The sequence below is a fragment of the Tepidiphilus olei genome, from assembly GCF_006980705.1.
GTDB lineage: Bacteria > Pseudomonadota > Gammaproteobacteria > Burkholderiales > Rhodocyclaceae > Tepidiphilus > Tepidiphilus olei.
On sequence record NZ_SBHO01000004.1, the window covers coordinates 114297 to 170812 of the forward strand.

54 protein-coding genes and 1 CRISPR repeat array (2 of these 55 cut by a window edge) are annotated in these 56516 nt (G+C 65.3%); of the genes, 19 read left to right on the forward strand and 35 right to left on the reverse strand.

The window, feature by feature from the left end:
* The 6 genes from EPD80_RS06280 to EPD80_RS06305 all read left to right on the forward strand — a co-directional run.
* Nucleotides 1–197, forward strand: partial view of a thiazole synthase gene (locus tag EPD80_RS06280; RefSeq protein WP_142810345.1) — the 3' end only. It extends 613 nt beyond the left edge of the window; the window shows 197 of its 810 coding nt (coding positions 614–810); its start codon lies off the left edge, out of view; its stop codon occupies nt 195–197.
* A complete protein-coding gene (gene trmB / locus EPD80_RS06285) occupies nt 194–907 on the forward strand; it encodes a tRNA (guanosine(46)-N7)-methyltransferase TrmB (RefSeq protein WP_142810347.1) in 714 nt (237 codons plus the stop codon). Before EPD80_RS06280 ends, trmB begins: the two co-directional genes overlap by 4 nt.
* Nucleotides 908–947: 40 nt before the next feature.
* Nucleotides 948–2786: a signal peptide peptidase SppA gene (gene sppA / locus EPD80_RS06290; RefSeq protein WP_142810349.1), complete on the forward strand. Its 1839-nt coding sequence runs from the start codon at nt 948–950 to the stop codon at nt 2784–2786.
* A 14-nt stretch (nt 2787–2800) separates the two neighbouring features.
* Nucleotides 2801–3409 (forward strand): carbonic anhydrase, encoded by a 609-nt coding sequence (locus tag EPD80_RS06295; protein WP_142810351.1) that lies wholly within the window; start codon nt 2801–2803, stop codon nt 3407–3409.
* A gap of 68 nt (nt 3410–3477) precedes the next feature.
* Nucleotides 3478–4353, forward strand: coding sequence for a phosphate/phosphite/phosphonate ABC transporter substrate-binding protein (locus EPD80_RS06300; RefSeq protein ID WP_142810353.1), 876 nt, complete (start codon nt 3478–3480; stop codon nt 4351–4353).
* Nucleotides 4350–6347, forward strand: a complete 1998-nt coding sequence (locus EPD80_RS06305; protein ID WP_142810355.1) for a putative bifunctional diguanylate cyclase/phosphodiesterase — start codon at nt 4350–4352, stop codon at nt 6345–6347. The genes EPD80_RS06300 and EPD80_RS06305 overlap by 4 nt, the downstream gene beginning before the upstream one ends.
* A gap of 17 nt (nt 6348–6364) precedes the next feature.
* Here EPD80_RS06305 and pdxH read toward each other — a convergent pair whose 3' ends face one another.
* From pdxH to argS, 6 genes are all read right to left on the reverse strand, one after another.
* A complete protein-coding gene (gene pdxH / locus EPD80_RS06310) occupies nt 6365–7009 on the reverse strand; it encodes a pyridoxamine 5'-phosphate oxidase (protein ID WP_142810357.1) in 645 nt (214 codons plus the stop codon).
* Nucleotides 7010–7018: 9 nt separating this feature from the next.
* Nucleotides 7019–8515 carry a YifB family Mg chelatase-like AAA ATPase gene (locus tag EPD80_RS06315; RefSeq protein WP_142810359.1) on the reverse strand — a complete coding sequence of 499 codons (1497 nt, stop codon included), beginning with the start codon at nt 8513–8515 and terminating at the stop codon, nt 7019–7021.
* Nucleotides 8512–9774 carry a tyrosine--tRNA ligase gene (gene tyrS, locus EPD80_RS06320; RefSeq protein WP_142810361.1) on the reverse strand — a complete coding sequence of 421 codons (1263 nt, stop codon included), beginning with the start codon at nt 9772–9774 and terminating at the stop codon, nt 8512–8514. Before tyrS ends, EPD80_RS06315 begins: the two co-directional genes overlap by 4 nt.
* 86 nt (nt 9775–9860) lie before the next feature.
* Nucleotides 9861–10499, reverse strand: coding sequence for a thiol:disulfide interchange protein DsbA/DsbL (locus EPD80_RS06325; protein WP_221928885.1), 639 nt, complete (start codon nt 10497–10499; stop codon nt 9861–9863).
* A gap of 12 nt (nt 10500–10511) precedes the next feature.
* Nucleotides 10512–11096: an SPOR domain-containing protein gene (locus tag EPD80_RS06330; RefSeq protein WP_142810363.1), complete on the reverse strand. Its 585-nt coding sequence runs from the start codon at nt 11094–11096 to the stop codon at nt 10512–10514.
* 10 nt (nt 11097–11106) lie between these two features.
* Nucleotides 11107–12897, reverse strand: coding sequence for an arginine--tRNA ligase (gene argS / locus EPD80_RS06335; RefSeq protein ID WP_221928886.1), 1791 nt, complete (start codon nt 12895–12897; stop codon nt 11107–11109).
* A gap of 108 nt (nt 12898–13005) precedes the next feature.
* On the opposite strand from argS, the gene ubiB reads away from it, so the two are divergent.
* Both ubiB and EPD80_RS06345 read left to right on the forward strand, forming a co-directional pair.
* Nucleotides 13006–14532: a ubiquinone biosynthesis regulatory protein kinase UbiB gene (gene ubiB / locus EPD80_RS06340; RefSeq protein ID WP_142810472.1), complete on the forward strand. Its 1527-nt coding sequence runs from the start codon at nt 13006–13008 to the stop codon at nt 14530–14532.
* A 28-nt stretch (nt 14533–14560) separates the two neighbouring features.
* Nucleotides 14561–14932, forward strand: coding sequence for an HVO_A0114 family putative DNA-binding protein (locus tag EPD80_RS06345; protein ID WP_142804124.1), 372 nt, complete (start codon nt 14561–14563; stop codon nt 14930–14932).
* An 89-nt stretch (nt 14933–15021) separates the two neighbouring features.
* Here the strand turns inward: EPD80_RS06345 and EPD80_RS11335 are convergent, their stop codons facing one another.
* Nucleotides 15022–15189, reverse strand: a complete 168-nt coding sequence (locus tag EPD80_RS11335; RefSeq protein WP_185955349.1) for a hypothetical protein — start codon at nt 15187–15189, stop codon at nt 15022–15024.
* Nucleotides 15190–15376: 187 nt separating this feature from the next.
* Here EPD80_RS11335 and EPD80_RS06350 point away from each other — a divergent pair, with 187 nt between their 5' ends.
* Complete coding sequence (locus EPD80_RS06350) at nt 15377–15574, forward strand: hypothetical protein (protein ID WP_142810365.1); 198 nt, start codon at nt 15377–15379, stop codon at nt 15572–15574.
* Nucleotides 15575–15879: 305 nt separating this feature from the next.
* Here the strand turns inward: EPD80_RS06350 and EPD80_RS06355 are convergent, their stop codons facing one another.
* The 21 genes from EPD80_RS06355 to pcaF all read right to left on the reverse strand — a co-directional run bounded on the left by EPD80_RS06355 (nt 15880) and on the right by pcaF (nt 41260).
* Nucleotides 15880–16077 carry a hypothetical protein gene (locus tag EPD80_RS06355; protein ID WP_142804122.1) on the reverse strand — a complete coding sequence of 66 codons (198 nt, stop codon included), beginning with the start codon at nt 16075–16077 and terminating at the stop codon, nt 15880–15882.
* 587 nt (nt 16078–16664) lie between these two features.
* Nucleotides 16665–16847, reverse strand: a complete 183-nt coding sequence (locus tag EPD80_RS06360) for a hypothetical protein (RefSeq protein WP_142804121.1) — start codon at nt 16845–16847, stop codon at nt 16665–16667.
* 87 nt (nt 16848–16934) lie between these two features.
* Nucleotides 16935–18568: direct repeats of the CRISPR family, unit length 37 nt; unit sequence GTTTCAACCCACGCCCGGCTTTTCAGCCGGGCGAAGC.
* A gap of 164 nt (nt 18569–18732) precedes the next feature.
* Entirely contained in the window at nt 18733–19023 is a 291-nt protein-coding gene (cas2, locus tag EPD80_RS06365) for a CRISPR-associated endonuclease Cas2 (RefSeq protein ID WP_142810474.1), read from the reverse strand.
* Between the two features lie 8 nt (nt 19024–19031).
* Complete coding sequence (gene cas1c, locus EPD80_RS06370) at nt 19032–20066, reverse strand: type I-C CRISPR-associated endonuclease Cas1c (RefSeq protein WP_142810368.1); 1035 nt, start codon at nt 20064–20066, stop codon at nt 19032–19034.
* Between the two features lie 3 nt (nt 20067–20069).
* Nucleotides 20070–20696 carry a CRISPR-associated protein Cas4 gene (gene cas4, locus EPD80_RS06375; protein ID WP_142810370.1) on the reverse strand — a complete coding sequence of 209 codons (627 nt, stop codon included), beginning with the start codon at nt 20694–20696 and terminating at the stop codon, nt 20070–20072.
* A gap of 18 nt (nt 20697–20714) precedes the next feature.
* Nucleotides 20715–21647, reverse strand: coding sequence for a type I-C CRISPR-associated protein Cas7/Csd2 (cas7c, locus tag EPD80_RS06380; RefSeq protein WP_142810372.1), 933 nt, complete (start codon nt 21645–21647; stop codon nt 20715–20717).
* Nucleotides 21648–21652: 5 nt separating this feature from the next.
* Nucleotides 21653–23422, reverse strand: coding sequence for a type I-C CRISPR-associated protein Cas8c/Csd1 (cas8c, locus tag EPD80_RS06385; protein WP_142810374.1), 1770 nt, complete (start codon nt 23420–23422; stop codon nt 21653–21655).
* On the reverse strand, nt 23419–24144 hold the full coding sequence (gene cas5c, locus EPD80_RS06390; RefSeq protein WP_185957727.1) for a type I-C CRISPR-associated protein Cas5c: 726 nt from the start codon (nt 24142–24144) through the stop codon (nt 23419–23421). The genes cas8c and cas5c overlap by 4 nt, the downstream gene beginning before the upstream one ends.
* Before the next feature lie 17 nt (nt 24145–24161).
* Nucleotides 24162–26408: a CRISPR-associated helicase Cas3' gene (cas3, locus tag EPD80_RS06395; RefSeq protein WP_142810376.1), complete on the reverse strand. Its 2247-nt coding sequence runs from the start codon at nt 26406–26408 to the stop codon at nt 24162–24164.
* Nucleotides 26409–26585: 177 nt separating this feature from the next.
* Nucleotides 26586–26858: a hypothetical protein gene (locus tag EPD80_RS06400; RefSeq protein ID WP_142810378.1), complete on the reverse strand. Its 273-nt coding sequence runs from the start codon at nt 26856–26858 to the stop codon at nt 26586–26588.
* A gap of 95 nt (nt 26859–26953) precedes the next feature.
* Nucleotides 26954–27208: an accessory factor UbiK family protein gene (locus EPD80_RS06405; protein WP_142810380.1), complete on the reverse strand. Its 255-nt coding sequence runs from the start codon at nt 27206–27208 to the stop codon at nt 26954–26956.
* A gap of 56 nt (nt 27209–27264) precedes the next feature.
* The gene (gene malQ / locus EPD80_RS06410; protein WP_185957728.1) at nt 27265–29451 is read right to left on the reverse strand and encodes a 4-alpha-glucanotransferase; all 2187 of its coding nucleotides are present in this window, start codon (nt 29449–29451) and stop codon (nt 27265–27267) included.
* A gap of 7 nt (nt 29452–29458) precedes the next feature.
* On the reverse strand, nt 29459–31588 hold the full coding sequence (gene glgX / locus EPD80_RS06415; RefSeq protein WP_142810384.1) for a glycogen debranching protein GlgX: 2130 nt from the start codon (nt 31586–31588) through the stop codon (nt 29459–29461).
* Nucleotides 31585–33495, reverse strand: coding sequence for a 1,4-alpha-glucan branching protein GlgB (gene glgB, locus EPD80_RS06420; RefSeq protein WP_142810386.1), 1911 nt, complete (start codon nt 33493–33495; stop codon nt 31585–31587). Before glgB ends, glgX begins: the two co-directional genes overlap by 4 nt.
* Nucleotides 33492–36011, reverse strand: coding sequence for a glycogen/starch/alpha-glucan phosphorylase (locus tag EPD80_RS06425; RefSeq protein ID WP_142810388.1), 2520 nt, complete (start codon nt 36009–36011; stop codon nt 33492–33494). The genes glgB and EPD80_RS06425 overlap by 4 nt, the downstream gene beginning before the upstream one ends.
* Nucleotides 36004–37470, reverse strand: a complete 1467-nt coding sequence (gene glgA, locus EPD80_RS06430) for a glycogen synthase GlgA (protein ID WP_142810390.1) — start codon at nt 37468–37470, stop codon at nt 36004–36006. The genes EPD80_RS06425 and glgA overlap by 8 nt, the downstream gene beginning before the upstream one ends.
* A complete protein-coding gene (gene glgC, locus EPD80_RS06435; RefSeq protein ID WP_142810392.1) occupies nt 37467–38756 on the reverse strand; it encodes a glucose-1-phosphate adenylyltransferase in 1290 nt (429 codons plus the stop codon). The genes glgA and glgC overlap by 4 nt, the downstream gene beginning before the upstream one ends.
* A gap of 70 nt (nt 38757–38826) precedes the next feature.
* Nucleotides 38827–39129, reverse strand: coding sequence for a YqjK family protein (locus EPD80_RS06440; RefSeq protein WP_142810394.1), 303 nt, complete (start codon nt 39127–39129; stop codon nt 38827–38829).
* Nucleotides 39129–39524 (reverse strand): phage holin family protein, encoded by a 396-nt coding sequence (locus EPD80_RS06445; RefSeq protein WP_142810396.1) that lies wholly within the window; start codon nt 39522–39524, stop codon nt 39129–39131. The genes EPD80_RS06440 and EPD80_RS06445 overlap by 1 nt, the downstream gene beginning before the upstream one ends.
* A complete protein-coding gene (locus tag EPD80_RS06450; protein ID WP_142810398.1) occupies nt 39524–39874 on the reverse strand; it encodes a DUF883 family protein in 351 nt (116 codons plus the stop codon). The genes EPD80_RS06445 and EPD80_RS06450 overlap by 1 nt, the downstream gene beginning before the upstream one ends.
* Nucleotides 39875–40045: 171 nt before the next feature.
* A complete protein-coding gene (gene pcaF / locus EPD80_RS06455) occupies nt 40046–41260 on the reverse strand; it encodes a 3-oxoadipyl-CoA thiolase (protein ID WP_142810401.1) in 1215 nt (404 codons plus the stop codon).
* A 164-nt stretch (nt 41261–41424) separates the two neighbouring features.
* On the opposite strand from pcaF, the gene paaY reads away from it, so the two are divergent.
* Both paaY and EPD80_RS06465 read left to right on the forward strand, forming a co-directional pair.
* On the forward strand, nt 41425–42027 hold the full coding sequence (paaY, locus tag EPD80_RS06460; protein ID WP_142810403.1) for a phenylacetic acid degradation protein PaaY: 603 nt from the start codon (nt 41425–41427) through the stop codon (nt 42025–42027).
* Between the two features lie 13 nt (nt 42028–42040).
* Nucleotides 42041–43000: a zinc metalloprotease HtpX gene (locus tag EPD80_RS06465; RefSeq protein ID WP_142810405.1), complete on the forward strand. Its 960-nt coding sequence runs from the start codon at nt 42041–42043 to the stop codon at nt 42998–43000.
* Nucleotides 43001–43019: 19 nt separating this feature from the next.
* On the opposite strand, the gene EPD80_RS06470 is transcribed toward EPD80_RS06465, so the two are convergent.
* Genes EPD80_RS06470 through EPD80_RS06485 form a run of 4 tightly spaced genes read right to left on the reverse strand, consistent with a single transcriptional unit; the run spans nt 43020 to nt 47675 of the window.
* Nucleotides 43020–44219, reverse strand: a complete 1200-nt coding sequence (locus tag EPD80_RS06470; RefSeq protein ID WP_142810407.1) for an ABC transporter permease — start codon at nt 44217–44219, stop codon at nt 43020–43022.
* A complete protein-coding gene (locus tag EPD80_RS06475; RefSeq protein WP_142804095.1) occupies nt 44219–44929 on the reverse strand; it encodes an ABC transporter ATP-binding protein in 711 nt (236 codons plus the stop codon). The genes EPD80_RS06470 and EPD80_RS06475 overlap by 1 nt, the downstream gene beginning before the upstream one ends.
* Entirely contained in the window at nt 44926–46233 is a 1308-nt protein-coding gene (locus EPD80_RS06480) for an efflux RND transporter periplasmic adaptor subunit (protein WP_142810409.1), read from the reverse strand. The genes EPD80_RS06475 and EPD80_RS06480 overlap by 4 nt, the downstream gene beginning before the upstream one ends.
* On the reverse strand, nt 46230–47675 hold the full coding sequence (locus EPD80_RS06485) for an efflux transporter outer membrane subunit (RefSeq protein WP_185957729.1): 1446 nt from the start codon (nt 47673–47675) through the stop codon (nt 46230–46232). The genes EPD80_RS06480 and EPD80_RS06485 overlap by 4 nt, the downstream gene beginning before the upstream one ends.
* A gap of 183 nt (nt 47676–47858) precedes the next feature.
* Between EPD80_RS06485 and EPD80_RS06490 the strand changes: the two genes are divergently transcribed.
* Genes EPD80_RS06490 through EPD80_RS06505 form a run of 4 tightly spaced genes read left to right on the forward strand, consistent with a single transcriptional unit; the run spans nt 47859 to nt 51260 of the window.
* Nucleotides 47859–48716, forward strand: coding sequence for a fumarylacetoacetate hydrolase family protein (locus tag EPD80_RS06490; RefSeq protein WP_142810413.1), 858 nt, complete (start codon nt 47859–47861; stop codon nt 48714–48716).
* Nucleotides 48713–49513, forward strand: coding sequence for an ABC transporter substrate-binding protein (locus tag EPD80_RS06495; RefSeq protein ID WP_142810415.1), 801 nt, complete (start codon nt 48713–48715; stop codon nt 49511–49513). The genes EPD80_RS06490 and EPD80_RS06495 overlap by 4 nt, the downstream gene beginning before the upstream one ends.
* The gene (locus EPD80_RS06500) at nt 49510–50493 is read left to right on the forward strand and encodes a FecCD family ABC transporter permease (protein ID WP_142810417.1); all 984 of its coding nucleotides are present in this window, start codon (nt 49510–49512) and stop codon (nt 50491–50493) included. Before EPD80_RS06495 ends, EPD80_RS06500 begins: the two co-directional genes overlap by 4 nt.
* On the forward strand, nt 50490–51260 hold the full coding sequence (locus EPD80_RS06505; protein WP_142810419.1) for an ABC transporter ATP-binding protein: 771 nt from the start codon (nt 50490–50492) through the stop codon (nt 51258–51260). Before EPD80_RS06500 ends, EPD80_RS06505 begins: the two co-directional genes overlap by 4 nt.
* A gap of 11 nt (nt 51261–51271) precedes the next feature.
* Here the strand turns inward: EPD80_RS06505 and htpX are convergent, their stop codons facing one another.
* From htpX to def, 3 genes are read right to left on the reverse strand one after another with little or no spacing between them, the layout of a single operon-like run.
* Complete coding sequence (htpX, locus tag EPD80_RS06510) at nt 51272–52132, reverse strand: zinc metalloprotease HtpX (protein ID WP_142810421.1); 861 nt, start codon at nt 52130–52132, stop codon at nt 51272–51274.
* 2 nt (nt 52133–52134) lie between these two features.
* Nucleotides 52135–53097, reverse strand: coding sequence for a methionyl-tRNA formyltransferase (gene fmt, locus EPD80_RS06515; RefSeq protein WP_142810423.1), 963 nt, complete (start codon nt 53095–53097; stop codon nt 52135–52137).
* Nucleotides 53097–53600 carry a peptide deformylase gene (gene def / locus EPD80_RS06520; protein WP_142810425.1) on the reverse strand — a complete coding sequence of 168 codons (504 nt, stop codon included), beginning with the start codon at nt 53598–53600 and terminating at the stop codon, nt 53097–53099. The genes fmt and def overlap by 1 nt, the downstream gene beginning before the upstream one ends.
* Nucleotides 53601–53720: 120 nt before the next feature.
* Between def and EPD80_RS06525 the strand changes: the two genes are divergently transcribed.
* The 4 genes in view from EPD80_RS06525 to EPD80_RS06540 are tightly spaced (at most 11 nt apart) and all read left to right on the forward strand, a layout consistent with a single transcriptional unit that may run on beyond the window.
* A complete protein-coding gene (locus EPD80_RS06525; RefSeq protein WP_142810428.1) occupies nt 53721–54767 on the forward strand; it encodes a LysM peptidoglycan-binding domain-containing protein in 1047 nt (348 codons plus the stop codon).
* Nucleotides 54748–55854: a DNA-processing protein DprA gene (dprA, locus tag EPD80_RS06530; protein WP_142810479.1), complete on the forward strand. Its 1107-nt coding sequence runs from the start codon at nt 54748–54750 to the stop codon at nt 55852–55854. Before EPD80_RS06525 ends, dprA begins: the two co-directional genes overlap by 20 nt.
* 11 nt (nt 55855–55865) lie before the next feature.
* Entirely contained in the window at nt 55866–56345 is a 480-nt protein-coding gene (locus tag EPD80_RS06535; RefSeq protein WP_142810430.1) for a DUF494 family protein, read from the forward strand.
* 4 nt (nt 56346–56349) lie between these two features.
* Nucleotides 56350–56516, forward strand: the start of a protein-coding gene (locus tag EPD80_RS06540; protein WP_142810432.1) for a DNA topoisomerase III. 2332 nt of this gene lie beyond the right edge of the window; only the first 167 of its 2499 coding nucleotides appear in the window; its start codon is at nt 56350–56352; its stop codon lies beyond the right edge, outside the window.

Below are 56516 nucleotides of genomic sequence, written 5' to 3' on the forward strand. Positions count from 1 at the left end.
TGGAACTGGGCTGCGACGGCGTGCTCACCAACACCGCCATCGCCCAGGCCCGCGATCCGATACGCATGGCGCGTGCCATGCGCCTGGCAGTCGAATCGGGGCGCGGAGCCTACCGCGCCGGGCGCATGCCGCGCAAGTTTTACTCCGCCGACCCGAGCTCGCCGCTCACCGGTGTCATCGGCAGGCCCACGCCATGACGGAGGCACTCGACACGGAACGCGGGCATCTATCCACCCGCAGCATCCGCACCTTCGTGCTGCGCCAGGGGCGACTCACGGAAGCGCAGCGCCGCGCCCTCGACACCCTGCTGCCGCGCTGGGGCCTCCCTTATCGCCCCGAGCCCCTCGACGCGCCGAGCGTCTTCGGCCGCAGCGCCCCCCTCGTGCTCGAAATCGGCTCGGGGATGGGTGAGACCACGGCCAAGATCGCTGCGGCCAATCCCGGCACCAATTTCCTCGCCGTCGAGGTGCACGGCCCCGGCGTGGGAAATCTCCTCAACCTCATCGAGACCCAGGGGCTCACCAACCTGCGCGTCATCCAGCACGACGCACTCGAAGTGCTCGAGCACATGATCGCCCCCGGCACGCTCGCCGGCATCCACCTCTTCTTCCCCGATCCGTGGCCGAAGAAGCGCCACCACAAGCGCCGCATCGTCCAGCCCGGTTTCGTCGCGCTGGCCGCCGAACGGCTCACCCCCGGCGGCTACCTGCACTGCGCCACCGACTGGCAGGACTACGCCGAATGGATGCAGGAAGTGCTCTCGGCCGAACCCCGTCTGGAATCGATCCATCCCGACCCCACCGAACGGCCATCCTGGCGCCCCGAGACCAAGTTCGAGCGCCGTGGCCGCGCCCTGGGACACGGCGTGTGGGATTTCGTCTATCGCCGCCGCGCGGAAACGACATGAGCCTTTGCCCTGAATCTCTCTTGCCTCCAGGAGCCCATTCATGAACTTTCGCCCCCTGCGTGCCCTGTGGCGAGCGCTGCGCTGGTTGATCCTGCTGCCCTTGCGCCTCGTCGAGCTGCTCGGGCGCCTCGCCATTGGCCTCGTGGTTCTCGCTTTCCTCGCAGCCTTTTTCCTCAGCCACTGGGAACCGGCGCTCAAACTGCCGCCGCGCTTCGTGCTCACGCTCGCGCTCGACGGCGACCTCGTGGAACAGCCCCCCCTGCCCGAGGGCCTGCGCTCGCTGCGCTCACTCGAATCTGGGAAAGGCCCCATCGTTTTGCGCGACGCGCTCGATGCCCTTGATCGCGCCCGCACCGACGGCCGCGTGCTCGCAGTGGCGCTCGATCTCAGCCGTCTGGGCAACGCCTCGCTCGCCCAGATCGAAGAGCTGCGCACGGCGATCGCCCGACTACGCCAAGCAGGCAAACCGGTACACGCCTACGGCGACCTACTGCCGCAAAAAGCCTACTATCTCGCCGCTGCGGCGCAGGAGGTCACGCTCGATCCCGAGGGCTTGGTGCTCTTGCCGGGTGTAGCCGTCACCCAAAACTACTACCGCGACGCCCTCGACCGCATCGGGGTTCGGGTGCATGCGTTCCGCGTGGGCAAGCACAAATCCTTCGTCGAACCCTTCACGCGCAACGACATGTCGCCCGAAGAGCGCGACGTCACCCAGGACCTGATCGGCGGCATCTGGCAGCGCCTGCTCGACGACCTCGCCCAGGATCGCTCGCTCGCGCCTGCCGTGCTGCGCCGCTACAGCGAGCGCTACGACGAGGTGCTCGCCGCACACGAAGGGGATGCGGCCAAAGCCGCCCAGGCCGAACGGCTGATCGATCAGCGCAAGAGCTACGAAGACTGGTACGCCGGGCTCCTCGAACAGTATGGGCGCGAAGGCGACCCAGCCAGAGACGTCGCGTTCGACGACTATCTACGTGCCACGACGCCGCCCCTGCCCTCGGCCACGACCCCCGTGGTGGCCATCCTGCCCATCCAAGGCACCCTCGTCGATGGTCCGCCGCGCGATGGGTTTGCCTCGGCCGACAGCATCGTCGACCGGCTCGACGACGCCGCCGATGACGACTCCGTCAAGGCCGTGGTGCTGCGCCTCGACACCCCCGGCGGCAGCGCCTTCGCCGCCGAACGCATCCGCCGTGCCGTGCTGCGCGTCAAGGAAGCCGGCAAACCCGTGATCGTTTCCATGAGCGGCACGGCCGCCTCCGGCGGCTACTGGATCGCCTCGGCTGCCGACGAAATATTCGCCGACCGCTTCACCCTCACCGGCTCGATCGGCGTCTTCGCCCTCTTCCCCGAAGTTTCGGGGCTACTCGACAAGCTCTCCGTCAATACCGATGGCGTCACGACCGGGCCTTTCGCCAACGGCTTGGATCCGCGCGTGCCTCTGACCGAACCCGTGGCACGCGCGATACAAGCCGGGATTTCCCATGGCTACCGCCGCTTCCTCGCCGTGGTCGCCGAGGGGCGCAAGCTCCCGGAAACCGAAATCGAGCCGATCGCCCAAGGGCGTATCTGGACCGGTGAAACCGCCCAGAAGCTCGGCCTGGTCGACACCCTCGGCGGGTTGGACTCCGCTCTCGAACGCGCCCGCGAGCGCGCCAAGATCCCGCAGGCGCCGGCACGCTGGCTGCTGCCGCCGCTCTCCGCTCGCGACGTGCTCATGAAGCTATTGTTCGAGGGTCGTAGCGACGAATTCGAAACACGCCTACAATCGCTCGGGCTGCTCCCGCCCGGCGTATCGCTCACCGAACCGCGCCGCCTGCTTCGCGCCTTCGACGACCCTAGCGGCCTCTATGCCCATTGCCTGTGCGCCGCGCCTTGAGGAAAGGACCCTCCATGCTCCGTCCCCCCGAAATCGATGCCTTGATCGCCAACAACCGCGCCTGGGCCGAGGCCATGCGCGGGCGCGACCCCCGCTTTTTCGAGCGCCTGAAAAACATCCATCAGCCGGAATTCTTCTGGATCGGCTGCTCGGATGCCCGGGTGCCCGCGAACGAACTCATCGGGCTCACCGCCGGTGAAGTCTTCGTACATCGCAACATCGCCAACCAGGTGCAGGCGGCCGACCTGAGCTGCGCGGCCACCATCGAATTCGCCGTCTCCCGCCTGCGCGTGCGCCACATCCTCATCGTCGGGCATTCCGACTGCGGTGGCGTCAAGGCCGCCATCCGCGCCGATGCCCCCGAGCTCGTGCAACACTGGGTGCATCCCATCCGCGAACTCTACCTACGGCACCGCGCCGAGCTCGACACCCTGCCCGAACCCGAGCGCACCCACCGCCTCGTGCGCATGAACGTCGTCACCCAGATCGAACGCCTGGCGCAAAATCCCGTCATCCGCCGCGCCTGGGATCGTGGCGAGGGGCCGATGCTGCACGGCTGGATCTACGACGTCGGCGACGGGCTCCTCGAAGATCTCGGTGTATCGCGCGGACCGCAAGGTTGAGGAAAATTCCCGGGAAAAATTTCCTGATCGATCCTAGAATGGAGGGGCCAAAAAAACCCTGAGCCCCCATGGAATCCCGCACGAACCTCGCCCGTCGTCGCTGGGTGCAATCGCTGATGAGCCTTGCGATTGGCGGGATCGTCGGCGTGCGCGCCGCCGAGGAAGCGCAACCCCTGCGCTTCGGCATCCAGCCTTTTCGTACGGCCGAAGTCCTTCTCACCTTGCACAAGGGGCTGCTCGACACCCTCGCCCAGGCACTGGGTCGGCCGCTGCGTTTCTCCACCCGCCCCACCTACGATGCCTATACCAAGGCGCTCCTGGCGGGCGAATTCGATCTGGCCATCATGCCGCCGCACGTCGCCGTCTGGCTCGCCACCCGAGACGACTGGGAACTCGAAGCCAAATACGAGGTGCGCCTCTCGGCCCTCCTCGTGGCGCGCGATGCGCCCCCTTCCATCACCCCCGAAGCGCTGCGCGGGCGGCGCATCGCCCTAGGGGACCCCGACTCGATCGTCGCGCTCGTCGCCCGCGAAACCCTCGACCGTCTCGGTCTCGTGCCCCAGCGCGACTTCACCCTCGTGCTCACTGCCTCGCATGGCGCCTCGATGCAGGCGCTCGCCAACGGCAGCGTCGATTACGCCATCGTCGCCAACACCGTCTATGCCCAGTTTCGCGCCAAGTACGCTTCGCTGCACGCCGTGCCTTTCGGTCCCGACGTACCCCATCTCATGGCGGGAGCGCGCCGTAGCCTGCCCGAAGCCCTGCGCGCCCGCTTCCGTGCCACGCTCCTCTCCTTCCATGAAACCGAGGCAGGACGTCAGTTCTTCGCAGAGACGGGCTATCGCCGCTTCGTCCCGGTCACCGAGGCCGATTTCGCCGAGATGGCTCCTTTCCTGCCGATCCTGGATCGGCTCTATGCCTCCTCGCCGGAGCCTGCACGATGAACTGGCTACGCCGCATCCCTTTTCGCATCCAGATCCTCCTCGCCGCCGGTACCGTCCTCATCATCATCGTCGTCGGCTTCACCTACGCCCACTGGCGGGCCCTCGACGAGGCCCTGTCGCGGGCTGCCGAGCGCGAGGCCCTGCACTACACACGCCAGATCGACACCCTCGCCCGCCAGGCTCTACTCACGCACGACTACGAGCAGTTGCAGGATCGGCTGCAGGCCCTGCTGGGCGGAGAGACCGTCGCCTTCGCCGTCGTCCTCGACGAAGACGACCGGCCAGTGGCCACCTACGGGTGGCAGGATCCGGTCCAGTCCCTGCCATCCGATGGAAGCAGCCTGCAATGGCAGGGACAACCAGTCCGCGTTTGGTACCACGGCATTACCGTCGACGCGTCCGGCGCCTCGCCCCCCTTTGGTCGAATCGTGCTCGGCATCTCGCTCACTCCCCTGGAAACGGGCCGCGAACGGCTCATCCTCAGCACCGCCTTGCTCCTGCTCTTCTCCCTCGCCCTGGGTGGCGTGCTGCTCGACGGCGTGGCACGGCGGCTCGCACGACGGCTCGTCGCCCTGGCCGAATTGAGCCAAACGCTTGCCGCGGGCGATCTCTCCCGCCGCGCCGAGGTAAGCGGCAGCGACGAAGTGAGCGTGCTCGCGCAAAGCCTCAACGCGCTCGCCGACGCCGTAGCCGCACGGATCGAAGAACTGCGCCGTCGCGTCGAATACGACGCGCTCACCGGCCTGCACAGCCACACCTACTTCGACGAGGCGCTCGACAAGCTCCTACAACGCTACGAACCGGGGCGAATCTGGGTCTGCGCCATCGATCTCGATCATTTCGCCGCCGTCAATGACAGCTGCGGCCACGAGGCGGGAGACCGTGTCCTGCGCGACGTCGCCCACCTCATGCAGGAAATCATCCCCCCTCGCGTCGAACATGCCGTGCTCGCCCACCACGACGCCGACGAATTCGCCGCCTGCTGGGTGGGAACGAACGAAGACGAACCCAACGAGGCGCTCGCCCGTGAGATCGGAGCCAAGATCCTGGCGCACCCCATCATCGACAATGGCCTCAACCTGACGGTGGCCGCGAGCATCGGGCTCGTGCGTGCCGACCGGGTCCCTTCCACCGTCGCCGACCTGAAAATCGCCGCCGACATCGCCCGCTACGTCGCCAGACAGCTCGGCGGCAACCGCGTCGTCAATTACCTTCCCACCCATCCGTGGGTGGAACGGCGCCGCCGTGAGATCGAATTGCTACCGGTGATCATCAACGCCATCCGCACCGAAGCCTTCGAACCCTGGGCCCAACGCATCGTCCCCGTGGGCGAGGGTCGACTGCACGCCGAGATCCTCATGCGGCTGGTCACCGAGAAAGGGGAACGGCTCACACCGGGCGTATTCCTCTCCGCTGCCGAGCGCTTCCAGCTCATGCCGCGCATCGACCGCATCGTCGTGCGCAAAGTGATGGCAGACCTGGGGCAGAGGCTCGCCGAGAATCGCCCGTGGCCGGCCGACGTCGTCAGCCTCAACGTCTCGGGGCAGACGCTCTCGGACGAAGGCTGGATCGACTATCTCGAGTCCCTGATCCACGAACACGGCATTCCGCCCGAGCGCTTGGTCTTCGAGATGACCGAGAGCACCGTGATCGAACAGCCGGAAATTGCCGTGGCCTTCATCACGCGGGTGCGTGGCCTGGGTGCAGCGATCGCCCTCGACGATTTCGGCTCGGGCACGTCCTCTTTCGGCTATCTGCGCCGTTTCACCGCCGACTATATCAAGGCCGACGGCCAATTCGTGCGTCACGTGCACGAGCGCCACGAAGACCGGGTGATCGTGCAAACCATGGTGAGCCTGGCGCGACTCATGCGTATGGCCACCATCGCCGAGTTCGTGGAAAACGACGCCATCATCGCCACGCTGCGCGAACTGGGCGTGGATTACCTCCAGGGCTATGCGGTGCACAAGCCCCAGCCGCTCTCCGAACTCTGAAGAGTGGCGTGCATGGCTTACGGTGCCAAACGCTGGCGTGTCCATCCGCCGGCGCCATCCGGACGGTAGGCGATGCGATCGTGCAGGCGCGAGGGCCTTCCCTGCCAGAACTCCCAACAATCCGGAATCAACCGAAAGCCGCCCCAATGCGGCGGGCGCGGCGGATTGAGGCCGAATTTGAGCCCGTAGCGGGCCACGCGCTCCACGATCTCGGTACGCGAGGCGATCGGCTGACTCTGCTCGCTCGCCCAGGCGCCGAGGCGAGCCGCCAGAGGGCGCTGGGCGAAGTAGGCATCCGACTCTTCGGGCGAGACCTTCTCGACCCGACCCTCGATGCGTACCACCCGCTCCAGATCGGGCCAGAAGAACTGCAACGCGGCAAACGGATGCCGCTCCAGTTCCCGCCCCTTGCGGCTGAGATAATTCGTATACCACACGAGACCGCGCTCGTCGGCCTCCTTGAGGAGCACGGGGCGCGTCGACGGGCGGCAGCGCTCATCCACCGTGGCCACGGTCATGGCGTTCGGCTCCGGCACGCCGGCGGCGATCGCCTCATCGAGCCAGGCGCGGAACTGCATCAAGGGATCCGGATGGATGCGATCCTCGTCGAGCGTGTCACGGTCGTGTTCGCGGCGCACGTGGCGCAAATCGATGCGCGTCATGTTTTTCCCCTAGAACGGCAACCGGCGCAGCTGCACGGCCTCGGCCACGTGCGCCGGCTCGATCGTCTCATGGCCCGCCAGATCGGCGATGGTGCGCGCAAGCCGCAGGATGCGGTGGTAGGCCCGCGCCGAGAGATCGAGCCGCGTGATCGCGCGCCCGAGCAAAGCCAGCGCCGGCTCGCTCGCCCTGCCGTGCGTCTCCAGTTCGCTGCCGGAGAGACGCGCATTCTCCTTGCCCTGGCGCGCCAGTTGCCGCTCGCGCGCCGCGAGCACCCGCATCCGTACTTTCGCCGACGGTTCCCCCGCCGCGGCGGCGGCGAGCGTCTCCGGCGGCAGGCGCGGCACCTCCACCCACAGGTCGATGCGATCGAGCAAGGGCCCGGAGAGCTTTGCGTGGTAGCGCTCGATCTGCGCCGGCGTGCAGCGGCAACGCCCGGACGGATCGCCCAGGTAGCCGCAGGGGCAAGGATTCATCGCCGCCACCAGCTGGAAACGGGCGGGGTATTCCACCCGCTCTTTCACCCGCGCCACCGCCACCCGCCCCGTTTCGAGCGGCTCACGCAACGCCTCCAGCACCCGGCGCTCGAATTCGGGCAATTCGTCGAGAAAGAGCACGCCGCCGTGCGCGAGCGAGATTTCACCGGGTCGCACCGCCCCGCCGCTGCCCACCCCTCCGACGATGGCCGCGGGCGAGGCACCGTGGTGCGGCGCACGAAAAGGACGCACGCGCCACAGGTGCGGCGTGAAACGCCCGTCGCTCGACCACACCGCCGCGGTCTCGATCGCCTCTTCTTCGTTCATCGGCGGCAAAATCCCCGGCAGACGCTGTGCCAGCATCGACTTGCCGGTGCCCGGCGGTCCGTAGAGGAGCAGGGAATGACCGCCCGCCGCGGCGATCTCCAGCGCCCGTCGCGCCCCGGCCTGACCCTTGACCTCGGCGAGGTCCGGCCACGCGGAGCCTGCCACCTCTGCCATCGGCTCGGGCGGCGCCGGCAGGCGTCCCTCGCGCAGCCAGGCGACGAGCTCGGCGAGCGACGCCACCGCCACCGTCTCCGCCCCGACGCGCAGCGCCTCATGGGCGTTCGCGCGCGGCACCACTACGCGCCGACCCTCGCGCCGCGCCGCCAAGGCCGCGGCAAGCACGCCGCGCACCGGCCGCACGCTCGCGTCCAACCCCAGCTCGCCGTGGAATTCGTGATCGGCGAGCGCCGTGGGCGGCACCTGACCGCTCGCCGCGAGCAAGCCCACCGCGATGGGCAGATCGAACCGCCCGCCGCTCTTGGGCAGATCGGCCGGGGCGAGATTGACCGTGATGCGCCGCGGCGGAAACTCCAGCCCGGCGGTGAGGATCGCCGCGCGCACGCGCTCGCGCGCCTCGCGCACCTCGGCATCGGGCAAACCCACGAGGTTGAACGCGGGCAAGCCGTTGGCCAGATGCACCTCCACCGCCACCCGCGCCGTCTCGACGCCGGTGGCCGCGCGCGTGAGCACCGTGGCGAGGTTCATCCCCAGACGATCAGACAGTGGTTTTTCTTGCCGCGCTGCAGCACCGTGTAGCGGCCGAAGCGCCGGTCGGAGTCGCCGATCACCGCGTCCAGCGCCGTGACTTTCACGCCATTGACCGCCACCGCGCCGCTACTGAGGAACGTGCGCGCCTCGCTCTTCGACTTCGCCAACCCCGCGGCCACGAGCGCATCCACCAGGCCGCTCTGCTCGCGCGACAAGGCCGCCGTGGGCATGCCATCGAGCGCGAGCTGGGCGTAATCTTCTTCCGTGAGCGCCTCGAGCGAGCCGGAGAAGAGCGCCGCGCTGATGCGCTCGGCCGCGCGCAGGGCCTCGCTGCCATGCACCAGCCGGGTCACTTCCTCGGCGAGTACCCGCTGCGCCTGCGGCTTGTCGCGCCGCCGATCTTCCTCTTCGATCGCCGCGATCGCCTCGACCGACAGGAAGGTGAAGTAGCGCAGGAATTTGTAGACGTCGGCGTCGGCCGTGTTGAGCCAGAACTGATAGAACTTGTAGGGCGAAGTCTTGCGCGGGTCGAGCCACACCGCGCCGGATTCGGTCTTGCCGAACTTCGTACCGTCGGCCTTGGTCACCAGCGGCAGCGTCAGCCCATAGACTTCGGCGCGGCACAAGCGCCGCACCAGGTCGATACCGGCGGTGATGTTGCCCCACTGATCCGAACCGCCGATCTGCAACAGGCAACCATGGTGGCGGTAGAGCTCGACGAAATCGTAGGCCTGCAAGAGGCTATAGGCAAACTCGGTGAAGGAAATCCCCACCTCGTCGCGCGCCAAGCGCTGCTGCACCGCCTCTTTCTTGATCATGGCATTGACCGAGAAGTGCTTGCCGACCTCGCGCAGGAAGTCGAGCACGTTCATCTGGCCGAACCAGTCGTAGTTGTTCGCCAGGATCGCGGGATTGCCGCCCTCGAAGGAGAGGAAGGGTTCGAGCTGGCGCTGGATGCGCTCGCTCCACTGCGCCACCACGTCGAGCGAATTGAGTTTGCGCTCGTTGGCCTTGAAGCTCGGGTCGCCGATCATGCCGGTCGCCCCGCCCACCAGCGCGATGGGCCGGTGACCTGCCTGCTGGAAGCGGCGAAGCACCAGCACCGGCACGAGGTGCCCCAGATGCAGGCTGTCGGCGGTGGGGTCGAAACCGCAGTAGAGCGTGATTCGGCCTTCCTGCAGGCGCTGCTGCAGCGCCGTGAAATCGGTCGTCTGCGCGATCAGTCCGCGCGCGCGCAAATCCTCCAATACGTCCATCGATTCGGATCCTCGTCGCCGGCAGGACGATGCGCCCCGCCCCGTTCATGGGAAAGATTGGATTTTCCCACGAAAGCGGGCCCTCGTCAGCCGCGGCGCAGCCGGGCGATCAGCCGGTCGACTTCCTCGAGCGCCGCCTCGTGGCTGCCGGTGAGCGAGGCGGACGTGAGATAGCGCCCACCCACCGCCAGGGTCGGCACCCCGTCGATCTTGTAGGCACGGGCCCGCGCATCGGCTTCTTTCACGCGCGTCTCCACGCCGAAAGAAGTCCAGGCCTCGTAGACCGCCTTGCCGTCGCCGCCGTTTTCCTGCACCCAGGCCCGCGCGCCGTCGCGGTCATAGACGAGACGCCGCTCGTCCTGCACCGCGGCGAAGATTTTCGAGTGCAGCGCCTCGAGCTGACCGGTCGCATCAAGCGAAAAGTACAGTCGCGCCAGCCCCGCGAGTGCTCCTTGCCCCCAGATCACGGGAGAGCGATGAAACGCCACGTCCTCGCTCAAGGTTTTCTTCCACCGTTCCACCAGCGGATCGAGATCGCGGCAATGCGGACAGCCATAGTGGAAGAACTCGATCACCTCGATCTTGCCGGCCAGGGTGGGCTGCGCCGGAGAAAGTTCCAAATGGGTCCTGCCCTGCCGTGCCTGCACGCTGCCAGCCCCGGCCAAAGCGAACGCGCCCAGAGCCTGGAGAAACCGTCTGCGGTCGATACCCCCGTTTTTCATCATTCTCGTCGCTCCTCATCTAACCAGCGTCGGGGAATAGCCCGCCGCCTGTAAGCGAGCACGCGCCACCTGCGCTTCGTCCTGACTGCGGTAGGGGCCGGCGCGGACCCGATAGAGCGTACGACCATCGGGCATTCGCACCGGTTCCACCGTGGAAGTGATCCCCGCCAACGCCAGCTCGGCGCGAACCCGGCTCGCCTCCCGCTCGTTGGCAAAAGCACCCACTTGCCAAAAAAGCCGCTCCTGCGTCTGTGCCGGCGGGGGCTCGGGCGCAATCGCCGCCACCCGAGGCGGCTCGGGCACTATGGTTGCCGGCTCTTTCGTCGTGCCGTTCGCTTCTCCGGTCAACGTCTTGTAGAAATCGAACTTCATATCGGACACCGCCCCACTGGAAGCAGAAGCGGCTTGCCCCGTGTCCCTGGTGGGCGCAGTCGTGAAAGGCGGCGTACGCGTAAACCACCAGGCAAAAGCCGCGGCGATCAGCGCCCCGATGGCCAGCCCGACCAACAAACCCAACGCCGTACCGCCGCCCGCGCCCAAGCGCCCTCCACTTCCAGCCCGCTGCGCTCGACGGCGACGGCAAACCCCCGGCTCGATCATGGCCCCCTCCTCACATCGACTCCGGCGCCGAGACCCCGAGCAGCCCCAAACCCGTGGCGAGCACCGTTTTCACCGCCGCCGCGAGCGCCAGCCGCGCCAGGCGCAATGGCTCTTCTTCCACCAGGATACGCTCGGCGTTGTACCAGGCGTGGAAGTCCGATGCCAGATCCTTCAGATAGAACGCGATGTGGTGCGGCGCGCGCTCACTGGCCGCCGTCTGCACCACCTCGGGAAATGCCTGCAGGCGCACGCACAGATCGAGCGCCGCATCGCTCGTGAGCAAGGACGCGTCCGCTTCGCGCAAATCTTCGATCGTCCCGCCCCACTCGCGCAACACCGAGCAGATGCGCGCGTGCGCATACTGCACGTAATAGACGGGGTTCTCGTTCGACTGTTTCTTGGCCAGATCGAGGTCGAAATCCAGGTGCTGGTCGCATTTGCGCAGCACGTAGAAGAAACGGCAGGCGTCGTTGCCCACCTCGGCGCGCAACTGGCGCAGCGTGACGAACTCGCCTGCGCGCGTCGACATCGACACCTTCTCGCCATTGCGATAGAGCACGGCGAACTGCACCAGCGCCACCTCGAACTTCTCCGGATCGAGCCCGAGCGCCTGGATCGCCGCGCGCACGCGCGGGATATAGCCGTGGTGATCCGCCCCCCAGATGTCGATCATCAAATCGTAGCCACGTTCGTACTTGTTCCAATGGTACGCGATGTCGGAGGCGAAGTAGGTGTAACTACCGTTTTCACGGCGCACCACGCGATCCTTGTCGTCGCCGAATTCCGTGGAACGAAACCACCAGGCGCCGTCCTGCTCATAGAGGTAGCCGCGTTTTTTCAGCGTCTCCACCGCCCGCTCGACCATTCCCGTATCGTAGAGGCTCTTCTCCGAGAACCACCGGTCGAAACGCACGCCGAACTCGGCCAGGTCATCGCGGCAATCGCCCAGCTGCTCGGCGAGCGCGAACTCGTGGATCCAGGCGTAGTCCTCGCCCAGCAGGCGCTTGGCGTTGGCGATGAGCCGATCGAGATGGCGCTCGCGTTGCTCCGCGGCCTGCGGGTCGGTACGCTCGGGATCGGGTTCGCCCGGCGTCCCCTCGAGCACGTCCTCGACGCGCACCCGGGCAAAACGATCCCCATGGCGTTCGGCGATCGTCGCCGCCATGTCGATGACGTAGCGCCCCTGATAGGCATTGCTCGGGAAAGGCACCGCGACGCCGAAACGCTCGAGATAACGCAACCAGGTGGAGAGCGCCAGGATGTCCATCTGGCGACCCGCGTCGTTCACGTAATACTCGCGCTCCACCGTGTGGCCGGCAAAGGCGAGCACGTCGGAGAGCGCCGCCCCATAGGCCGCACCACGTCCGTGGCCGACGTGCAGCGGCCCGGTGGGGTTGGCCGAGACGAACTCCACCAGGATGCGCCGCCCCGTGGGTTCGCCTGCACCGTAACGCGCCCCGCGCGAGAGCACGTGCGGCACCACCGCATTCTTCGCCAGCGGCGCGAGCGTGAAATTGATGAACCCCGGCCCGGCCACCTCCACCTTGGCCACCCAGGGATGAGGCGTGATCTCGCGAACGATCTCCTGGGCGAGCTCGCGCGGATTGCGCTTGATCTGGCGGGCGAATTGCAAGGCGACGTTGCTTGCCCAGTCGCCATGGCTCGCCACTTTCGGACGCTCGAGCGTGAGCGGCAGATGGGCGTACTGCGGCAACACCGCCATCAGCGCCTGGCGCAGCAGCGCGGCCAGCAGCACTTTGGGATCGGATACAGGCAAGGCGGAGGGATCTTGGCTCATCATGACTCGGTTCTGCGATCGTCAAACTGCAATTATAGCCCTCCCCTCTGCCCGAAACGTGCCGATTTGCGCTAATCTTGGATGTTGGCCAACCCGTGGAACGTCGCCGCCGTGCGCCTGCTGCGCCTGACTCGCATCTTCTGGATCGTCTATGCCTACGCGCTCGACGAGATCGTTGCCCAAGCCGACACCTCGGGGCGTTTGACGCGCTGGTGGCGCCGGCTCTTCTTCTGGCGGCGCAGCGCCGTGCCCCGCGGCGTGCGTCTGCGCCGGGCGCTCGAATCGCTCGGGCCGATCTTCGTCAAGTTCGGCCAGATGCTCTCCACCCGCCGCGACCTCATCCCGCCCGACATCGCCGACGAGCTCGCGCTCTTGCAGGATCGCGTCCCCCCCTTCCCGAGCGAAGAAGCCCGCGCGCTGCTGGAAGCGCACTACGGCAAGCCGCTGGAGGCCGTGTTCGCCCGCTTCGAGCGCGACCCCGTGGCCTCGGCCTCGGTGGCGCAGGTGCACTTCGCCGAACTCTTCGACGGCACGCAGGTGGCCGTCAAGATCCTGCGCCCGGGCATCGCCCCGGTGATCGAGCACGACCTCGCGCTCATGGACACCGCCGCGCGGCTCCTCGAAGCGCTGTGGCCCGAGAGCCGGCGGCTCAAACCGCGCGAAGTGGTGGCGGAATTCGCCAAATCCCTGCACGACGAGCTCGACCTCATCCGCGAGGCAGCCAACTGCTCGCAGCTGCGGCGCAACTTCGCCGGCAGCCACATGCTGCTCGTGCCCGAAGTCTATTGGGACTACTGCGGGCGCGAGGTGATGGTGATGCAGCGCATGTATGGCACCCCCATCTCCCAGATCGAGACGCTGCGCGCCAAGGGGATCGACCTCAAACGCCTCTCGGCCATGGGCGTGGAGATCTTCTTCACCCAAGTCTTCCGCGACGGCTTCTTCCACGCCGACATGCACCCCGGCAACATCCTGGTGGCCGACGACGGACGCTACATCGCGCTCGATTTCGGCATCGTCGGCACGCTCGCCGACGAAGACAAGAACTACCTTGCGCAGAACTTCCTCGCCTTCTTCAAGCGCGACTACCGGCGCGTGGCCATCGCCCACCTCGAAGCCGGCTGGGTGCCGCCGCACGTGCGCGTCGACGAATTCGAGGGCGCGATCCGCGCCGTGTGCGAACCCATCTTCGACCGCCCGCTCAAGGACATCTCCTTCGGCAAGACCTTGCTGCGGCTCTTCCAGACCGCCCGCCGTTTCGAAATGGAAGTGCAGCCCCAGCTCGTGCTGCTGCAAAAAACGCTGCTGAACATCGAAGGTCTGGGCCGCCAGCTCGACCCCGAGCTCGACCTGTGGCAAACGGCCAAACCCTTCCTCGAGCGCTGGATGAGCGAGCAGGTCGGCTGGCGGGCGCTACGCCGCCAGCTCGAAGAAGAAGCCCCCCAATGGGCGAAGATCCTGCCGCAGCTGCCGCGCCTCGTCCACCGCGACCTCAGCGAGCGCCTGGCCGAGCGCGAACGGGAAAAACTGCGCGAGCGCCGCGCCGAACGCGAAGCGGCCAGCCGCCGCCGCGAGCGGCTCGTGTGGATGCTGCTCTGGGTGGCAGCGTTTGCCGCGGGGTGGTGGTGGGGGCGGTGAGGTCGTTGTTCACCCTGAGCCAGAAGACATGAAAACAATCCTGAAAACCGAACCCGTCGAGGCATTCTTCCAGCGGGGACGCCATCTCGCCCGGCTCGCCGACGAGGGTGGCACCCTGCCGAGCGAACGCATCATCGCATTCGAAGATCCTGCCGATCTCGCCCGACTCATGACCGCGGCCAAGATCGCTCTCTTTCGCGCCGCCAAGGAACGCCCCGGTTCGCTCACCGACCTTGCCCGACGCTTGGGGCGGGATCGCAGCGCGGTCAAGCGTGACGTCGATGAGCTCGCCCGTACGGGGCTGCTCGTGGTCGAGGAAAAACCCCTCCCCGGCCACGGCCGGTTCAAGGAAGTCCGTGCCGTGGAAGAAACAGTGGTAATGGCTGCCGTTCTGGCGTGAAAACCGGCGAGGCAACGCCTCGAGAACCTTCCCGGCCAGTTCAACGGCGCTCGCGCGACCGAGGATCCTGTGAACTTGGGCGCAAAAACTCAAAAACGCTTCTGAATGATCCCGGCGGCGACGCCAACGCCTGCAGGAACGAGCAAAACGAGCGCAACGCCAGCGAGAATCAACCCCCACCACGGCAGCGCTGGCGCCAGCAGCCAAGCAGCGATCGCGACAAGAAGAAGAGCAAAGACGGCGAGAAGGGTATCCATGAGGCAATAGTATGGCTCAAATTTGCTCTTTGGAACCCGAGTCTGCGTGACGATGAATCCTATTTATCATTCCAATATGATTTCAGGGATTGGCGGCACAATCTAAAGGAATATGCTGAAAGTGCGCCGGACACCGAAGACTGGAGGAGGAATTCAAATGAGTCCATGCTGCAGTCAGAAGCATGACATGAAAATTGGATTCGTCCTGATTGATTCTCCGCTCACACCGTGCTCGACTCGACGCGAGATCGTGCAGTGGGCGGCATACTGCCGGAATCAGGCGGCTCTGAGCGGCAACCCGGTGAGTCGCGAGGCATGGCAGCGCGAGCTCGACGAGACGGAACGACTGCTGGCGCAGACGCTCGCCGATGGAAATGGTCGATGATCCGCGTCGAGATAGACGACCGCGCTGTGCGCTTGGCGTTCGCTGTGCTCGCCCGGTTTCAATCCACGTCCGGCTTTTCAGCAAGTCGAAGTGCTGCGCACGGTGCTCTCTTTCGAGCCCGACTCATGGAAACCGGCCGAAGTTGGCGACCTGAAGATCTCGGCGCCGTGGCCGAAATGCTGGGAAACGCGTGATCGCGCCGATCGACGGGCTCGAGGCACTGGCCTACCACTGGACGCCAGAGCTCGGACGCGCGATAGAGATAAACGAGTTCGTAGGCTAGGTTCGGCGCGCCGAGCGTGCGCTCAAGGCGCGCAGCGGCGGATGAGCCGAGCGATACCGACGATGAACGCCTCGGTCAATTCGTGCACAAGCGCCAGCAGCGGCCACAGCATGAGCGTGAGCGCGCAGACAGCCATTAGTGCGGTAAACGTATCCCATATCAGCAAGACCGGCACACAGGCGAGTGCGGCGGCAAGCAAGGAAAGAATCAGCGATGCCATATTTACTTATTTTACTTATAGCATGAGGTGGCTGTCATGTTTACTTTATGGCATGGGGTGGTTGTCATGTCGATGAGAGGCATGGCAATCGGCGTCACGCTGAGCCTAACCGATCGGTTCAGCGCGCCACTCAAAGGCGCGATTGGACACATCGAGAGGCTCGCTGCCATTGGCGCGGCGGCGCATGCGGCGGCTTACGCATTACCTGGCCTGTCGCAGTCGGCGCAGCGCATCACCATGCAATCGACGCAGGCGTTCATGGCCGGTTCATCCCCGCGCACGCGGGGAACACACGGCCTGCCGGGTCGCGCTCGGCCTCGAATCGCTGCGCGATGCGCGCCCCCATCTCCTGACCGATGGCGCGCATAGCAGGCCGACCCTGGCCGCCCTTGAAACCAACCACCGCGCGCCAAGAAGGGGCGCGGCAGCATCCTTTACCGTACGGGCGAGCTGCTGAATTCGCGCACGCACCGAGCCGACCCCTTCGAGGCTGCAGTGGGATTTGGTAAGCCCTACGCCGCTTATCATGAGTTTGGCACGTTTCAAGCCATGCCCGGCTTTTCAGCCGGGCGAAGCGCACGCGGCGGCTAAGCTAACACGAGGGCAACGATGAAAACAAGCGCCCACCAACCCAACATCGTGCCGATAGGCGAAATGCCACGCTCCCCCTGGATGAAGCTGATCAGTATAGGCGGCGCAAACAGCAGTCCCACCAACATCCAGCCCGCCCAAGCGTGATCGTTGGCATAAGAGAGGATCGATTCAAGCATGCCTGCCACCCTGTCGATTGCTGCGAGATTAACAGACCAGCTAAGCGCACCGCTGCGTACGGCGCAAAGCGGGATGGAGGCGCGCATGTTTCAACCCACGCCCGGCTTTTCAACCGGGCGAAGCTTCACCACCACGGAGAGCGGTTGGTATCCCGCACCTGTTTCAACCCACGCCCAGCTTTTCAGCCGGGCGAAGCCCGCATCGCGCGACAGACTGGCAGCACGTTCGGCGTTTCAACCCACGCCCGGCTTTTCAGCCGGGCGAAGCCCCCAGTACGCCAGCAGCCCTGAGGCACTAGCGATACGTTTCAACCCACGCCCGGCTTTTCAGCCGGGCGAAGCCGTCGTCCGGCTCATCCGATCCTGCGTAGAACAGGTTTCAACCCACGCCCGGCTTTTCAGCCGGGCGAAGCATCGACGCGCACGGGGTTGTTGTTGGCGTCTAGCGCGTTTCAACCCACGCCCGGCTTTTCAGCCGGGCGAAGCAGCAGCACGGGGCCGATTGGCCATTGTTCTGGCTAGTTTCAACCCACGCCCGGCTTTTCAGCCGGGCGAAGCGGCATGAGGCTATCGACGATCATCCCCGGCGCGAGGCGTTTCAACCCACGCCCGGCTTTTCAGCCGGGCGAAGCGGCATGAGGCTATCGACGATCATCCCCGGCGCGAGGCGTTTCAACCCACGCCCGGCTTTTCAGCCGGGCGAAGCGATCGAGGTTTTCACCCGCGGCCCGGCGCGCGCGATGGAGTTTCAACCCACGCCCGGCTTTTCAGCCGGGCGAAGCGACGCGCTGGCTGGCCGACTGGTATCCCGACAAAGGTTTCAACCCACGCCCGGCTTTTCAGCCGGGCGAAGCAGTCCGCCAAGTCCGCCGTTGTACGCGGAGAACATGTTTCAACCCACGCCCGGCTTTTCAGCCGGGCGAAGCCCAACGGCGTCACGCCGTCGCGCATGCGGTAGGACTCGTTTCAACCCACGCCCGGCTTTTCAGCCGGGCGAAGCCGGCGAGCAGGTCGGCCTTGGCGGCGCCCGCCACCATGTTTCAACCCACGCCCGGCTTTTCAGCCGGGCGAAGCCGGCGAGCAGGTCGGCCTTGGCGGCGCCCGCCACCATGTTTCAACCCACGCCCGGCTTTTCAGCCGGGCGAAGCACGGGCGCATTCTGCCATCGCAGCGGGACTACTGGGTTTCAACCCACGCCCGGCTTTTCAGCCGGGCGAAGCATACCGTGCGCGACATAGCTCTGGCACTTTAGTTGGTTTCAACCCACGCCCGGCTTTTCAGCCGGGCGAAGCTCTGCACCTTGGCGTGGCCGATGAGTTTGTAGAAGTTTCAACCCACGCCCGGCTTTTCAGCCGGGCGAAGCCCGTGGCCAGAGTACGCGGCGTGCTGATGTGCGTGTTTCAACCCACGCCCGGCTTTTCAGCCGGGCGAAGCCGCGGATGGGCGTCCACAGCCCCGCGTTGTTCTGGTTTCAACCCACGCCCGGCTTTTCAGCCGGGCGAAGCCTGCCAGACCTGACGCCCGTGTGCCGGTGCCGGCGTTTCAACCCACGCCCGGCTTTTCAGCCGGGCGAAGCCCGCGACGGCGCGGCCCTTGCGCTCCTGAAGGCCTGGTTTCAACCCACGCCCGGCTTTTCAGCCGGGCGAAGCGGGCGGGCCGAGGAAGCCAAAACCGCCAACGGCGTGTTTCAACCCACGCCCGGCTTTTCAGCCGGGCGAAGCTCTACTCTATTAACTCCTTGACGAAATTACAATTTTCCTAAACAATACGCGAACTAAAAATATTTATTTAACATTCATGTTGTAAAAGAACGTTTACGGCGACAAAGCCGATTCATCTCTTGCGCGAATCCCGCCGATTTTTCCGGGTGATTCAGGTTCGCGCATTAGATCAGCAACGGGCCTTCGAAATCGGTGGCACGAAAGCAACCATACTCCCTCACATGGACATTGGTTGGTTCAATAATTCGATAAAAGCGCAAATTATCCTCGCTCGGATCGATCTCAGAGATCAGCTGCCGCTCTAACGCTTCAAACATCACTTCATCGACACGGCATTCAAAAAGTGATTTCTGCACACGCTGTCCGACACGCTCACACACTTTGGCGACACGGCGCAAGCGACGACGGCCCGCGGAAGTTTCAGTTGAAACATCATAGGCGACGATAACGAGCATGATGATCTTCAACGGGCCATCCAAGGCAGATAGCATTCGTCTTCACCACGTACCGCCCGGGCAAGCAACCGCGCTTGGACGAGAGGAACAAGTCCGAGCGGCATTTTCTGTTCGAGCAAAGGGTGGGTGATTTCTTCCTGTTTGCGCTCCTGCCAAGCCAGCACGACGGTACGCCGCGCCTTGTCCGTAAGGAAGATGGATCCCCCGTCCCGTTCGATGAAATCGCCGCTGCTCAGCTGGCCACGATTGATCAGGGTCAGCGCCAGACGATCGCATAAAGGGGAGCGAAACTCCTCTTGGAGATCGAGTGCGAGTGCTGCACGCCCGGGGCGCAAGGCATGCAGAAAGCCGATTTGTGGATCGAGCCCGACGGTTTCCAGAGCCGAGCGGCAGTCATTCATCGAAAGTACATAGAGAAAAGAAAGCAGGGCATTGAATCGATCCCGCGGCGGACGGCGACTTCGGCCGTCGAGGCGAAACCGTTCTCGCTGGGCCGGTTTAACGGCAAGGTTCAAAGCAGCGAAATAAACGCGTGCAGCCTCTCCCTCGATGCCGCGCAGTTCGTCTAGATCGTGCGCCACGGCCGCGGCACGAAGCGATGCCGCCAAAGCATCGGCCTGGCGTTGCAATTCCAGCCGTTCTGCCTCGGACTCGTTTTCACGCGCAGCGCGCAGAATCACGGTTCGGCCATTGCGCAGTTTACCAGCAACACACGAACGGGCGAGTTCAAGGGTCTTCTCTGGCGAAGTGGCGGCCGAAAATTGAGCCAAGCGCAATAGCACGTTGCCCGAAACGCCCCCTTCGAGGCGAGCCTTGAACCGGCCGTGTTCGTCGAGTAACACGAGGTTTTTTCCGGCCTCTGCCAGGGCATGCATCAATGCTGGCGATACCATCACGTTGCCAAAGCAGACAATGGCACCGAGATGGTGCAGCGGGACTTGCAGCCGTTTCTCCTGCTCCACCTCCACGCGCACCGTACCGTTGTCGAGGCGCAGATAAGACGGTTGCGTCATGACGTAAAGGGTATTCTGCAGGCGGTACATCGCTCATTCCTCTTCGGGCTGGAACAAAACCGACCGTGTTCTGTGAAAAAGACCCCGATCGGCGCCCAGTTCCGGCTGGCAGAGCTCGCGCAAGGAACATTCTTTGCAGCGGGCATCGAACAGCGGCGGAGGCAAAGTGCGGCTGGCAAGCATTTGTCGCACGGCGGCGACGGTTTCCTCGACCCGGCGGCGCAAAGTCTCGTCGATCGGCACTTCGCGCCGGCGGTGGCTGCTCACATGATAGATGGCACCCCTTGGCACGGAAACGTTGAGCATTTCCTCCAAGCACATCGCCTGCGCGGCAAGCTGGACTTCGTCGGCGAGACGGCCGCGTTTTCTGCCGTACTTGAATTCGACGGGGAAAACTTGGCCGTCGGGGTGAAACTCGACGAGGTCGGCCTTGCCAACCAGCCCCAACCGCTCCGACCATAGCGGCAAGGCCCGTTCGCTGCGTACCCCCTGACGCGACACTGCACCGGGAAGGTCGACGAGTGCATGCGCTGCCCGTCCACGGGCCGTATGGACGTTTTCCTCGAAGCGTTGCTCAAGGTGAATCAGGGCGCACTGCCGTGGACAATAGACCCAATGCTGCAGGGCGGAGAGTGCCAAGGGCTCGTCGTCATCCGACATGATGAGGCGCCGCGCACTTTAGCAAAGGCGCAGAAGACGCACGCCCGGAGGGAGGTCTTCTTCATTTATTTTTATATCATAATCTTCGACAGCGCGCGGCACTTCCACACCCGGCTTACGCCGGATCTGGATGCGTTCGAAGAGTGCGTACGCTGGCGCGTTGCCGAGTTTGGATTCGTGCTCGAAGACGATGAGGGCGCGCGTGGCCATCTCGCCTCGGGCAGCCGAGCGGTCATGTTCGAAGGACTGACAAATCGCCTGATACAGCAACTGGAGGTCATCTTCATCGAAACCGGTCTGGTCGGCCAGAAACGCCGAGACGAAACCATGCGCGACGTAGAGTCCATACGGCACGGTATGCTTGCGCCCCATGGTGCGGTTGTCTCCCTGCTGCTTTGCCGCCTCTTCTTCTGTGGCAACCGCCATACGCGTGATGGAATGTTCCTGCGCGACGATGGGCTCGACCGAGCGGGCGAACGTCAACTGCACTGGTCCGCGCACCTGGCCGCAGTTTACGCCGGTGGACATCACTGCCCCGAACGTGCGCACATCGAAGAAATTCTGGCACATCCATCGCCTGGCTCGCTCGACGGCGTCGCCTCCGCCCTTGCGTTTCTTCTTGCCTTTCTTGCCCTCCTCGTTTTCGGCAGCATCCTCTTGGAGCTCTATACCGAGTGCGGCATAGGCGCGCTTGTTTTGCAGGTTGAGGATGGCTTTCTCGCGCACATAGATTTCATAGCGCTTCTCGTCAGGTTGAGGCGCATTTTCGGTTTGATCGCGGGTCATGGCCACGAAATTGCGAATCTTGCGTTTGAGTGCGACATCGGTGACCAAACCATGACCGGTTTCGGCATCGATGCGAGGCAGGTTGCCGGCATCGGGGTCCCCGTTGGGGTTGCCGTCCTTGACATCGAAAATCCAGACGAAGTCGTAGCGGTGTTCCAAGCTCATATGCGTTACTCCTCAGCAGGGGTCGTCGTAGATTCAAAAGGTTCTTTGGCTGTCTTGGTGAAGAAAGCTTGACGCTGTTGGTAGTATCCCAATGCAAAGCGAGCCTGCTCGGCAAGCGGGAGGATCCTGGGCGGAAAGTCCGACGGATCGAATCCGTCCATGATCTCCCCAATGACCCTTTCGTACCAACGGGCCTTGCCCTCGGAGAGCTTGGCTAGATGATGAGTGGATAATCGCAGCAAGGTGGAAAATACCGCAGCCGGAGTGCTGCTCGCAGCACCGTAGTAGCGCTCGCGGATGGTGGCATTGAGCCCGGGGCTTGCCTCTTCTTGGATGCGTTCGAGCACCGCGAAGAGCCGCCCCAAGCGGTAACCGACATTGGGATTGTCTGGATCGAGCATCGGTGGGATCTCCTTGATGGGAAAGGTAGACCTGCGGGCGCGCCGGTTGAGGAACGCACGCAGCAGCGCCGCACGGGGATAGTTCACTTCGCGCTCGGCGCGGCAGCGGTTGACGGCGAGCACGAGGAGCCCATAGGGATAGGGCAGCCCCTCGAAGATCGCACGGACCAGCTCTCCTCCCAGCCGCGGTGGAATGTTGTCCGCTTTGCGTTGCACGGCCAACGAAGCAAGGAGTCGAAAAAGGGAGAGGTACTCGGGCTCGCCTGGCTTGTGGACGATCCCAATATCCTCGAAATGCTGGCGGACGCGCTGCGCAAGCTCCATGGCCGTACCCGATTCGAAAAACCGGATTGCAATGCGAGCAGCATTGGGTGCGAGACCGAGTACATAGAAGCGCGTATCGTCCTCGCCCACGGCAAACCGCCCCCGCTGGATCGCCTCATAGATGGTACGCACCGCCTCGGTTTGCCGGTCGGGATCATCGCGAACCGGCTCACCGAAGAGATCGGTGAGGCATTCTTCGAGCTCGTGCGGCTCCTCTGCCCAGAAGACGATCGCGGTGTCTCCCACCTGGACACGCTGCCGCGATTCTCCAGCCAGAAGATGGTTCAATGCCGTCGTGTAAGCAAAGGCCGCAGGTTTGCCGACAGGCGCATTGACCCCTTGGCTTTTACCCCAGGAATTGAAAGCATCTAGATTGAACGAGACGATGTTCGCACCGCTCGTTTGAGCACCCCATACCCCTTTGATGGGGGGATGCAGTCGGGCCAAAGCGGCGGATTCGCCTCGCACCAGACAGATTCTCTCTTGCGTCTCTTCTTCACCGACATCGCCGGCTATGGCAGTGACGGCCGCGCGCTGGCATACGAGCTCGACGTCCCCTTGAAGACGGAAGCCAAGATATGGATTGATGCGTTTGATTTCCTCCCAAGCAGGAAATGCGGCGAGGCGTTCGTCGAGCCGATCGGGATCGAGTCGAGCAAGAAAAGCACGCACCGCAGCAACTCCGGGATCGCTTTTTACTTCCTCTGGCAGCGCCTCAATACGGGCGCGGAACGCCTCGTGCTGTCGCGCGACACGCTCGGGATCGTCACGGGTATCGATGCCAAGTACGTATTCTGCGGTATCCCACAGCAGATTGGCGACCACGCCGGAAGTCTTCTTCGCTGCCATGGGAACGAGGAAGCGAGTGGCCGTCTTCTTTTTGCCGCTGCCGCTGCGAGTATCGCTGATCTGCACCAGGGTGCCGTCACGAGCGAGCTCCAGGATGAAGGGGATTTTCTTTTCTTCGAACCCATAGGGCGGCAGTCGTTTGGCCGGATCGTGATCGGCCTGTTTGCGGCGGTAATAGGCGTCGAGCGCTTGGAGAATCATCTTTTCACCTCCGGATCATCCCTCGCGGGAACCTCGAGGACGCCTCGAACGAGCCGCGCCTTGAAAAACATCGCCTGCGGATCGAATGGATCGCTGTAATCCAGATCGTATAGTATGTAACCGAGTTCGCGGGTCTCGTCGATGGGAGGGCGGCGTGTCCGCTCATCGTCTGGATCCTCTACGAGCCGGAAAGCAGCAGCGAATTCGCGCGTCCCGAGATAAGGCTGATTGACGCACTGCCCCTTTCGGGCGCGGCGTATGAACATCTCGGCATATTTCTGCGGCGTCTCGTCATCCTGCGATGTCAAAGCGATGTCTCGGGAGTCGCCAAGCCGACGATATGCATGGCGATGCGGCAGGAATTCCATCTCGGCATGGATGCGGTAGGCGACGTCGCGCAACAGAAGGGCCGCCCGCTGCTGGCGTTCCTCGTCGACGTACTGGGCGAGCATCCCCATGCCGGAGTTCATCGCCTCTTCGACGGTACCCAATGCAACGACATTTGCAATCTCGTTGCGTCTGATGCTCGTCCAGCGGATCGGTTCGAGTACTTCGATGCGGCGAATGTGCCACCGGATACGCGGCTTCCATAGAATCGCCTCGAAACAGGCGCGCGCGGCCGATGGCGTGATGACCTCGTAGCTCACGCGTTCGACTTTCATCTCGGGTCGCGTGAAACAGGCCAGAGGGCCGGAGAGTTCGACGCAAAATTTTATCGGCATGATGATCCTCTCTGGAATCAAACGATGGTCATAGCGGGGTTGGTATCCATGCCATTTTGAAGATCGAACCCCAATATCGGATGGTAGCGCCAGTCGCTTTCCAGAACGAATACGCCCGGCGCAACCTCACGCAGATCGCCCTCGCCGAGCAGGCGATCGACATCCTTGCGATAGAGCATGACCATGTAGGGCTGAAGCTTGCGAAGCAGCCAGCGCTGAGGGCCGTCGCGCTCGAGAAGGGCAAGCAGTTCATCGATGCGACAGTCAGTGCCGCCCTCACCACGGTAGCGCACCACGACGGAGGAAGTCTCCTCGTCGTCGATGAGACGGAAAGCCGCGGCCGCAGAGCGAAACCGTACATCCAGCTCTCTACCGGTGGCAAGCATACGTCCAATGCCTTTCTCGTCGAGATCGCAGTCGGAGTAGAACTGCGTGAAATAGGCGGCGAACAAGGATCGCTCAAGCGGGTTTCGGTTTCCCTCGATGCCGTACAAAACCTTGAGGCAGGCGTCTTCTCCTTTTCTCAAGAGGCCGGGCGGGGCGGATTGGGGCGGGACAAACACGATGACCTCTCCTTTCACGAGTTTCCCCTCGCGGTTGCAGCGTCCGGCAGCTTGGGCGATGGAATCGAGCCCTGCGATCGCCCGATAGACGACGGGGAAATCAAGGTCAACGCCAGCCTCCACCAGCTGGGTACTGACCACGCGGGTGGAGATGCCCTCGCCAAGGCGCTTCTTGATCTGTCCGATCACCACGGAGCGATGCGCCGGGCACATGAGCGCCGAGAGGTGCAGCGTTCCTTCGGGCATTGCCTGCCATAAAGCGCGGGCATGCGCACGGGTATTGACGATGGCGAGCACCGAGGAATGGCGCGCGAGTTCCTGCGCAAGTTCGCTCCAATCGCGCCGTGCGTTCCAATCGGCGGGCAGATGCACCTGCACCCGGTCGAGCCGTTCATAGAGCCCGTCGGGGTCGGAGACGATTTCGCGCACGCCATCGAGCCCACGCACGTTCTTGCGCGGATCGAACGCTTGGCGGCTGGCGAGCACGGGCTGCGTAGCAGTCGAGAGCACGAAGGTCACGCCATAGTGCTCGACGAGCAGATTCATGACATCGAGGATAGGCTGCAGGAACTGCGGCGACAGCAGATGCGCCTCGTCGAGCACGATGATGCTATCGACGAGATTGTGCAGCTTGCGGCAGCGCGATGGACGGTCGGCGAAGAGCGATTCGAAGAGTTGGACATTGGTGGTGACGATGATGGGCGCATCCCAGTTCTCGCTGGCAAGGCGCGAAGCGCTCGTCTCGCGTTCGGGAGCGGTCGCCACGTTACTGTGATGCTCCACGATCGCGTCTTCGCCAAAGACGTCACGATAGACCCTGGCCGTCTGCTCGATGATGCTCGTGTAGGGGATGGCATAGACGATGCGCCGCTTGCCATGGCGCAGGGCGTGCCCGAGCGCAAACGCCATGCTGGAGAGCGTCTTGCCGCCGCCGGTGGGCACTGTGAGCGAAAAGATGCCCGGAGACCGCTGCGCGGCATCGCGGCATTGTTGCAGCACTTCGGCGCGCACGGCATTGACGGACGTCGGTGCCGCCTCGCGTGACTTGCGCGCCATGAATGCGTCGAACCGCGGCGCCAGTTCAGACAGACTCGGCCAACAGTTGCGCGCCGCGAACGTGTCGGGCGACATATAGCGCTCGGTGTCGAGAAAATCTGCGTCGACCAAAGCAGAGAAGAGCAACCGCACCCACAGCGGAAAACCGGCGATTTTTCCCGGAACTTCTTTCAGGTCGGGTTTGAAGTCTCCCGATTCGGTGATCTCTGGTGGAATCGGTTCGGCGAGCGTTTCCATGAGTTCAGCGCGGCTTGCCGGATCGGCGAGACGCTCGCGCAAGCCGCCGTACCAATCGTCGAGCCCAGCGTGATGTCCGGCGATGAGATAGGCGAGCACCCGACCCGGCAAGCCGAACCGATCACAGGCAAGTAATGCCCCTGCGGTGGAGTGCGGCGCCCGGCCCAGTTCGCCTTTGATGCTAGCATCCGGCTCGTAGCCGCTCTTGTGGCGGATGTAGCGCTGGAAGCGGGGACGGTATTTGCCCAGATCGTGCCACAGACCGGCAAGCCTCGCCCATCCAGCGCCATAGCGTTCGGCGAACTGCTCCGCGAGTTTTGCGGTTTCGCGCAGGTGCGATGCGAGATCATGCGGCTCACGCCATGATTTTCGTTGCGCATCGTGGGCGACATGAGCAATGTAGGGCATGCTTCCCTTCCCCAAAGTCATACCGGAGGTCATCCGATAGTAGCGCAAACGGCATAAAGAGGGAAGCGAAAACATGCCAAAATCGGCATGAAATCAAACTGACGTGTCAAGATGTTAGCAACGAAAAAGCCGGCCCCAAGGCCGGCTTTGCATCGAACGGTCGAACGAAAGGCGCTTTCACTCGGCAGCCGGAGTTGCTCCCGTGTTCGAGGTCGTGGACGTCCCCTTGTGGGCAGCGGGGGCACGTTTGCCGTGCGCGACCGAGCCTTGCTGGTGCATAGCGCTCTTGGCGCCCGTCTGGCCGTCCGGCTTGTGCGCACGCTGATGCTTGGTCGGGGTCGCCGCGACGACGGAAGTCTCGGTGGAAGCCCCCGTTGCCTGGGCGAACACGAAACCGGGCACTGCCAGCACGGCGGCCAGAGCACTGGTGATTAGGAATTTCTTGCTCATCGCTCTTGCCCCTTCGGGAACTACCGCATGGTGTCGGGACGTACGATACCAGTGAGTACTGTGCCGAGGAGAAATTTTCAAGACGTTTCTGACATTCAATCCTCGTCTACGCCACCCGCGACCTGGGCTTCGAGCACGCCGACGCGGCGTTCGAGCTCGGCGAGCTCTTGGCGCAGTTTGATGACCAGCTCGCGCTGCGCTTCGAATTCGTCACGGGTGACGAGATCCATGCGCTCGAACATGGAGCCGAGCAGCGCCTTGGCGTTTTTCTCGAAATCCTTGAGCGGGCTCGTTTCGGCGAGGTGCTTGAGTTTCTGCGCGAGTTCGTCGAACATGGGGGGTGTGGCCATGACATACTCCGATACGTAAGAAAAAGGCGGTCCGGGCATGAGTGTAGCACGCTGCATCAGCGGGCGCGCCCGGCGCGCCGCATCCGCTCGGCCAGGGCGAGGAAGTTCGGCTCCGTGGTCCAACCCTCCAGCACCACCGGCAGTTTGATGCGCCAATTCGGATATTCGGTGGAAGTGCCGGGGAAATTGACTTGCTCCGTTTGTCCGAATACGTCCTCCATCTGAACCATCATCACCGCGGCAGGGGTGCGCGCCACATATTCGTGGATCGCCAGCATCAACGATGGGGTCATGGCGTCTGCGCTCGGTTCGAGCCCCGGGGGCAAGAGCCCTTCCCGCGCGAGCGCCGTGAGCAGCCGCTCACGCAGGTATTGCCGTTCGGCCTGCAGCTGGCCTTGGGCTTGTTCCGTGAGCCACCCCAGCCGCTGGCGCACGCTCAAGTCCGTCCCTTTCCAATAGCCCGCCAGGGTGGGAAGATCGTGGCTGCCGATGGCCACCACGGCTTGACGCGGATAGGAGGAAGGGGATTTGAATTCTCCGTCGCCGGTTCGCTCGAAGGGCAACAAGCGGATCGACAGGACACCCTTGGGCGCCAGGGCGGCGCGGAGCTCGTCGGGCACCGTGCCGAGGTCTTCTCCGACCACCAGGCAGGCCTGCTGCACGCTGTGCAGGGCCAAGATACCGAGCAGATCGTGCAGGGGATAATGGACGTAGGTGCCTTCGGCGGGTTTTCGCCCGGAGGGAATCCAAAACAAGCGCATCAGCGCCATGACATGATCGAAACGCAGGACGGCGCCATGGCGCATGTTGGCGCACAGCGTTTCGGCAAAGGGGGCATACGCGGCATGGCGCAGCCGATCGGGAATCCACGGAGGCAGGCCCCAATCTTGCCCGGCCGGGTTGAAGTCGTCGGCGGGCGCGCCGATGCTCGCCGACAGGGCATAGACGCCTTGGTGCATCCAAGTGTCGGCGCCACCGCGGTCGGCCGAAAGCGCGAGGTCGAGATAGAGCAGGACGCCTCTTTCCTCTCCATGGCGCATGCAGGCGGCGAGCTGCTCGTGGGCCAGCCATTGCAGCCAGGCGTGGTACTGCACTTCGTCCGCGTGTGTGGCGGCGAACGCGTCGACGGCGGGGGATGCGGGGTCGCGAAACGATTCGGGCCAGGCCGGCCAGCCCCAGGCGCGGGCATCGAGACGGTGCCAGTGCCACTGCAGGGCTTGATGTACGGCGAAGTGCTTCAACGCCTCGCCCTGTTCGGCGAGATGGTTCCGGTAGGCCGCGGCGCGGGGGGTGTCGCGTGCGAGGTGATGGTCGCGAAAGTGGGCGAAGAGTCGCTCGAGGATGAAGGTCTTGCGTTCGGCGACCGCGGCATAATCGACCCAGGCCGTCGCGCGCAAGGCTTCGAGACTGTGCTGGAAGCGGGGCTCGGCCACTTCCCGCTGGGCTTGGGCACATTCGGCGAATTCGGGGATGGCTTCGACATCCAGGTAGAGCGGATTGAGGAAACGCCGGCTCGAGGGGCTGTAGGGGCTCGCCTGCGTCGGGTCGTGCGCATGCAAGGCGTGCAGGGGATTGAGGCCGACCACCGCGGCCCCAACATCGGCGGCGATCGCGATCGCTCGGGCGAGGTCGGTGAAATCGCCCATTCCCCAGTTGCGTTCGCTGCGCAGGGCGTAGAGTTGCAGCGCGATCCCCCAGACGCGCCGCTCGCCCGCCAACAACTCGGGGGTATGGCATCGAGGCGGGGTCACGATGAGGCGGGTTTGGCAGGGTGGGCCTGCGGGGGGTTCGATGCGGAAGAGGTGCTCACCCAGGGGGAGCGGCTCGTGCCAGTAGAAAGCGACTTCGAGATAGCCCTGGCCGTCGATTTCCCGTCGCCCGCCGATTTCCATCACGGCGGGGGGAAATTCCCCTTGGCGCATCGCTCCTCGTTCCAACCACAGCGTCCAGCGGTGGGTTTGGTCGGCGAGGGTCTCGGCACAGCGGTAAGGAATGCGGTACGGCGCGCAGGATTGCTGCACGACGGTGACGGGATCGAGCCCTTCGAGCCAGGGCCGGCGTTCGTGCTCGGTCAGCGCCTCGGTGAGGTCGGTTTCGGTCGTGATGACGCCCATCGCCTGCAACAAGGCGATTCGGGTTTCGTCCGGCGTCGTGTGCAGCTGTCCCCAGAGGTCGTGGTAGGCGTCGGCGATGCCCACGGCCCGCGCCAGGCGAAGCAGGGTTTCCCGTTCTTCCCGAGTCATCCAGGATTCATCCGGCATTGAGCTGTAGGAGGGCGAGCGAGTGGCCTTGCAGCGGATAGGGCTCGCCGCCATGGTAATCGCCATCCGGCGAGAGTCCGTCTTCGAACGCCGTGTCGAGCAGGACGTGCCACGGGCCCACGCCGAGGAAAGGGGGGAGCTGGAACGGGATGGTCTCGTGGTAGGCGTTGAATAGCAGCACGAAGCTCGCGTCTTGGATGGGGCGTCCGAGCGGGTCGCGCTCGGTGATCCCTCGTCCGTCGAGATACACGCCGAGACAGCGGGCGAAATGTTCGTTCCATTGCTGCTCGCTCATCTCGGCACCGCGCGGATCGAACCAGACGATGTCTTTGACGTCTTTGCCGTGAATCGGGCGGCCCTGGAAGAAATGGCGACGGCGTAAAATGGGGTGTTCCCGGCGCAGGGCGACGAGGCGCTGCACGTAAGCGAGCAGCCGCTGTTTCGCTTCGTTCGGTTCCCAATCGACCCAGGAGATCTCGTTGTCCTGGCAATAGGCGTTGTTGTTGCCGCGCTGCGTGCGGCAGATCTCGTCGCCGGCGAGCAGCATGGGCACGCCCTGCGACAGCAGCAGCGTGGCGAGCAGGTTGCGTTTCTGCCGCGCGCGCAGGGCGTTGATGGCGGGGTCGTCGGTCTCGCCTTCCACGCCGTAGTTGCACGAGAGGTTGTTATCGGTGCCGTCGCGGTTGTCTTCGAGGTTGGCCTCGTTGTGCTTGCGCTCATAGCTCACGAGGTCGTGCAGGGTGAAGCCATCGTGCGCCGTGACGAAGTTGATGCTGGCGTGGGGGCTGCGGCCGCTCTTGCCGTAGAGGTCGCTCGAACCGGTGAAACGCTGGGCGAATTCGCCGATGAGTCCGCCGTCGCCGCGCCAGTAGGCGCGGACCGCGTCGCGGTATTTGTCGTTCCATTCCGCCCAGCCCGGGGGAAAATTCCCCACTTGATAGCCGCCTTCGCCCAGATCCCACGGTTCGGCGATGAGCTTGACCTGGTTGAGCACGGGGTCTTGCTGGATGATGTCGAAGAAGGCCCCGAGCCGATCGACTTCGTGCAGCTCACGCGCCAGCGCCGAGGCGAGATCGAAGCGGAAGCCATCGACGTGCATCTCCGTGACCCAATAGCGCAGGCTGTCCATGATGAGCTGCAGCACGTGCGGTTCGCGCATGTTGAGGGTGTTGCCACAGCCGGTATAGTCGAGGTAATAGCGCGGCTCGTCTGGCTTGAGTCGATAGTAGCGGGCGTTGTCGATGCCGCGAAAGGCGAGGGTGGGGCCGAGGTGATCGCCTTCGCCGGTGTGGTTGTAGACGACGTCGAGAATGACTTCGATGCCAGCTGCGTGCAGGGCCTTGACCATGGTTTTGAATTCGCCCACGGGGTCGCTCAGGGCGTATCGATTCTCCGGGGCGAAGTAGCCGATGGAGTTGTAGCCCCAGTAGTTGCACAGTCCTTTTTCCACGAGGCGGCGCTCGTCGACGAAGGTGTGCACCGGCATCAACTCCACCGCCGTGATGCCCAGCCGCGTGAGATGCTCGATCACCGGCGGCGAAGCCAGCCCGAGATAGGTGCCGCGTAGGCATTCGGGAACCTGGGGATGCAGGCGCGTGAATCCCTTGACGTGCAATTCATAGATCACGGTCTCGTGCCAAGGGACATTGGGATGGCGATCGTCGCTCCAGGTGAAAGCGGCGTCGATGACCTGGCAGCGTGGCATGCCGGCCGCGTCGTCACGGCGATCGAAGGAAAGATCGGCCTTGGGATGGCCAACGTGATAGCCAAAATGCGCGTCGCTCCAGCGAATTCCGCCGACGAAGGCTTTCGCATAGGGATCGAGCAGTAGTTTGTGCGGGTTGTAGCGGTGCCCCGATTCGGGATGGTAAGGGCCATGCACGCGGTAGCCATAGAGTAGCCCGGGCCGGGCCTCGGGGAGATAGCCGTGCCAGACGTCGCCGGTACATTCGGGCAGGGCGATGCGCTGTACTTCGCGCTTGCCGCCCGCTTCGAACAGGGCCAACTCGACTTTCTCGGCATGACCGGCGAAGAGGGCGAAATTGACGCCATTGCCATCCCAGGTGGCGCCTCGTGGATAGGGCCGACCCGGCCCGACGATGGTGATGGGCTCCATCATGGCACTCCTTCTGCGCTGACGGAAGGCTCCAGGTAGAGCACCGCGAGCGGCGGCAGGGTAAGGACGAGCGACTGCAACCGGCCATGTGCAGGAATCGCTTCGGCACGCGCGCCTCCGGCATTGCCGAGGTTGCTGCCGCCGTAGCAGGCGGCGTCGGAATTGAGCCGTTCGCGCCAGTACCCTCCTTGCGGCACGCCGATACGGTAGCCGTGGCGCGGGATCGGCGTGAAGTTGGCCACCACCAGCACGAGGGGGCTGCCCGGGGCGTGGCGCAGGAGAGCGAGCACGCTCGCCTCGGCATCGTGGCAGTCGATCCACTCGAAGCCGTCGGCGTCGAAATCGCGCTGGTACAAGGCGGGGGTGGCGACGTAGTAGGCGTTGAGGTCGGCCACCCACCGGCGCAGCCCGTCGTGCTCGGGCTGTGCCAGCAGGTGCCAGTCGAGGCTCGTCTCGTGATCCCATTCGCGTGGCTGGCCGAATTCGCCGCCCATGAAGAGCAGTTTCTTGCCCGGGTGGGCCCATTGATAACCGTAGAGCAGCCTCAGGTTGGCGCGTTTCTGCCAGTCGTCGCCCGGCATCTTGGCGAGCAGCGCCCCCTTGCCGTGCACCACTTCGTCGTGCGACAGGGGGAGCACGAAGTTTTCATTGAAGGCGTACCACAGGCTAAAGGTGAGCCGGTCGTGGTGGTATTTGCGGTAGATGGGATCTTGGCGGAAGTAATCGAGCGTGTCGTGCATCCAGCCGAGGTTCCATTTCATGCCGAATCCGAGCCCACCGAGATGCACCGGGCGCGAGACCATCGGCCAGGCGGTGGATTCCTCGGCGATCGTTTGTACGTCCGGATGGAAGCGATAGATCGAGGTGTTGGCCTTGCGTAGGAATGCGATCGCGTCGAGATCTTCCTTGCCGCCTCGGGCATTGGGAATCCACTGCCCCGGCTCACGACCGTAGTCGAGATAGAGCATGGATGCGACGGCGTCCACGCGCAATCCATCGAGGTGATAGACGTCGAGCCAGAACATCGCGCTCGAGAGCAGAAACGAGCGCACCTCGTGCCGGCCGTAGTTGAAAATGGCGCTGTGCCAATGCGGATGATAGCCGCGGCGCGGGTCGGCGTGCTCGTAGAGGTAGGTGCCATCGAAGCGCGCGAGGCCATGCGGATCGTCGGGAAAGTGCGACGGCACCCAGTCGAGGATCACCCCCAGGCCGTGGCGGTGCAGGGTGTCGACGAGGTACATGAAATCTTGGGGTGTGCCGTAGCGCGCGGTGGGCGCAAAATAGCCGGTGGTCTGATACCCCCACGAACCATAAAAGGGATGTTCCGTGATCGGCAAGAGCTCTACATGGGTGAATCCCTGCGCACGGGCGTATTCGGCCAGCGGCTGGGCGATCTCGCGATAGGTGAGAAAGCGGTTGCCGTCTTCCGGCACGCGCCGCCAGGAGCCGAGATGCACTTCGTAGATCGACCAGGGGACGTCGAGCGCATTGGCCCTCGCCCTCGTTTTCATCCAATCGGCATCGTTCCAGTCGTAATCGAGCCGCCAGGCGCGCGAGGCGGTACCGGGCGGCACCTCCCAATGGAAGGCGTAGGGGTCGCCTTTATCGAACGGGGCGGGGGCATAGGGCGAATCGATGCGGTATTTGTAGCACTGTCCGGCGCGCACGCCAGGCACGAAGCCTTGCCAGATGCCGGAACCGTCGGGGCGGGCGTGCAATCGGTGCGCGTTGCCGTCCCAGTCATTGAACGTACCGACCACCGCCACGGAGCGGGCGTTGGGCGCCCACACGGCGAAATGCGCCCCTTCTTCTTCCAGCCGACAGCCGAGCTTGCCGTAGAGGTGGGCGTGGCTGCCCTCGCGAAAGAGGTAGACGTCGTGCGGCGTGAGCGGAGCGTGGGGGTTCGTCACCGGGCGGTGCCTCCTTCGACTTCGACCGGATGGAGGTGCCAGACGGTCTCGTTGTATTCCCGTACCGTACGATCGACCGAGAAAATGCCGCTACGCGCCGTGTTGCGAATCGACAGTCGCGTCCAGCGCTCGGTGTCGCGATACGTCTGCGCGGCGCGGCACTGGGCTTCGGCGTAGGCGCGAAAATCGGCGAGCACGAGCCAGGGATCCTGCGGATTCTTCAGGGCGGCGAGCACGTCGTCGTAGAGGCGGGGGTCGAAGGGGTTGCAGTGGCCGGATTCGAGTAAGGAGAGGGCGCGCCGTAGGTCTTCGTCCTCGGCGATGAGCCGCTGGGGATCGTAGCGCGCCCGCAGTGCGTTCGCCTCTTCGACGCTCAGCCCGAAGGCGAAGAAGGCTTCCGAGCCGACGGCTTCGTAGATCTCGAGGTTCGCGCCGTCGAGCGTGCCGATGGTGAGCGCCCCGTTCATCATCAGTTTCATGTTGCCGGTGCCCGAGGCCTCCTTGCCGATGGTCGGAATCTGCTCGGAGAGCTCGGCGGCCGGCGCGATGCATTCGAGCGTACTCACGTCGTAATCGGGCAAAAAGGCGACCTTGAGCAGCGAGCCGACGTCGGGATCCAGCGCGACGATGCGCGCCACGTCGTTGATGAGTTTGACGATCTTCTTGGCCATCGCATAGCCGGGCGCCGCCTTGCCGGCGAAGAGCACGCAGCGTGGCGTCCAGTCGGCGGCATCCCCGCGCTTGATGCGATCGTAGAGATGGATCACGTGCAGTACGTTCAGAAGCTGCCGTTTGTATTCATGGATGCGCTTGACTTGCACGTCGAACAGGGCGTCGGGCGAGAACTCGATGCCGGTGGTGCGCAGCACCCGCTCGGCGAGCCGCTCCTTGTTGTGCTGTTTGATCTCGCGCCAGCGACGGCGAAATTCGGCCTGCTCGGCGCAGTCCTCGAGTGCATGCAACCGCGAAGCGTCGGTGATCCACGACGGGCCCAGCGCCTCGTCGAGCAGGGCGCGCAGCTGCGGGTTGCAGCGGGCGATCCAGCGCCGGGGCGTGACGCCATTCGTCGTGGCATGGAATTTCTGCGGCCAGAGTTCGGCGTGATCGCGCAGCACGGTGGAGACGAGGAGCTTGCCATGCAGGGCCGAGACGCCATTGACCGAGAAGCTGCCCACCACCGCCAGATGAGCCATCCGCACCTGTCCGTCGGCCGAGAGGATCGCCATGCGCTCGTGGCGTTCGGGCTCGTTGGGCCATTTCGCATGCACGAGCAGCGCGAAACGCCGGTCGATCTCGGCGATGATCTCGTAGACGCGCGGCAAGACGCGCTGCACCATGGCGGCGGGCCAGGTCTCGAGCGCCTCGGGCAGGAGCGTGTGATTGGTATAGGCGACGCAGTGCGTGACGATCCCCCATGCCTCCTCCCAGCCGAGGTGATACTCGTCGATGAAGAGCCGCATGAGCTCGGGGACGATGAAGCTCGGATGGGTATCGTTGATCTGGAAGACGTGGAATTCGGCGAAGCGCTTGAAATCGGGCCCGTTCGCCGCCACCCACTGCTGCACCACGTCCTGGGCGGAGGCCGAGGCGAGGAAATAGTGCTGGCGCAGCCGCAGCTCCTTGCCGCTTTCGCTGGCATCGTTGGGATAGAGCACCAGCGTGATGTTTTCGGCGGCATTTTTCGCGTCGACCGCCTCGTAGTAATCCCCTTCGTTGAACTTGCTGAGGTTGAATTCCTCCGACGCGGAAGAGGACCACAGGCGCAAAGTGGCGACGTAACCGTTGCGGTAGCCGGGGATGGGGACGTCGTACGGTACCGCCTGGACTTCCTCGTCGTGATCCCAGTGCACGTAGAGCCAGCCGGTGTGCGGATCGACGTAGTGGTGCGTTCTCCCGCCGAAACGCACCGTGCGCGTGTATTCCGGCCGCGGGGTTTCCCAAGGGAAAGCGCCGTTCTTCAGCCAATGATCCGGCTCCTCGATCTGCCAGCCGTCGCGGATGATCTGGCGGAACATCCCGTAGTTGTAACGCAGGCCATAGCCCAGCACGGGCAGGCGTTGCGTGGCACAGCTATCCAGCATACAGGCGGCGAGCCGCCCCAACCCCCCGTTGCCCAAGCCTGCGTCCGGCTCGACCGCCTCGAGGCGATCGAGCGCTTGACCGAGTTCTTCGAGCGCACGCCGCCCGTCCTCTTCCACGCCGAGGTTGAGGAGCGCATTGCCGAGCGAACGGCCGATCAGAAATTCCATGGAGACGAAAAAAGCCTTGCGCCGCGCAGTGCCGTGGTAGGCGTTCCAGGTACGCTGCCAGTCGAGCATGAGGCGATCCGCCAGCGTGTAAGCAAAGGCGCGAAATTGGTAGAACGGCTCGGCCGTCAGAGAGCGGCCGAGCCGCTTGTAGAGGTAGCCGAGGAAATCTTCCTGCAAGGCGGGCGCATCGCGCCCCGTGCGCCGAACGATGCGTTCCAGCCAATGGTTGCTTCCCCCGCTGGCTGCCACGGCCGGCGCTTCATCCATGATAGAGCTCCCGGTATTCGGCCGCGCGGCGTGGCCAGCCGAAATCCTGTTCCATGCCATTGCGCTGGATCGTGCGCCAGGTACGGGGTTTCTCCCAGTGCGTGAGCGCGCGCGCCAAGGCGGCGGTGAGCGCTGCCGCCGTCGGCTCCGTGAAGACGAAACCCGTTGCCGTTCCTGCAGCGAGCGTGGCCTCGGTGGTATCGACCACGGTATCGCGCAAGCCGCCCACCGCATGCACCACCGGCGGGGTGCCATAGCGCATGCTGTACATCTGGTTGAGCCCGCAGGGTTCGAAACGCGACGGCATCACGAAGACGTCGCAGCCGGCTTCGATCCGGTGCGCGAGCGGCTCGTCGTAGCCGAGGTGCACGAACACGCGCTGCGGGTGGGCCGCCGCGAGCGCCGCGAATCCTTGGGCGAAGCGGGCCTCCCCTGCCCCCAGGGCGACGAAACGCAGCGGGGTGCGCTCGAGCAGCCCTGGCAACGCTTCGAGCAGCAGGTCGACCCCTTTTTGCGCCACCAACCGGCCGATGAACCCGGCAAGGGGCGCTTCGCGCCGTGCCTCCTGGGGTGCGCAACCGAGGGATTCGAGCAGGGCCGCGCGGTTGGCGGCCTTGGCGCTCACCCAGCCGCGCGCGGGGGAATAGCGCCGCGCGAGATGGGGATCGGTCGCCGGATTCCAGCGTTCGGTGTCGATGCCATTGACGATGCCTTTCAGCCGCCCCTGGGCGCGACACTGCTGCAGGGCGCCCTCGAGACCACAGCCGAACTCGGGGGTACAGATTTCCTCGGCGTAGGAAGGGCTCACCGTCGTCACCCGGTCCGCCCACAGGATTCCACCCTTGATCATCGACATCTGGCCGTAGAACTCGAGCCCGTCGAGCGACCACCACGAGGGCGGCAAGCCGAGTCCGCTGAAGAGCGAAGAGGGAAAAAGTCCCTGGTAAGCGAGGTTGTGGATGGTGAAGACGGAGCGCGGCCGCGCCGATTCGAGCGACAGGAAGGCCGGCACGAGCCCCGTCTGCCAGTCGTTCGCATGCACCAGGTCGAAACGGGCGTGCGGCGCCGCCCGCCCCATCGCCACTTCGACGACGGCGCGGGCGAACACGGCGAAGCGCTCCCCGTTGTCCCACCACTCGTGCTCGGCATCCTCGCCGTAGGGGGTGCCGGGGCGGTCGTAGAGCACGGGGATGTCGAGCAGCAGCAAGGGCAGATCGATCCCCTGCGCCCGGCCCCACCACAACCGGGCTTCGTGTTCACGCCCGACGCCGGGCAGCGTACAGGCACCGGCAAGATCTCGCCCTTCGAGCCGATCGAGCACGCAGCGGTAGGCCGGAAGCATGAGCGTCGGCGCTTCGCCCAAGGCGGCCAAGGCGTGCGGCAAGGCGTGCGCGACCTCGCCCAGCCCGCCGGTCGTGGCCAACGGATAGAGTTCGGAGGCGGCGAAGAGCACCTTCATTTCGCCACCAAGGGAAATGTGCGACCGAGCATGACCGGGGTGACGACGACGATGCCCGAGTCGGGGTCGACGCAGAAACGCTCGCGATCGTGCTCGACGTCGTAGCCGATCTCGGTGCCCGGCGGCAGGACACAGCCCCGGTCGATGATCGCGCGCCGAATGCGGCAATGCCGCCCGATCTCGACTTGCGGCAGCAAGATGCTGTCTTCCACGCGGGCATAACTGTGCAGGAAACAGTCGGTGGAGACGATGCAGCGGCGCACCGAGGCGCCGGAGAGCACCACGCCGTCGGCAACCAGCGCATCGAGCGCCATGCCGCGCCGCCGATCCTCGTCGAAGGCGAATTTCGCCGGCGGACGCTGCGGCTGGTAGGTCCAGATCGGCCAATCGGCATCGTAGAGATTGAGCGCCGGTTCGATGGCGCACAGATCCATGTTCGCCTCCCAATAGGCGGCGATCGTGCCCACGTCGCGCCAGTAATCGGGACGTCCGGCTTGATTCACGAAAGGATAAGCGAACACCCGCGCCCCGCGCGCGATCATCCCCGGCAGCACGTCGGCGCCAAAATCGTGCGAGGAATGCGGGTCGTCGTGGTCCCGGCTCACCTCGTCGAGCAACACCTGCGCGTCAAAGACGTAGATTCCCATGGAGACGAGCGAGCGCTGCGGCCGCCCCGGCAGGCCGGGGGGATCGGCGGGCTTTTCGAGGAAGTGCTCGACGCGACCCTGCGCATCGACCGACATCACGCCGAACGCCCGCGCCGATTCACGCGGCACCTCGATACACCCCACGGTGAGCTCGGCGCCGCTTGTGAGATGCGCCATGAGCATGCGCCCGTAATCCATCGTATAGACATGGTCGCCGGCCAAGACGAACACGTGCCCGGGGCAATAGCGCGCGATCATGTCGATGTTCTGGTAGATGGCATCGGCGGTGCCGCAGTACCACCCCTGCTCGCCCTGCGCGCCATCCTGCGAGGCAGGCAGCACCGCGACGAACTCGCCGATTTCGTGCCGCAGGAAGTTCCAGCCATATTGCAGGTGGCGTATGAGTGAGTGCGGTGCGTACTGCGTGAGCACGCCGATGCGGCGGATGCCGGAATTGACGCAATTGGATAGCACGAAATCGATGATTCGGTACTTGCCGCCGAACGGCAGCGCCGGTTTCGCTCGCCACCGCGTCAACTCCTTGAGTCGGCTGCCGCGCCCTCCGGCGAGCACCAAGGCCAAGGTATGGCGCATTTGTCGCTCCGCGGACGAAGCGGGTACCGTACTCTTCTCCTGCATACTCCTCCCCATCGCAGCTTCGGGCTGCGTTTCACCGGAGGGTTTGTCGTTTTTGTTCCCTATTACATGATCATTTTTTGGTTTTGTTACCCACGAAGAGTTTGTGCGCCAGGCGCACCCCTTCGACCACACCCAGACCCCGCCCCCACCATTTGAGTGCGGCTTGCGCCGTGCCTCGCCGCCCCAGGCGCCACAGAATCGCGCCACCGGCGAGCGCGAGCGGTACTTTCCAACGCACGAGGGTGCGCCAGGCGTCGTCGACCGGACGCACCGCCTCGCGCCATTCGTTCGCCGCCCCTACCATGCGGCGTCGGTGCGCGGCGATGCGCGCCTCCAGCTCGGCCTTGCGGGTGGCGAGTTCGTCGCGGCGCATCAGGTCTCCTCACCGGGCTCCGCGAGCAGCTGCCGGTCGGTGGCGAGCTGGGCGAGCGTGGCGCGCAATAGGCTGCGGCGCCGGGCCAAGGCCCGCAAGCGCCAGCCGGAGTAGACGGCACCGACGAGCAGGACCGCGGCCACCGCCGCGATGGCGGTGAGCCGGTGCGTTTCCCAGAAGGCAGCCACCACGAACACCCCGACGAAGGCCAGCCCCAAGGCACCCAGCGCCAGGCTCAAACCCGCGAGCAGGAGAAGATCGAAGAGCCGGGCGCGCTCTTCCTCCAGCTCGAGCACCGCCAGCCTCAGGCGCATCTCGCCGCCTTCGAGCAGATGCTCAATCAAGCGCTTGGAAGCGCCGAAGACGCGCTCCATCGGGCCGGCGGGACGCTCCATCAGCGGCGACCGATCAGCAAACCGATCAGCATGCCGACGGCAGCCCCCAGGCCGATGCTGGTCCAGGGATGCTCGCGCACGTAGCCTTCGGTCTGCTGCGCGGTGGCGCGCAGCGTGGTGCTTGCCTGCTGATAGAGCTCGGCGCCGCGCTCGGCGAGCCGCGCCCGCGTCTCTTCCAGTCGGGCGCGGGCGCGCTCGCGCAGCTCGCGGATCTCGCTGCTCGTTTCATTGGCCGTGGCGAGCAGCAACTCATCCAGAGTCTGCGCCAATTGACGCAGCTCTTCTTTCAGCTTCTCGGTACTGGCTTGCGGCGTGGGGTTCGTTTCCGTTTGCACGTTTTGTTTGGTCATGGTGATTCTCCCAGGGAAAATGGCCTTGTTTCATTCTAGGTCAAAGGGTGAAAGAAAACACGGAAACCTTCGAACGGTTTCGTTTGGACGAGGTCCCCTCGCCCATGAGGCAACCCAAAAGGACTGCACGTCTGCCGCGTTTCACGCACAAACACGATTCTTCCAGGCGATCTATCGCATACGCTCGATCACCATGGCGATGCCTTGGCCCACGCCGATGCACATCGTCGCCAGGCCATAGCGGCCGTCGCGGCGTTCGAGCTCGCGCGCGAGCGTGAGCACCAGGCGGGCCCCGGAAGCACCCAGCGGATGACCCAGGGCGATCGCTCCGCCGTTGGGATTGACGTGTTCGGCATCATCTGGCAGCCCCAGCTGGCGCAACACCGCCAGCGCCTGGGCGGCGAAGGCTTCGTTGAGTTCGATCGCATCGATCCGCGCCAGGCTCAAACCCATGCGATCGAGCACCTTGCGCGTGGCCGGCGCCGGGCCGATGCCCATGATGCGGGGCTCCACCCCCACGGTGGCCATGGAAAGAATGCGCGCCATCGGTCGCAACCCATGGCGCGCCACCGCGCTTTCACTAGCAATGAGCACCGCGACGGCGCCGTCGTTCACGCCCGAGGCGTTGCCGGCGGTAATGGTGCCTCCGGGCTTGACCACACCCTTGAGCTTGGCGAGCATTTCCAAAGTCGTCTCGGGCCGGGGATGCTCGTCGCGCGCCACGGGCACCGTTTCACCCTTCTTGCCCGCCGGCACCTCCACCGGCACGATCTCGCCGTCGAAGAAACCGCGCGCGGCCGCCTCGGCATAGCGGCGCTGGCTGCGCAGGGCAAAGGCGTCCTGGTCGGCGCGGGCGATGCCGAACTGCTCGGCCACGTTCTCGGCGGTTTCGGGCATGGAGTCGATGCCGTAGCGCGCTTGCATTTTCGGGTTGACGAAGCGCCAGCCGATGGTGGTATCTTCGATCTTGGCGCTGCGCGAGAAGGCGCTCTCGGCCTTGCCCATGACGAAGGGCGCGCGCGTCATGCTCTCGACCCCGCCGGCGATCATCAAATCGGCCTCGCCACAGGCGATCGCCCGGGCGGCGGTGCCGATCGCGTCCATGCCCGAGCCGCAGAGCCGGTTGAGAGTCGAGGCGGGGATCGTAGGCGGAAGACCGGCGAGCAGCGCTGCCATGCGGGCGACGTTACGATTATCCTCGCCGGCCTGGTTGACACAGCCGAAGTAGACGTCGTCGACCGCTTCCCAATCGACCTGCGGCTGGCGCGCCATGAGCGTCGCGATCACGTGCGCCGCAAGATCATCGGGTCGAACGTAAGCGAGTGCACCGCCGTAGCGGCCGATGGGGGTACGGATACCATCGCAGAGATAAACCGTCTTCTCCATTCCCATTCCTCTTCCTTTTTGTGGTTTGGCGCAAAGGGCTGTCTTAAGCCTCTACGGCGCATGGTAGCATAAGCATTACAGGAGCAAATGACCGGATACAGTGCGCCGCCTTTGTCCCCGGAGAGGTGGGGTTCGGGAAAAACACGGAGGAGGAGAGAAACATCATGCCTTGCTATGAAATCGACGGGCTCAAGCCCGTCGTCCATCCCGACGCCTACGTCCACCCGGATGCAGTCCTCATCGGCGACGTGCACATCGGACCCGGCGTGTATGTGGCGCCGCTCGCGAGCCTGCGTGGCGACTTCGGCCGGCTCATCGTGCATGCCGGCGCCAACATCCAGGACTGCTGCGTCATGCACGGTTTTCCCGGCATCGACACCGTGGTCGAGGAAGACGGCCACATCGGCCACGGGGCGATCCTGCACGGCTGCCGCATCCGGCGCAACGCGCTCGTGGGCATGAACGCGGTGATCATGGACGAAGCAGAGGTGGGGGAGTCGGCCATCGTCGCCGCAGCTGCCTTCGTCAAGGCCGGCATGGTGATCCCGGCGCGCAGCCTGGCGGTGGGCGCTCCGGCCAAAGTCGTGCGCGAACTGAGTGAAGAAGAGCTAAACTGGAAGATCAGCGGCACGCAGACTTATCAGGAACTCACGCGCCGCAGCCGCGCCACGCTGCGCCCCTGCACGCCGCTTCCCGAAGCCGAACCCGGCCGCAAACGCTTCGAGAAAGAGGGAGTCGTGCCCCTGGTGGCGCTGCGCAACAAATGAACCCGGGAGTCTCATGGCGCAACGCATCGATCCCCACCTCTGGCAACGCCACGCCTGGATGAACCGCCTGCAGACGGCGGTGCTGGTGGTCGTGCTCGCCACGCTGCTCGCCACCGTCGGCTGGCTGCTGTGGGGCAATGACGGCATCCTCTACATGCTCGTCTTCTGCGCGGTGTCCCTCCTGCTGCAACCGCTCGCCGGCCCCGAGCTGGTACTGCGCCTCTATCGCGCCCAACCCATCGCCCCGGGCGAAGCGCCCGAGCTCCATGCCCTGGTGGAGCGGCTCGCCACACGCGCCGGCCTGCCGAGTGTGCCGCGGCTCTACTTCGTCGACACACCCATCGTCAACGCCTTCAGCGTAGGGAGCCGCAACGATGCCGCCATCGCCCTCACCTCGGGGTTGCTCGCGCGGCTCGATCTGCGTCAGATCACGGGAGTGCTCGCGCACGAGGTGGCGCACATCGCCAATGATGACGTACGGGTCATGAGTCTGGCCGATTCCCTCACGCGCATGACGAGCGTCCTCTCCCTCACGGGGCAGATCCTGCTGCTGGTCAACCTACCCTTGCTGCTCGTGGGTGCGGCCGTGGTGAATTGGCTGGCGGTGGCGCTGCTCATCTTCGCGCCGCAGATCGCCATGCTCGTGCAACTGGGGTTGTCGCGGGTGCGCGAATACGACGCGGACCTGGCGGCCGTCGCCCTCACCAACGACCCCGAAGGGCTCGCCTCGGCGCTCCTGGCCATCGAACGCGTCCATCGTGGCTGGCGCACCTGGCTCTTCCCCGGCTGGGGCTCTCCCGAACCCTCGTGGCTGCGCACCCATCCAGCCACGGAAGAGCGCGTGCGCCGGCTGCTCGAACTCGCACGACGCGAGCCCCCCGAGCAGGATCACGACGACACACCGCCTTTCATTGCTTCATCCGCCTCCGGCCGCACCCCACGCTATCGCCCCGGTAGTGGGCTGTGGTATTGAATCGGTTGGCATGAGGCACTCACTCGTGCCGCAGCGCCTCGATCGGATCGAGCCGTGCGGCGCGGCGCGCCGGAAAGAAACCGAAGACGATGCCGATCGCCCCCGAGAAGAGCGCCGCGATCACCACGATGCCGTAATCGGGCGAGAAGGGGAAAGCCAGCTTTTGCGCGGCGACGAAAGAAAACGTCAACGCCAGAATGATGCCGATGGTACCGCCCAGAAAGGAGAGCACCACCGCTTCCACCAGGAACTGCAGCATCACGTCGGCGGCGCGCGCGCCGATCGCCAGGCGAATGCCGATCTCGCGCGTACGTTCGGTCACCGAGACCAGCATGATGTTCATGATGCCGATGCCGCCCACCAACAGGCTGATGCCGGCCACCGCGCCGAGGAGCGTGGTGAGCATGCGCGTGGTGCTGGTGAGCGTGCGCTCGATCTCCTTGGAATCGACCAGGCGGAAATTGTCCTCCATGTTGGCCGACAGATGCCGGCGCTCGCGTAGCACGAGCCGGATGTCTTGAAGCACGCGCTCGTTGTCGACGCCATCGGCGAGCGAGAGCTGGATCGAGTCGACATCGGTGCTCCCGGAGATGCGGCGCTGGAAAGTACGCAAAGGGATGAGGGCGATGTCGTCCTGGTCGTTGCCCATGGCGCTTTGTCCCTTGGCATCGAGCAGGCCGATGATCTCGCAGGAGAATTTGTCCACCCGCATGCGCTGTCCGATGGGGTCGTCCGCGCCGAAGAGCTCACGCGCCACCGTCTGGCCGATGATGCACACCGCCACGCCGGCGCGCAGCTCACTCGGCAGAAAACCGCGACCTCGAACGATTTCCCAGCGTCGCGCCTCGAGGTACCCCTCGCCCGCACCGACCACGGTGGTGCTCCAGCTCTGGTTGCCGGCCACCACGGTGAGGGTGCGCAGCGATACGGGCGTCGACCAAACGACGCCCGGCACCTCACGCGCCAGTGCCTGCGCATCCTCGACCTTGAAAGGGATGATGCTCTGCCCGGGCCCGAAGCCTCGAGCGGGACGCAGGAAGACGATGTTGCTGCCCAGCGAAGAGATCTGGTCCGAGACCGCCTGAGTGGCGCCCCGTCCGAGCGTGACCATGGCGATCACCGCCCCCACGCCGATGACGATGCCGAGCACGGTGAGGAAGGAGCGCAGGGCGTTCCTGCCCAACGACCGGATCGCTTCGCGCAGCGCGTTGCCCAACATCAGGAGGACTCCTCGATGCGTTCGATGTGCCCGTCGCGGAAGTGCACCACGCGCCGGGCGTAGGCGGCGATGTCCGGTTCGTGCGTCACCATGACGATGGTGAGATGCCGTTCGCGATTGAATCGGGTGAGAAGCGCCATGATCTCGTGGCTACGGGCAGAATCGAGGTTGCCGGTGGGCTCGTCGGCGAGCAGGACCTTTGGCTGGGAGACGATGGCGCGAGCGATCGCCACCCGCTGCTGCTGCCCGCCGGAGAGTTCGCTCGGCACGTGATGCTCCCGACCGGAAAGGCCCACCTGGGCGAGCGACTCACGCGCGCGCAGGCGCCGTTCGTGGGTCGGCACCCCTTGATAGACGAGCGGCAGTTCGACGTTTTCCTGAGCCGTGACGCGCGGCAACAAGTGAAAGCCCTGGAAGACGAAACCCAGGGTGTAGCGGCGCAGCAAGGCACGGCCGTCACCATCGAGCTCGGTGACTTCGAGATCTCCGAGCCGGTAGCTGCCGCGGGTGGGCGTGTCGAGGCAACCGAGGATGTTCATCGTGGTCGACTTGCCCGAGCCGCTCGGTCCCATGAGGGCGACGAACTCGCCCGGCCACACGTCGAGATCGATGCCGCCCAGCGCCACGACGCGCGCATCGCCCTGGCCATAGACGCGCTCGACGCCGCGCAGCTGGATGAGCGGGGTGCCCTGTCGCCCTGGTTCGGTCATGACTTGGGGCGCTCCACGGCGGTGATGACCGGCGTGCCTGGTTCGAGCCGGCCCGAGAGCACTTCCAGTACCTGGGTACGCCGGCCATCCGAGGGCCCCAGGCGCACTTGTACCGGCATCGGCGTGCCGCGTTCATCCAGCACCCAGATCGTGGCTTCGTCCCGCTTTCTGGCTGCAGGAAGGGGGCGAGACGTCCCCGAAGCGCGCATCGGCGGTCGGAAAAATGTCCCAATGCCGGGACTTTGCGCTGCCGCGGCCTTGTCCGGCTCCGGTGGGCGATAGCGCAAGGCCGCATTGGCGATCGTCAGGACGTCCTCGAGGTGCTGGCTGAGGATTTCGGCCGTGGCCGTCATGCCGGGGCGCAGTTTGAGATCGGGATTGGCCACGGTGATCTCGGTCTTGTAAGTCACCACGCCGTTGATGAGTTCCGAGCCGTAGCGCACGCGTTTCACGCGTCCGCTGAATGGCTGATCGGGGTAGGAGTCGACGGTGAATGTCACGCTCTGCCCTTCGGCCACCTTACTGACGTCGGCCTCATCGACGTCGGCCAACAATTCCATTTGGGTCAAATCTTCCGCGAGCGTGAAGAGTACGGGCGTTTGTAGCGAAGCGGCGATGGTTTGCCCCGGATCGATGCTGCGGGTCAAGACCACACCGCTGATGGGGCTTCGAATCACGGATTTGTCGAGATCGGTGCGAATCGAGGCGAGCTGCGCTTCGTTGGCCTTGATCTGTGCCTGCGCTTGGCGCAACTCAGCCTCGGCACGGGCGACGGCAGCCGCGGCGGCGTCGAGATCTTGCGGGGCCACGGCCTGACCCCGGCTGAGCTTGTCGGCTTGCTCCAGGCGTTGCCGCTTGGCGCGCGCCTCCGATAACGTAGCCTCGAGTTGCGGGATCCTGGCGTGCGCCATGGCGAGGTTCGCTTCGGCCTGCAGGCGCTGTGCTTCGAGCTTGCGCGTGTCGAGTCGGGCCAGAACATGGCCGACCATCACCGGATCGTTGAAATCGACATAGACTTCACGGATCGTGCCGGAGATCTCGGCCCCGACATCGACCTCGTTGGTGGGGCTGAGGTTACCCGTGGCGGTAACGGTGATCGACAGCGATCCGCGTTGGGCCGTATCGGTGAGATAACGCACTGCAGATTTCCCCTCACCCCGGCCAAAGAGGAAAAAAACCGTGAGCACGATCGCGAGTCCCAGCGCCAGGCCAAGGAGAAGTCGCCTCCTGCGTCGGCGCAGCCGCGTGAGTTCGGCGCGCAGATGTGAGGTATCGAGCAGAGGATTTGCAGAAGATTCGGTCATCGGGAGCCATCCTCCAGAGGCGTTTCGGCCGGCCAGCCGCCACCGAGCGCTTTGTAGAGCCGCACACGGTCGGTGGCATTCTGGCCTTGCTGCAAGACATAGGCGTCGGTGGCGGAGAGCCAGCTGCGTTGTGTATCGATGAGCACCGTGTAATCGACCAGCCCCGAGCGGTACTGAGCGAGCGCCAGCACCACGCTCGCGCGCGCACTGTCGGCCGCCTGACGCAGATCATTCAACCTCTGATCGTTTTCGCGTACCGTGAGCAGTGCATTCTCCACGTCACCCAGGGCCACGAGCACGCTCTTGCGGTAGGCGGCAAAACTCTGCACGAGCCGCGCTTCGCTCGCCTCCAGCTGTGCCGAGAGGCGACCCCCATCGAATAGCGTGGCCAAGGGCGCGAACGCGAGACTCCATGCCCGGGCACTGGCCTGCCAGAGATCACCCGCCGAGAGGGCCGTAAGCCCCAGGCTGCCGCTCAGGGGAAAGCTCGGGTAGCGCGCCGCGTCGGCGACGTCGCGTTGCGCGGCTGCCGCTGCCAGTTGCGCCTCGCTGCGGCGCACGTCGGGGCGGCGGCGTAGTACGTCGGCAGGAATGCCGGCTGCGGGAAGCGAGGGCAGAGATGCCACCCAAGGGCCGAGATAGGCGAGTTCCGGCGGTTCGGCTCCTTCGGCGGCGATGGCGGGCCCTGCAGGCGCACGCTCCGAGAGTCGCTCGTGCCAATACCCCGGGGACTCCCCGGCGAGCAGCGCGAGTGCATTCAGCGCATTCTCCCGACCCTGGGCGAGCGCGGCCTGCTGGGCCCGGGTCTGAGCGAGCAAGGTCTGCGCCTGGTACACGTCGAGCTCACTCACGAGGCCCGCGCTAGACCTGGCTTGGGCAAGGGCGAGGCTGCGTTCGAGCACCATGAGCTGCGCTTCGAGCAGCGTCTCGCGGGCTTGGGCCGTTCGCGCATCGAACCAGGATTGCGCTGCCTCTGCCGTGGCGCTCACCAAAACGTCGGCCAGATCATAGGAGGCCGCTACCTGCTGTGCCTCGGCCGCCCGCAGCGCCGCTCGCCGGCCTCCGAACACGTCCAGCTCCCATTGCGCGTCGAATCCGACATGAAATTGCTCGCTCACCCTCCCCGCCCCCATCTCGGCACTCGAGCGGTTGCGCACGGCGCTGCCGCCGCCGGTCACGGTAGGCCCGAGGTCGGCCGACGCTGCCCGACGCAACGCCCGTGCTTCGGCCAGACGAGCCAATGCGGCATCTACGTCGAGGTTGTCACGGCGCACCTTGGCGATGATCTCTTCGAGCGTCGGATCGGAGAAATGACGCCACCATTGCGTGAGCTCGGCCGCGTCCGCCCCGACCGGGGCCTGCCGGAATGCCTGCGGCGGGACCGGTGCCTGTGGCGGCAGCGTAACGCCGGCACAGGCGGCACACAGAACGAGCGTCAGCAACGCTGTGGAACGAGCGTAAAATCGAAAAAACAGGGTCGGCTCCATCAACAAGGTCGAGCGAGTCAGCCGTCGCACACGAGTCGGAAATCGCACTGCGATTGTACGCGTGCTGCTCTCGTCGCGGACACATGATACGATTCGTTGAACACTGCGACGCTACTCTCTCTTTCTCAGGAAAACCCAATGAAGTTCATCCGTTTCGGCGCACCGGGCAAGGAACGTCCCGGTCTGGTTGCCCCCGACGGCAGTCTGCGCGATCTCTCGTCCCATGTGAATGACATCGACGGTGCGCTCCTTGCCGACGAGGCGGCGCTCGCGGCCTTGCGTGCGCTCGATCCGTTCTCGTTGCCGCCGGTAGCGTCCGACGTCCGCCTCGGGCCGCCGGTGGCCGGCGTGGGCAATTTCTATGCCATCGGGCTCAATTTCCGCGACCACGCGCAGGAGGCGAATCTGCCGATTCCCGGTGAACCGGTCGTCTTCATGAAGGCCACGAGCTGCATCTGCGGTCCGAACGATCCGCTCCTGTGCCCGCCCGGGGCGCAGAAACTCGACTGGGAGGCGGAACTGGGCGTGGTCATCGGTCGGCGGGCCAAGCGCGTCTCGCCGACCGAGGCGCGCGCCTGCATCGCCGGCTATTGCACCGTGCTCGACGGGTCGGAGCGCGACTTCCAGATGAACCGCGGGGGGCTATGGATCAAGGGCAAGAGCTACGAGTCCTTCGGTCCGCTGGGCCCCTGGCTCGTCACCGCCGACGAAGTGTCCGATCCCCAGTCCCTCGCCATCCGCCTCGAGGTGAACGGCGAACGCATGCAGGACGGCACCACCGCCGAGATGATCTTCGACGTGCTCACCCTCGTGAGCCACCTGTCCGAATTCATGACGCTGCTGCCGGGCGATGTGATCGCCACCGGCACGCCCGCCGGGGTCGGACTGGGTCAGAATCCGCCGCGTTTCCTGCGTCCCGGAGATGAAGTGACGCTGGAGGTCGGTGGCTTGGGGCGGCAGCGCCACCGCGTGGTGGCCGATCGCGCGGAGCAATGAAGACCCGGCGTGGATGGCACCGCCAACTGTTCGTGATGGTGGCCTTCTTTGCCTGCGTGGCCCAGGCGCAGGAAGGACCGCGGCGCATCGTCTCGGTGAATCTGTGCGCCGACCAGCTGCTGCTGCGGCTCGCCCCCGAGCGCGTCATCGCCATCACGATGTTGTCGCGCCGCGGCGACTTGGCGCCAGACCCCTCGCTGGGGGCCGACAAACCGGCGATCCGCGGTTCGGCCGAAGAGATTCTCGCGCTGAAGCCAGATCTGGTCGTCTTCGGGCCATTCTCGGCCGCGGCCACGCGCTCGCTGCTCGAGCGGCTGGGTCTTCCCGTCTATACACTACCTTACGTCGAATCGTTGCCCGCGCTGCGAGAGGCGATCCGTACCCTCGGCCAGTTGGTGCACGAGCCGGAACGTGCCGCGGCCCTGGAAAGACGGCTCGACACCCTCGCTCGCCCCTTCGACGCCGAGCCGCCGCCCATCCTCTATTATCTCCAGGGCGGCTATAGCGCCGGGCACGGCACCTGGGTGGGCGAGCTCATCGAACGCAGCGGCGGCATCAATGCGGCCGCCCGGGCGGGGCTCATCGGTTATGGCGATCTGCCGCTCGAGCGGGCACTGGCCGCCCGCCCGACGCGCTGGTGGCGCACCGCCTATCAAAACGACACCCCGACCCTGGGCGAGCGCCTGCTCGCACATCCGGCCCTGCGGCGGCAGGCCGGCGAACCGCGCTGGCTGCCGAGCTGGGCGATCACCTGCGCCGGACCCTGGTCGTTCGAGGCGCTGGAGCCCCTACGATGAGGGAAGTGCTACTCGCGCCGGCGCTGCTCCTGCTGGTGGTCTTGCTCGTGCTCGCTTCGCTCACGCTGGGCTATCTGGAGCTCTCGCCGCTTGCCTGGTGGCGGGGCGTCTGGGCGGGGGATCCTCTCCTGCGCCTGGTCCTGGTGGAAATCCGGCTGCCGCGCACCCTGCTCGCGCTCGCCGTGGGGGCGGCGCTGGGCGTAGCCGGAGCGGCCTTGCAGAGCCTGCTGCGCAACCCCCTTGCCGAACCGGCCTTGGTCGGGGCCACCGGCGGGGCCTCGCTGGGCGCGGTGATGGCGCTCTACTGGGGGTGGGCCGGCGCCTGGTCGCTGGCGCTGCCGCTGTCGGGTTTCGCCGGGGCGGCCCTCGTCACGACGCTGGTCTTGCTGCTCGCCCTGCGCGGAACCTCCACCGTGGGCCTCATCCTGGCCGGCGTGGCTGCTTCCAGCCTGAGCACGGCGCTCGTCTCGCTCATCCTCAACGCGTCGCCCAACCCGCACGCGACGATGGAGATCGTGCACTGGCTGCTGGGGTCAGTCGCCGATCGCAGCCTGCAGGACGTGGCGCTGGTACTGCCGCCGATCGCGCTGGGGCTGGCATTGCTGCTGCGCCAGGGCACGGCGCTGCGCCGCCTGGTGCTCGACGAGGAGGCTGCTGCGAGCCTGGGCGTGTCGCTGCCGCGGCTGCGGCTGGCCGTGCTCGTGGGGGCGGCGCTGGCGGTGGGGGCCGCCACGGCCATTGCCGGCTCCATCGGCTTCGTCGGCCTGGTGGCGCCGCACCTTGTGCGTCCGCTCGTACGCCACGATCCGGCGCGCACGCTGTGGGCGGCGATGGGGGCGGGAGCGGCGCTGCTGCTCGCCGCCGATCTGGCAGTGCGCCTGCTCAATCCCCACGGCGCGGAGCTCAAACTGGGCGTGCTCACGGCCCTCGTCGGGGCGCCCTTCTTCCTGTGGCGGGTACTCGCGGTGCGCGCGCCATGAGCCTGGCCCTGGAATTCTCCAGCGTCGGCTTGCGGCTGGGCGGACGGACCGTGCTCCGCGGCATCGACTGGCGGGGCGAGGCAGGCCGACTCGTCGGCCTGGTGGGCCCCAACGGGGCGGGCAAATCGATGTGGCTGCGGGTGGCCGCCGGTGTGCTCGGACCACAGCAGGGGGAAGTGCGTTGGTGGGGCGAGCCGCTCGCGCGCGTGCCGCGCACGCGCTGGCCCTCGCTGATCGCCTATTGCCCGCAGCGCTTTTCCCTTCATCTGCCGCTGCGCGCCCTCGATTGCGTCGCTCTGGGTTTGCCCGCCGGCCGGATTCGTACCCCGCCCGAGCGAGAGCGCTGCCTGGCGGCACTCGGGAAAGTCGACGCCGCGGATCTGGCCGAGCGCCCCGTCACCGAACTCTCGGGCGGACAGCAGCAACGCGTGGCGCTCGCTCGGGCGTTCGCCCAGGAGGCGACGATGCTGCTCGCCGACGAACCGCTCGCCGCGCTCGATCCGCGCCATGCACTCGAGACGCTGGCATTGTTACGGCGCGAGGCGCACGAGGCCGGACGGCTGGTGGTCATAGCCCTGCACGAACTCACGCTCGCGGCGCGTTTTTGCGACGAAGTGCTGCTGCTGCACGAGGGGCGCTGCCTCGCGGCGGGCGACCCTTTGGAAGTGCTCGACGAGACGCGGCTGCGCGAGGTCTATGGCCTGCGGGCCCGGCGCCTGGAAGTGGAGGGAGAGACGGTGCTGCTTCCTTGGGCGCCCACGCAGTGAACCGATCGCCGTCAGCGGCGACGCATCCGTGCCGCCATCTCCCGCAGGCGGGCGATGCGCTCTTCGGTGCTCGGATGCGTCGAAAAGAGCCCGCGCAGCCCGCCGCCCGAGAGCGGGTTCATGATCATCATCTGCGCCGTCTCGGGGTGTGCCTCGGCCGTGGGCATGGGGATCTGCCGCGCGTAAGCCTCGATCTTGGCTAGCGCTGAGGCGAGCGCCTCCGGGTCGCCGCAGATCTCGGCTCCGCCCGCATCGGCTCCGAATTCGCGCGTGCGCGAGATCGCCAGCTGGATGATCACCGCCGCGATCGGCGCGAGGATCATCACCAGGATGGTGAGTATGGGGTTGGCTGGCCGCCCCTCTGCGTCGCGCCCGCCGAAGAAGAAACCGAAATTGGCGAGCATGGAAATGGCACCGGCCACCGTCGCCGTCATGGTCGAGATGAGGATGTCGCGATGCTTCACGTGCGCGAGCTCGTGGGCCATCACCGCACGCAACTCGCGCTCGCTGAGCAGCTCGATGATCCCGGTGGTCGCCGCCACGGCCGCGTGTTCGGGGTTGCGCCCCGTGGCGAAGGCGTTGGGCTGCGCCTCGTGGATGATATAGACTTTGGGCATGGGCAACCCCGCGCGCCGGGCAAGGTCCCGGACGATGCCGTAGAGGTAGGGCGAGGTGGTCTCGTCGACCTCCTGCGCGTGGTACATCGCCAGCACCATCTTGTCGGAGAACCAATACGCCCAGAAGTTGGTGAGCGCGCCGAACCCCAGCGCCACCAACATCCCCGTCCTACCGCCGATCACCATCCCCACGGCGCCGAAGAGCGCCATGATCGCCGCCATCAAGAGCGTCGTCTTCAGCCAGTTTCCGTACATCGTCAACCTCCTTCCACAGTGAATCGCTCGCCGATAGAGATCGGGAAACCGCGCAGGAATTCCGCCGCGGGCAGGCGCTTGCCGCCGGGGCGCTGCAGTTCGGTGAGCAGCAGCCGTCCCTGGCCGGCCTGCACGGTGATCCCTTCGGGGCCGACGGCCGTCACCGTTCCCGGCGGCTCGGTGCCGTTTCCTTCGAGCCTATGGGCTCGCCAGAGTTTCAGCGGCACGCCGCACAACAGTGCCTGAGCCCCGGGATGGGGATCGAAGGCGCGCAGCCGCCGCTCGATCATTTCGGCCGGCTGCGACCAGTCGATCCAGCGCTCCTGCGGCGTGATCTTGGCGGCGTAGGTGGCGCCTTCTGCCGGTTGCGCTCGAGCCTGGGCGAGGTGACGCGGCAGCTCGGGCAAGACCTGAAGCAGCAGCCCGGCACCCAGCGCAGCGAGCCGGTCGTGCAGCGAACCCGCCGTCTCGTCAGGGGCGATCGGCGTTGCCGCCTTCGCCACCATGGGACCGGTATCCAACCCTTCGTCCATCTGCATGAGGGTGACCCCCGTCTCGGCATCGCCCGCCTCGATCGCCCGGACGATGGGGGCGGCTCCCCGCCAGCGCGGCAGGAGCGACGCGTGGATGTTGAGGCAGCCCCAGCGCGGCCAATGCAATACTTCGGGCGGCAGGATCAGGCCATAGGCTGCCACCACCAGCACGTCGGGTGCGGGCAGCGTCAGCAGTTCCCGGCGATCCTCTTCGCTCTTGAGCCGCGCCGGCTGCAGCACAGGAATGCCGGCTGCCTGCGCCACCCGTTTCACCGGGCTCGGGCTGAGTTTCATGCCGCGCCCGGCCGGTCGGTCGGGCTGAGTGAGCACGAAAGGAATTTCCCAACCCGCCGCGATCAGCGCGCGCAGCGCGATCGCCGCGAATTCGGGCGTGCCGGCGAAGGCGACCCGGCGCACTTCCTCCGCGACCATCAGGCCGTCATCCGCGCGCGCTTGACGAGTTTCGCCTTGATGCGCGATTGCTTGAGCGGTGAGAGATACTCGACGAACACCTTGCCGTCGAGATGGTCGATCTCGTGCTGGATGCACACGGCGAGCAGGCCCTCGGCCTCGAATTCGATTTGCTCGCCTTGCAGGTTCAAGGCCCGAACCCGGACGCGCTCGGCGCGCGTGACCTTGTCGTAGATACCCGGCACCGACAGGCAGCCCTCTTCGCTCACGCACTCGCCGTCCTTTTCCAGGATCTCGGGGTTGATGAGCACCGTCAGCCCGGAACGGTCCTCGGTCACGTCGATGACGATCACGCGTTTGTGCACGTCGACCTGCGTGGCGGCGAGTCCGATTCCCGGAGCGGCGTACATCGTCTCGGCCATGTCGGCGGCGAGCCGGCGGATCGACTCGTCGACCTCCGTCACCGGCTCGGCGCGCTTCTTCAGCCGCGGGTCGGGATAATGCAGGATGGGAAGTAGTGCCATATTTCCTCGTCTCTCGTTGCCAATCGCCAATGCGTCACGTAGAATGCCAACATCTTCTGCCCCGGCAGTGAGACAGGATCGCCCACCTCCGGTTCCGACACTCCTGTGAGGTTCCTCACCATGAAGCGGATGATTCGCATTATAGGCACGATCGCCCTGGTCTGGCTGGGTACGCTTGGATTCGCGCACGCGGGTGTCGAGCCCGGAGGCATTGCCCCCGATGCGCCGGACACCTACACCGTGCGTAAAGGCGACACGCTCTGGGGCATCGCCAAGCGTTTCCTGCGCGACCCTTGGCGCTGGCCCGATCTGTGGCAGATGAACCGGGCCGAGATCCGCAATCCTCATCTCATCTATCCCGGTCAGATCCTGGTGTTCGACCGTACTGCCGGAGTACTGCGTACCGCTAAGCCGGTGGGGCCGATCGACGAGAAACGCTCGCCGCAGGTTCGCCATGAGCCCATTCAAGATGCCATTCCCTCCATCCCGCTCGCGGCCATCGAACCCTTCCTCGTGCGTCCGCAGGTGATCGATCAAAAAACCCTGGAAAACTCCGGACGCATCGTCGGGCTGGAAGATGGCCGCTGGATGGCCGGCGCCGGAGACGTTGCCTTTGCCATCGGCGTGCCCGAGGATACCCGGCTCGTACAGCTCTTCCGCCCTGCCGAGCCGCTCCATGCCCGTGACGGCAAAACCCTAATCGGCTACGAGGCCCGCTACCTGGGTACCGCCAAGGTGGAACCGAACGACGACCCTCGCCTCGGCACCGTATTGCGGCTCCAGCAAACGAACGAAGCGATACAGCCGGGCGATGCGCTGATCGCGTCGCAAAAAGAAACGTTGGTCAATTTCGTCCCCCGTGCGCCGGAGCACGACGTAGATGCCCGGATCATCAAACTCTACCAAGGCTCGCTCGCGGCCGGGCGTCTCGACGTCATTCTTCTCGACCAAGGCGAGGCCCAGGACCTGGCGCCGGGTCACGTGCTCGCCCTGTGGCGCGTTCGCCCTCCGGTCACCGATGAGGAAAATCGCAACACCAAAGTCTTCCTGCCCGAAGAGCGCTACGGCGTGGCCTTCGTCTTCCGCGTCTTCGAACGCATGTCCTACGCCCTCGTGATGGAGACCGAGAAACCGGTCCGTGTCGGGGATGCCGCCCGTACGCCCTGAAGACCGGGAAGAGGCGAGGAGCTGGCTCGACTTCACGTTGCGCCGGCTCTCGCCGTCCGTCCAGCGCAAGCTCCTGGCGCGCTTCGGTGCGCCGGATTCCGTGCTCGCCCAGCCGCTCTCCACGGTGCGCGCCGAATTCGGTGCCGAAGTGGCCCAGGCGCTCGCCGCCGCGCCGCCCTCCGAGGCGATCGAGACGGCGCTCGCCTGGCTCGACGACGTCCGCCATCACCTCCTCACCCTCGCCGACGCCGCCTATCCCCGGAATCTGCTCGCCCTCGCCGACGCCCCGCTCGTGCTCTACGTCGTGGGCGATCCAGGAACGCTCATCCGGCCCGCCGTGGCGATCGTCGGTGCGCGCCGCGCCACGCCCGGGGGGCTCGAGAACGCCCGCGCCTTTGCCCGAGCGCTCGCCGAGCGTGGCTTCGTGGTGGTCAGCGGCCTCGCCCTGGGAGTGGACGCCGCCGCCCACGAAGGCGCGCTCGAGGCCGAGGACGGCAGGACGGTGGCCATCGTCGGCACCGGCGCCGACCGCGTCTATCCGGCCAAGCACCGCGGGCTCGCGCACCGCATCGCAGAGCGTGGTGCGATCGTGAGCGAGTTTCCGCTGGGCACTGCCGCCCAGCCCTATCATTTTCCGCGGCGCAACCGCCTCATCGCGGCGCTCGCTCGTGGCACGCTGGTGGTGGAAGCCGCGCCCGAAAGCGGCTCGCTCATCACGGCGCGCCTGGCCGCCGAACTCGGGCGCGACGTCTTCGCCATCCCCGGTTCGATCCACAATCCGCTCGCGCGCGGCTGCCATCGCCTCATCCGCGAAGGCGCCAAACTCGTCGAGCGCGTCGACGACCTCCTCGAAGAATGGCCCGATCTGGCCTCGCCCGGCGCCCTCGTTCCGCCAGAACCCGCGCCCGCGCCTTCCGACGAAAGCGACCCGCTCCTTGCCGCCCTGGGGCACGATCCGGTCGATTTCGACACCCTGATGCATCGCACGGGCTTGACGAGCGAGGCACTCTCGGCCATGCTGTTACCGCTGGAACTCGACGGCGCCGTCGTGCGCCTGCCGGGCGGCCGCTACCAACGCACCCGCTGAAGGAATTCCCCATGTTCGATGTCCTCGTCTATCTCTTTGAAAACTATGCCGGACCCAACGAGGCGCCGAAGGATCCAGACGAGCTGCGCGCACGGCTTGCCGATGCCGGGTTCGAGGGCGACGAGATCGACGAGGCGCTCTCCTGGCTCGATACGCTGCGCAACGGCGAAGCCCTTTCCCCTTCGTGGCGCATCCCGCCCGCCGGCGGCAGCGTGCGCATCTTCACCGAAGAAGAACGGCAAGTCCTGGGAACCGCCGGGCAGAACCTGGTCTACTTCCTACAACGCCACGGCGCCATCGACGAGGCGCTGCGAGAAACCCTCATAGACCGCGCCCTGGAATTCGGCGCGACACCGCTCGATCCGGACGATTTCAAGGTGCTCGCGCTGATGGTGCTGTGGCAGCATGAACGGGAACTCGATCCCCTCGTCGTCGACGAACTGCTGCGCGTCGAAGACGACGAAGACGCCGAACCGCCGCGGCTGCACTGAACCCATGGGCAAGAAACTCATCATCGCCGAAAAACCCTCCGTCGCACAGGACATCGCCCGTGCGCTCGGCGGCTTCCACAAAGAAAAGGATTACTGGGAGTCCGAACAGTACGTCCTCTCCTCGGCCGTCGGTCATCTGCTCGAACTCAAGGCGCCAGAGGAATACGAAGT

Coding starts and splice junctions, on each gene's coding strand:
- trmB (WP_142810347.1), top strand. CDS start 194: ATGACGGAGGCACTCGACACGGAACGCGGGCATCTATCCACCCGCAGC.
- sppA (WP_142810349.1), top strand. CDS start 948: ATGAACTTTCGCCCCCTGCGTGCCCTGTGGCGAGCGCTGCGCTGGTTG.
- EPD80_RS06295 (WP_142810351.1), top strand. CDS start 2,801: ATGCTCCGTCCCCCCGAAATCGATGCCTTGATCGCCAACAACCGCGCC.
- EPD80_RS06300 (WP_142810353.1), top strand. CDS start 3,478: ATGGAATCCCGCACGAACCTCGCCCGTCGTCGCTGGGTGCAATCGCTG.
- EPD80_RS06305 (WP_142810355.1), top strand. CDS start 4,350: ATGAACTGGCTACGCCGCATCCCTTTTCGCATCCAGATCCTCCTCGCC.
- pdxH (WP_142810357.1), bottom strand. CDS start 7,009: ATGACGCGCATCGATTTGCGCCACGTGCGCCGCGAACACGACCGTGAC.
- EPD80_RS06315 (WP_142810359.1), bottom strand. CDS start 8,515: ATGAACCTCGCCACGGTGCTCACGCGCGCGGCCACCGGCGTCGAGACG.
- tyrS (WP_142810361.1), bottom strand. CDS start 9,774: ATGGACGTATTGGAGGATTTGCGCGCGCGCGGACTGATCGCGCAGACG.
- EPD80_RS06325 (WP_221928885.1), bottom strand. CDS start 10,499: ATGATGAAAAACGGGGGTATCGACCGCAGACGGTTTCTCCAGGCTCTG.
- EPD80_RS06330 (WP_142810363.1), bottom strand. CDS start 11,096: ATGATCGAGCCGGGGGTTTGCCGTCGCCGTCGAGCGCAGCGGGCTGGA.
- argS (WP_221928886.1), bottom strand. CDS start 12,897: ATGATGAGCCAAGATCCCTCCGCCTTGCCTGTATCCGATCCCAAAGTG.
- EPD80_RS06345 (WP_142804124.1), top strand. CDS start 14,561: ATGAAAACAATCCTGAAAACCGAACCCGTCGAGGCATTCTTCCAGCGG.
- EPD80_RS11335 (WP_185955349.1), bottom strand. CDS start 15,189: ATGGATACCCTTCTCGCCGTCTTTGCTCTTCTTCTTGTCGCGATCGCT.
- EPD80_RS06350 (WP_142810365.1), top strand. CDS start 15,377: ATGAAAATTGGATTCGTCCTGATTGATTCTCCGCTCACACCGTGCTCG.
- EPD80_RS06355 (WP_142804122.1), bottom strand. CDS start 16,077: ATGGCATCGCTGATTCTTTCCTTGCTTGCCGCCGCACTCGCCTGTGTG.
- EPD80_RS06360 (WP_142804121.1), bottom strand. CDS start 16,847: ATGCTTGAATCGATCCTCTCTTATGCCAACGATCACGCTTGGGCGGGC.
- cas2 (WP_142810474.1), bottom strand. CDS start 19,023: ATGCTCGTTATCGTCGCCTATGATGTTTCAACTGAAACTTCCGCGGGC.
- cas1c (WP_142810368.1), bottom strand. CDS start 20,066: ATGTACCGCCTGCAGAATACCCTTTACGTCATGACGCAACCGTCTTAT.
- cas4 (WP_142810370.1), bottom strand. CDS start 20,696: ATGTCGGATGACGACGAGCCCTTGGCACTCTCCGCCCTGCAGCATTGG.
- cas7c (WP_142810372.1), bottom strand. CDS start 21,647: ATGAGCTTGGAACACCGCTACGACTTCGTCTGGATTTTCGATGTCAAG.
- cas8c (WP_142810374.1), bottom strand. CDS start 23,422: ATGATTCTCCAAGCGCTCGACGCCTATTACCGCCGCAAACAGGCCGAT.
- cas5c (WP_185957727.1), bottom strand. CDS start 24,144: ATGCCGATAAAATTTTGCGTCGAACTCTCCGGCCCTCTGGCCTGTTTC.
- cas3 (WP_142810376.1), bottom strand. CDS start 26,408: ATGCCCTACATTGCTCATGTCGCCCACGATGCGCAACGAAAATCATGG.
- EPD80_RS06400 (WP_142810378.1), bottom strand. CDS start 26,858: ATGAGCAAGAAATTCCTAATCACCAGTGCTCTGGCCGCCGTGCTGGCA.
- EPD80_RS06405 (WP_142810380.1), bottom strand. CDS start 27,208: ATGGCCACACCCCCCATGTTCGACGAACTCGCGCAGAAACTCAAGCAC.
- malQ (WP_185957728.1), bottom strand. CDS start 29,451: ATGACTCGGGAAGAACGGGAAACCCTGCTTCGCCTGGCGCGGGCCGTG.
- glgX (WP_142810384.1), bottom strand. CDS start 31,588: ATGATGGAGCCCATCACCATCGTCGGGCCGGGTCGGCCCTATCCACGA.
- EPD80_RS06425 (WP_142810388.1), bottom strand. CDS start 36,011: ATGGATGAAGCGCCGGCCGTGGCAGCCAGCGGGGGAAGCAACCATTGG.
- glgA (WP_142810390.1), bottom strand. CDS start 37,470: ATGAAGGTGCTCTTCGCCGCCTCCGAACTCTATCCGTTGGCCACGACC.
- glgC (WP_142810392.1), bottom strand. CDS start 38,756: ATGCAGGAGAAGAGTACGGTACCCGCTTCGTCCGCGGAGCGACAAATG.
- EPD80_RS06440 (WP_142810394.1), bottom strand. CDS start 39,129: ATGCGCCGCGACGAACTCGCCACCCGCAAGGCCGAGCTGGAGGCGCGC.
- EPD80_RS06445 (WP_142810396.1), bottom strand. CDS start 39,524: ATGGAGCGTCCCGCCGGCCCGATGGAGCGCGTCTTCGGCGCTTCCAAG.
- EPD80_RS06450 (WP_142810398.1), bottom strand. CDS start 39,874: ATGACCAAACAAAACGTGCAAACGGAAACGAACCCCACGCCGCAAGCC.
- pcaF (WP_142810401.1), bottom strand. CDS start 41,260: ATGGAGAAGACGGTTTATCTCTGCGATGGTATCCGTACCCCCATCGGC.
- paaY (WP_142810403.1), top strand. CDS start 41,425: ATGCCTTGCTATGAAATCGACGGGCTCAAGCCCGTCGTCCATCCCGAC.
- EPD80_RS06465 (WP_142810405.1), top strand. CDS start 42,041: ATGGCGCAACGCATCGATCCCCACCTCTGGCAACGCCACGCCTGGATG.
- EPD80_RS06470 (WP_142810407.1), bottom strand. CDS start 44,219: ATGTTGGGCAACGCGCTGCGCGAAGCGATCCGGTCGTTGGGCAGGAAC.
- EPD80_RS06475 (WP_142804095.1), bottom strand. CDS start 44,929: ATGACCGAACCAGGGCGACAGGGCACCCCGCTCATCCAGCTGCGCGGC.
- EPD80_RS06480 (WP_142810409.1), bottom strand. CDS start 46,233: ATGACCGAATCTTCTGCAAATCCTCTGCTCGATACCTCACATCTGCGC.
- EPD80_RS06490 (WP_142810413.1), top strand. CDS start 47,859: ATGAAGTTCATCCGTTTCGGCGCACCGGGCAAGGAACGTCCCGGTCTG.
- EPD80_RS06495 (WP_142810415.1), top strand. CDS start 48,713: ATGAAGACCCGGCGTGGATGGCACCGCCAACTGTTCGTGATGGTGGCC.
- EPD80_RS06500 (WP_142810417.1), top strand. CDS start 49,510: ATGAGGGAAGTGCTACTCGCGCCGGCGCTGCTCCTGCTGGTGGTCTTG.
- EPD80_RS06505 (WP_142810419.1), top strand. CDS start 50,490: ATGAGCCTGGCCCTGGAATTCTCCAGCGTCGGCTTGCGGCTGGGCGGA.
- htpX (WP_142810421.1), bottom strand. CDS start 52,132: ATGTACGGAAACTGGCTGAAGACGACGCTCTTGATGGCGGCGATCATG.
- fmt (WP_142810423.1), bottom strand. CDS start 53,097: ATGGTCGCGGAGGAAGTGCGCCGGGTCGCCTTCGCCGGCACGCCCGAA.
- def (WP_142810425.1), bottom strand. CDS start 53,600: ATGGCACTACTTCCCATCCTGCATTATCCCGACCCGCGGCTGAAGAAG.
- EPD80_RS06525 (WP_142810428.1), top strand. CDS start 53,721: ATGAAGCGGATGATTCGCATTATAGGCACGATCGCCCTGGTCTGGCTG.
- dprA (WP_142810479.1), top strand. CDS start 54,748: ATGCCGCCCGTACGCCCTGAAGACCGGGAAGAGGCGAGGAGCTGGCTC.
- EPD80_RS06535 (WP_142810430.1), top strand. CDS start 55,866: ATGTTCGATGTCCTCGTCTATCTCTTTGAAAACTATGCCGGACCCAAC.